This is a genomic window from Phenylobacterium sp., from assembly GCF_030697925.1.
Taxonomy (GTDB): domain Bacteria; phylum Pseudomonadota; class Alphaproteobacteria; order Caulobacterales; family Caulobacteraceae; genus Phenylobacterium.
On sequence record NZ_JAUYOJ010000130.1, the window covers coordinates 1 to 54,558 of the forward strand.

General features: G+C 69.4%; 57 protein-coding genes (1 of these 57 only partly in view). 44 read left to right on the top strand and 13 right to left on the bottom strand.

Features of this window, described 5'->3' with window-relative positions; all coding sequences use genetic code 11:
* From Q8Q88_RS11895 to Q8Q88_RS11905, 3 genes are all read right to left on the bottom strand, one after another.
* A partial coding sequence (locus Q8Q88_RS11895) for an efflux RND transporter permease subunit (RefSeq protein ID WP_305675401.1) occupies nt 1–2,704 on the bottom strand: 2,704 nt, incomplete at its 3' end.
* Entirely contained in the window at nt 2,701–3,813 is a 1,113-nt protein-coding gene (locus Q8Q88_RS11900) for an efflux RND transporter periplasmic adaptor subunit (protein WP_305675402.1), read from the bottom strand. The genes Q8Q88_RS11895 and Q8Q88_RS11900, both read right to left, overlap by 4 nt.
* 1 nt (nt 3,814) lies before the next feature.
* The gene (locus Q8Q88_RS11905) at nt 3,815–5,248 is read right to left on the bottom strand and encodes an efflux transporter outer membrane subunit (protein WP_305675403.1); all 1,434 of its coding nucleotides are present in this window, start codon (nt 5,246–5,248) and stop codon (nt 3,815–3,817) included.
* Nucleotides 5,249–5,584: 336 nt separating this feature from the next.
* Here Q8Q88_RS11905 and Q8Q88_RS11910 point away from each other — a divergent pair, with 336 nt between their 5' ends.
* Nucleotides 5,585–7,234 (top strand): M28 family metallopeptidase, encoded by a 1,650-nt coding sequence (locus Q8Q88_RS11910; protein ID WP_305675404.1) that lies wholly within the window; start codon nt 5,585–5,587, stop codon nt 7,232–7,234.
* Between the two features lie 8 nt (nt 7,235–7,242).
* A complete protein-coding gene (locus tag Q8Q88_RS11915; protein WP_305675405.1) occupies nt 7,243–8,046 on the top strand; it encodes a DUF72 domain-containing protein in 804 nt (267 codons plus the stop codon).
* Nucleotides 8,047–8,269: 223 nt separating this feature from the next.
* Here the strand turns inward: Q8Q88_RS11915 and Q8Q88_RS11920 are convergent, their stop codons facing one another.
* The gene (locus tag Q8Q88_RS11920) at nt 8,270–8,578 is read right to left on the bottom strand and encodes a hypothetical protein (protein ID WP_305675406.1); all 309 of its coding nucleotides are present in this window, start codon (nt 8,576–8,578) and stop codon (nt 8,270–8,272) included.
* 252 nt (nt 8,579–8,830) lie between these two features.
* On the opposite strand from Q8Q88_RS11920, the gene Q8Q88_RS11925 reads away from it, so the two are divergent.
* The 7 genes from Q8Q88_RS11925 to map all read left to right on the top strand — a co-directional run bounded on the left by Q8Q88_RS11925 (nt 8,831) and on the right by map (nt 15,108).
* Complete coding sequence (locus Q8Q88_RS11925; RefSeq protein WP_305675407.1) at nt 8,831–10,768, top strand: methyl-accepting chemotaxis protein; 1,938 nt, start codon at nt 8,831–8,833, stop codon at nt 10,766–10,768.
* Between the two features lie 127 nt (nt 10,769–10,895).
* Complete coding sequence (locus Q8Q88_RS11930) at nt 10,896–11,306, top strand: hypothetical protein (protein WP_305675408.1); 411 nt, start codon at nt 10,896–10,898, stop codon at nt 11,304–11,306.
* An 86-nt stretch (nt 11,307–11,392) separates the two neighbouring features.
* Entirely contained in the window at nt 11,393–12,022 is a 630-nt protein-coding gene (locus Q8Q88_RS11935; protein ID WP_305675409.1) for a TetR/AcrR family transcriptional regulator, read from the top strand.
* The gene (locus Q8Q88_RS11940) at nt 12,015–13,073 is read left to right on the top strand and encodes an alpha/beta hydrolase (protein ID WP_305675410.1); all 1,059 of its coding nucleotides are present in this window, start codon (nt 12,015–12,017) and stop codon (nt 13,071–13,073) included. Before Q8Q88_RS11935 ends, Q8Q88_RS11940 begins: the two co-directional genes overlap by 8 nt.
* Nucleotides 13,054–14,031 carry an NADPH:quinone oxidoreductase family protein gene (locus Q8Q88_RS11945; protein WP_305675411.1) on the top strand — a complete coding sequence of 326 codons (978 nt, stop codon included), beginning with the start codon at nt 13,054–13,056 and terminating at the stop codon, nt 14,029–14,031. Before Q8Q88_RS11940 ends, Q8Q88_RS11945 begins: the two co-directional genes overlap by 20 nt.
* A gap of 23 nt (nt 14,032–14,054) precedes the next feature.
* Nucleotides 14,055–14,351 carry a 1-deoxy-D-xylulose-5-phosphate synthase gene (locus tag Q8Q88_RS11950; protein WP_305675412.1) on the top strand — a complete coding sequence of 99 codons (297 nt, stop codon included), beginning with the start codon at nt 14,055–14,057 and terminating at the stop codon, nt 14,349–14,351.
* A 10-nt stretch (nt 14,352–14,361) separates the two neighbouring features.
* Entirely contained in the window at nt 14,362–15,108 is a 747-nt protein-coding gene (gene map / locus Q8Q88_RS11955) for a type I methionyl aminopeptidase (protein WP_305675413.1), read from the top strand.
* Between the two features lie 186 nt (nt 15,109–15,294).
* Here map and Q8Q88_RS11960 read toward each other — a convergent pair whose 3' ends face one another.
* Nucleotides 15,295–16,944: a M28 family metallopeptidase gene (locus Q8Q88_RS11960; RefSeq protein ID WP_305675414.1), complete on the bottom strand. Its 1,650-nt coding sequence runs from the start codon at nt 16,942–16,944 to the stop codon at nt 15,295–15,297.
* Nucleotides 16,945–17,054: 110 nt separating this feature from the next.
* On the opposite strand from Q8Q88_RS11960, the gene Q8Q88_RS11965 reads away from it, so the two are divergent.
* Genes Q8Q88_RS11965 through Q8Q88_RS11980 form a run of 4 tightly spaced genes read left to right on the top strand, consistent with a single transcriptional unit; the run spans nt 17,055 to nt 19,854 of the window.
* A complete protein-coding gene (locus Q8Q88_RS11965; protein ID WP_305675415.1) occupies nt 17,055–17,717 on the top strand; it encodes a TetR/AcrR family transcriptional regulator in 663 nt (220 codons plus the stop codon).
* Nucleotides 17,689–18,258, top strand: coding sequence for a carboxymuconolactone decarboxylase family protein (locus Q8Q88_RS11970; protein WP_305675416.1), 570 nt, complete (start codon nt 17,689–17,691; stop codon nt 18,256–18,258). Before Q8Q88_RS11965 ends, Q8Q88_RS11970 begins: the two co-directional genes overlap by 29 nt.
* Nucleotides 18,255–19,013: an N-acyl homoserine lactonase family protein gene (locus Q8Q88_RS11975; protein ID WP_305675417.1), complete on the top strand. Its 759-nt coding sequence runs from the start codon at nt 18,255–18,257 to the stop codon at nt 19,011–19,013. Before Q8Q88_RS11970 ends, Q8Q88_RS11975 begins: the two co-directional genes overlap by 4 nt.
* A 4-nt stretch (nt 19,014–19,017) precedes the next feature.
* On the top strand, nt 19,018–19,854 hold the full coding sequence (locus Q8Q88_RS11980; protein WP_305675418.1) for an SDR family NAD(P)-dependent oxidoreductase: 837 nt from the start codon (nt 19,018–19,020) through the stop codon (nt 19,852–19,854).
* Nucleotides 19,855–19,857: 3 nt separating this feature from the next.
* Here the strand turns inward: Q8Q88_RS11980 and Q8Q88_RS11985 are convergent, their stop codons facing one another.
* Both Q8Q88_RS11985 and Q8Q88_RS11990 read right to left on the bottom strand, forming a co-directional pair.
* Entirely contained in the window at nt 19,858–21,729 is a 1,872-nt protein-coding gene (locus Q8Q88_RS11985; protein ID WP_305675419.1) for an ABC transporter ATP-binding protein, read from the bottom strand.
* Nucleotides 21,726–23,537 (bottom strand): ABC transporter ATP-binding protein, encoded by a 1,812-nt coding sequence (locus Q8Q88_RS11990; protein ID WP_305675420.1) that lies wholly within the window; start codon nt 23,535–23,537, stop codon nt 21,726–21,728. The genes Q8Q88_RS11985 and Q8Q88_RS11990 overlap by 4 nt, the downstream gene beginning before the upstream one ends.
* A gap of 441 nt (nt 23,538–23,978) precedes the next feature.
* Here Q8Q88_RS11990 and Q8Q88_RS11995 point away from each other — a divergent pair, with 441 nt between their 5' ends.
* The 4 genes from Q8Q88_RS11995 (at nt 23,979) to Q8Q88_RS12010 (ending at nt 29,338) form a co-directional block, all read left to right on the top strand.
* Entirely contained in the window at nt 23,979–25,565 is a 1,587-nt protein-coding gene (locus tag Q8Q88_RS11995) for an AMP-binding protein (protein ID WP_305675421.1), read from the top strand.
* A 23-nt stretch (nt 25,566–25,588) separates the two neighbouring features.
* Nucleotides 25,589–26,662, top strand: coding sequence for an alpha/beta fold hydrolase (locus Q8Q88_RS12000; protein WP_305675422.1), 1,074 nt, complete (start codon nt 25,589–25,591; stop codon nt 26,660–26,662).
* 173 nt (nt 26,663–26,835) lie between these two features.
* The gene (locus Q8Q88_RS12005; protein ID WP_305675459.1) at nt 26,836–28,053 is read left to right on the top strand and encodes an amidohydrolase family protein; all 1,218 of its coding nucleotides are present in this window, start codon (nt 26,836–26,838) and stop codon (nt 28,051–28,053) included.
* Nucleotides 28,054–28,174: 121 nt separating this feature from the next.
* The gene (locus tag Q8Q88_RS12010) at nt 28,175–29,338 is read left to right on the top strand and encodes a DegT/DnrJ/EryC1/StrS aminotransferase family protein (protein ID WP_305675423.1); all 1,164 of its coding nucleotides are present in this window, start codon (nt 28,175–28,177) and stop codon (nt 29,336–29,338) included.
* A 144-nt stretch (nt 29,339–29,482) separates the two neighbouring features.
* Here the strand turns inward: Q8Q88_RS12010 and Q8Q88_RS12015 are convergent, their stop codons facing one another.
* Nucleotides 29,483–31,168 carry a hypothetical protein gene (locus Q8Q88_RS12015; RefSeq protein ID WP_305675424.1) on the bottom strand — a complete coding sequence of 562 codons (1,686 nt, stop codon included), beginning with the start codon at nt 31,166–31,168 and terminating at the stop codon, nt 29,483–29,485.
* Between the two features lie 198 nt (nt 31,169–31,366).
* Here Q8Q88_RS12015 and Q8Q88_RS12020 point away from each other — a divergent pair, with 198 nt between their 5' ends.
* The 5 genes from Q8Q88_RS12020 to Q8Q88_RS12040 all read left to right on the top strand — a co-directional run bounded on the left by Q8Q88_RS12020 (nt 31,367) and on the right by Q8Q88_RS12040 (nt 35,147).
* Nucleotides 31,367–32,332 (top strand): zinc-binding alcohol dehydrogenase family protein, encoded by a 966-nt coding sequence (locus Q8Q88_RS12020; protein ID WP_305675425.1) that lies wholly within the window; start codon nt 31,367–31,369, stop codon nt 32,330–32,332.
* Between the two features lie 144 nt (nt 32,333–32,476).
* Nucleotides 32,477–33,313: an alpha/beta fold hydrolase gene (locus Q8Q88_RS12025; RefSeq protein WP_305675426.1), complete on the top strand. Its 837-nt coding sequence runs from the start codon at nt 32,477–32,479 to the stop codon at nt 33,311–33,313.
* Nucleotides 33,310–33,744 (top strand): DUF3995 domain-containing protein, encoded by a 435-nt coding sequence (locus Q8Q88_RS12030; RefSeq protein ID WP_305675427.1) that lies wholly within the window; start codon nt 33,310–33,312, stop codon nt 33,742–33,744. The genes Q8Q88_RS12025 and Q8Q88_RS12030 overlap by 4 nt, the downstream gene beginning before the upstream one ends.
* A 30-nt stretch (nt 33,745–33,774) precedes the next feature.
* Nucleotides 33,775–34,560 carry an SDR family NAD(P)-dependent oxidoreductase gene (locus tag Q8Q88_RS12035; RefSeq protein WP_305675428.1) on the top strand — a complete coding sequence of 262 codons (786 nt, stop codon included), beginning with the start codon at nt 33,775–33,777 and terminating at the stop codon, nt 34,558–34,560.
* Complete coding sequence (locus tag Q8Q88_RS12040) at nt 34,557–35,147, top strand: histidine phosphatase family protein (protein ID WP_305675429.1); 591 nt, start codon at nt 34,557–34,559, stop codon at nt 35,145–35,147. Before Q8Q88_RS12035 ends, Q8Q88_RS12040 begins: the two co-directional genes overlap by 4 nt.
* On the opposite strand, the gene Q8Q88_RS12045 is transcribed toward Q8Q88_RS12040, so the two are convergent.
* Complete coding sequence (locus Q8Q88_RS12045; RefSeq protein ID WP_305675430.1) at nt 35,098–35,328, bottom strand: hypothetical protein; 231 nt, start codon at nt 35,326–35,328, stop codon at nt 35,098–35,100. The genes Q8Q88_RS12040 and Q8Q88_RS12045 overlap by 50 nt on opposite strands.
* Nucleotides 35,329–35,458: 130 nt before the next feature.
* Here Q8Q88_RS12045 and Q8Q88_RS12050 point away from each other — a divergent pair, with 130 nt between their 5' ends.
* On the top strand, nt 35,459–36,205 hold the full coding sequence (locus Q8Q88_RS12050) for a YebC/PmpR family DNA-binding transcriptional regulator (protein ID WP_305675431.1): 747 nt from the start codon (nt 35,459–35,461) through the stop codon (nt 36,203–36,205).
* A 139-nt stretch (nt 36,206–36,344) separates the two neighbouring features.
* Here the strand turns inward: Q8Q88_RS12050 and Q8Q88_RS12055 are convergent, their stop codons facing one another.
* Nucleotides 36,345–37,247 (bottom strand): LysR substrate-binding domain-containing protein, encoded by a 903-nt coding sequence (locus Q8Q88_RS12055; RefSeq protein ID WP_305675432.1) that lies wholly within the window; start codon nt 37,245–37,247, stop codon nt 36,345–36,347.
* A 102-nt stretch (nt 37,248–37,349) separates the two neighbouring features.
* On the opposite strand from Q8Q88_RS12055, the gene Q8Q88_RS12060 reads away from it, so the two are divergent.
* The 5 genes from Q8Q88_RS12060 to Q8Q88_RS12080 all read left to right on the top strand — a co-directional run bounded on the left by Q8Q88_RS12060 (nt 37,350) and on the right by Q8Q88_RS12080 (nt 41,228).
* The gene (locus Q8Q88_RS12060; RefSeq protein WP_305675433.1) at nt 37,350–38,774 is read left to right on the top strand and encodes a cytochrome P450; all 1,425 of its coding nucleotides are present in this window, start codon (nt 37,350–37,352) and stop codon (nt 38,772–38,774) included.
* Nucleotides 38,775–38,877: 103 nt separating this feature from the next.
* A complete protein-coding gene (locus Q8Q88_RS12065; protein WP_371129852.1) occupies nt 38,878–39,582 on the top strand; it encodes an MgtC/SapB family protein in 705 nt (234 codons plus the stop codon).
* A gap of 117 nt (nt 39,583–39,699) precedes the next feature.
* Nucleotides 39,700–40,314, top strand: a complete 615-nt coding sequence (locus Q8Q88_RS12070) for a PEPxxWA-CTERM sorting domain-containing protein (protein ID WP_305675434.1) — start codon at nt 39,700–39,702, stop codon at nt 40,312–40,314.
* Between the two features lie 66 nt (nt 40,315–40,380).
* On the top strand, nt 40,381–40,713 hold the full coding sequence (locus tag Q8Q88_RS12075; protein ID WP_305675435.1) for a YqjD family protein: 333 nt from the start codon (nt 40,381–40,383) through the stop codon (nt 40,711–40,713).
* Between the two features lie 47 nt (nt 40,714–40,760).
* Nucleotides 40,761–41,228, top strand: coding sequence for a hypothetical protein (locus tag Q8Q88_RS12080; RefSeq protein ID WP_305675436.1), 468 nt, complete (start codon nt 40,761–40,763; stop codon nt 41,226–41,228).
* 23 nt (nt 41,229–41,251) lie between these two features.
* Here the strand turns inward: Q8Q88_RS12080 and Q8Q88_RS12085 are convergent, their stop codons facing one another.
* A complete protein-coding gene (locus tag Q8Q88_RS12085) occupies nt 41,252–43,237 on the bottom strand; it encodes a translation factor GTPase family protein (protein ID WP_305675437.1) in 1,986 nt (661 codons plus the stop codon).
* A 169-nt stretch (nt 43,238–43,406) separates the two neighbouring features.
* On the opposite strand from Q8Q88_RS12085, the gene Q8Q88_RS12090 reads away from it, so the two are divergent.
* Both Q8Q88_RS12090 and Q8Q88_RS12095 read left to right on the top strand, forming a co-directional pair.
* Complete coding sequence (locus Q8Q88_RS12090) at nt 43,407–44,135, top strand: hypothetical protein (protein ID WP_305675438.1); 729 nt, start codon at nt 43,407–43,409, stop codon at nt 44,133–44,135.
* 413 nt (nt 44,136–44,548) lie between these two features.
* Nucleotides 44,549–45,331, top strand: a complete 783-nt coding sequence (locus Q8Q88_RS12095; protein ID WP_305675439.1) for a site-2 protease family protein — start codon at nt 44,549–44,551, stop codon at nt 45,329–45,331.
* 4 nt (nt 45,332–45,335) lie between these two features.
* Here Q8Q88_RS12095 and Q8Q88_RS12100 read toward each other — a convergent pair whose 3' ends face one another.
* Together Q8Q88_RS12100 and Q8Q88_RS12105 are read right to left on the bottom strand one after the other, a co-directional pair.
* Complete coding sequence (locus tag Q8Q88_RS12100; RefSeq protein WP_305675440.1) at nt 45,336–45,545, bottom strand: hypothetical protein; 210 nt, start codon at nt 45,543–45,545, stop codon at nt 45,336–45,338.
* 97 nt (nt 45,546–45,642) lie between these two features.
* Entirely contained in the window at nt 45,643–46,281 is a 639-nt protein-coding gene (locus Q8Q88_RS12105; RefSeq protein WP_305675441.1) for a protocatechuate 3,4-dioxygenase, read from the bottom strand.
* Nucleotides 46,282–46,472: 191 nt separating this feature from the next.
* On the opposite strand from Q8Q88_RS12105, the gene Q8Q88_RS12110 reads away from it, so the two are divergent.
* The 14 genes from Q8Q88_RS12110 to Q8Q88_RS12175 form a co-directional block, all read left to right on the top strand.
* Nucleotides 46,473–46,685, top strand: coding sequence for a hypothetical protein (locus Q8Q88_RS12110; protein ID WP_305675442.1), 213 nt, complete (start codon nt 46,473–46,475; stop codon nt 46,683–46,685).
* A 2-nt stretch (nt 46,686–46,687) separates the two neighbouring features.
* On the top strand, nt 46,688–46,990 hold the full coding sequence (locus Q8Q88_RS12115) for a hypothetical protein (RefSeq protein ID WP_305675443.1): 303 nt from the start codon (nt 46,688–46,690) through the stop codon (nt 46,988–46,990).
* A 115-nt stretch (nt 46,991–47,105) separates the two neighbouring features.
* A complete protein-coding gene (locus Q8Q88_RS12120; RefSeq protein ID WP_305675444.1) occupies nt 47,106–47,621 on the top strand; it encodes a hypothetical protein in 516 nt (171 codons plus the stop codon).
* A gap of 45 nt (nt 47,622–47,666) precedes the next feature.
* Entirely contained in the window at nt 47,667–48,344 is a 678-nt protein-coding gene (locus Q8Q88_RS12125; protein ID WP_305675445.1) for a superoxide dismutase, read from the top strand.
* 273 nt (nt 48,345–48,617) lie between these two features.
* A complete protein-coding gene (locus Q8Q88_RS12130) occupies nt 48,618–49,007 on the top strand; it encodes a hypothetical protein (protein ID WP_305675446.1) in 390 nt (129 codons plus the stop codon).
* Nucleotides 49,008–49,045: 38 nt separating this feature from the next.
* The gene (locus Q8Q88_RS12135) at nt 49,046–49,525 is read left to right on the top strand and encodes a hypothetical protein (protein ID WP_305675447.1); all 480 of its coding nucleotides are present in this window, start codon (nt 49,046–49,048) and stop codon (nt 49,523–49,525) included.
* A gap of 147 nt (nt 49,526–49,672) precedes the next feature.
* The gene (gene ruvC, locus Q8Q88_RS12140) at nt 49,673–50,176 is read left to right on the top strand and encodes a crossover junction endodeoxyribonuclease RuvC (RefSeq protein ID WP_305675448.1); all 504 of its coding nucleotides are present in this window, start codon (nt 49,673–49,675) and stop codon (nt 50,174–50,176) included.
* Nucleotides 50,173–50,790, top strand: coding sequence for a Holliday junction branch migration protein RuvA (ruvA, locus tag Q8Q88_RS12145; RefSeq protein ID WP_305675449.1), 618 nt, complete (start codon nt 50,173–50,175; stop codon nt 50,788–50,790). The genes ruvC and ruvA overlap by 4 nt, the downstream gene beginning before the upstream one ends.
* Nucleotides 50,791–50,947: 157 nt before the next feature.
* Nucleotides 50,948–51,991 carry a Holliday junction branch migration DNA helicase RuvB gene (gene ruvB / locus Q8Q88_RS12150; RefSeq protein ID WP_305675450.1) on the top strand — a complete coding sequence of 348 codons (1,044 nt, stop codon included), beginning with the start codon at nt 50,948–50,950 and terminating at the stop codon, nt 51,989–51,991.
* A 106-nt stretch (nt 51,992–52,097) separates the two neighbouring features.
* Nucleotides 52,098–52,478 carry a hypothetical protein gene (locus Q8Q88_RS12155; RefSeq protein WP_305675451.1) on the top strand — a complete coding sequence of 127 codons (381 nt, stop codon included), beginning with the start codon at nt 52,098–52,100 and terminating at the stop codon, nt 52,476–52,478.
* Nucleotides 52,475–52,909: a YbgC/FadM family acyl-CoA thioesterase gene (locus Q8Q88_RS12160; protein ID WP_305675452.1), complete on the top strand. Its 435-nt coding sequence runs from the start codon at nt 52,475–52,477 to the stop codon at nt 52,907–52,909. Before Q8Q88_RS12155 ends, Q8Q88_RS12160 begins: the two co-directional genes overlap by 4 nt.
* Before the next feature lie 101 nt (nt 52,910–53,010).
* Complete coding sequence (gene tolQ / locus Q8Q88_RS12165) at nt 53,011–53,712, top strand: protein TolQ (protein ID WP_305675453.1); 702 nt, start codon at nt 53,011–53,013, stop codon at nt 53,710–53,712.
* 3 nt (nt 53,713–53,715) lie between these two features.
* Entirely contained in the window at nt 53,716–54,198 is a 483-nt protein-coding gene (locus Q8Q88_RS12170; RefSeq protein ID WP_305675454.1) for an ExbD/TolR family protein, read from the top strand.
* A gap of 7 nt (nt 54,199–54,205) precedes the next feature.
* Nucleotides 54,206–54,558: the beginning of an energy transducer TonB gene (locus tag Q8Q88_RS12175; RefSeq protein WP_305675455.1), read on the top strand. 445 nt of this gene lie beyond the right edge of the window; the window shows 353 of its 798 coding nt (coding positions 1–353); it begins with the start codon at nt 54,206–54,208; its stop codon lies beyond the right edge, outside the window.

Below are 54,558 nucleotides of genomic sequence, written 5' to 3' on the forward strand. Positions count from 1 at the left end.
GGCCGAAGAACGCCCCGCCCACCGCCAGCGGCAGGGCCGAGAGGATGACGATCGGCTTGAAGAACGACCGGAACAGCAGGACCAGCACGCCGTAGATCATCGCCACGCCGGAGAACACCGCCAGGCCGAAGGAGGCGAACAGCTCCTGCATGGCCTCCAGGTCGCCGGTCTCGGCCGGGGTCACGCCCCTGGGCAGGTTCTTCATGATCGGCAGTTGGTCCACGGCCTTGTTGGCCACGCCCATCTCCACGCCGTTGAGCTCGGCCTGGACGGTCTGCTGGCGCTTGCGGTTGAGCCGCTCGATCCGGGCGGGACCCGCCTGGAATTCCACGTCGGCCACCGCGTCCAGGGTGGTCATGCCGCCCGAGGCGGTGGGCAGGCGCAGGGCCTTGATCCGCTCGATGTCGGCGCGGGCCTCGGCGGGCAGGCGGATGCGGATCGGCAGCCGGCGTTCGCCATCGGTCAGCTTGGCCACATTGGCGTCGATGTCGCCGACCGTGGCGACACGGGCGGCCTGGGCGATGGCGTCCACCGAGACGCCCAGGCGGGCGGCCTCGTCGGCGCGGGGCCGGATGACCACCTCGGGTCCGACAGGCGGGGTGGCCGGGCGAGGATCGGCGATCACGTCCAGGGTCCGCATCTGGCGCTCCAGCTCGGTGGAGGCGGCCAGCAGGGCGTCGGGGTCGTCGCTGGTGAGGATCTTCTGCAGGCCGGCCGCCCCCTGGAAGTCCAGGAAGCTGACGCGGGCGTCGGGGATGGCCAGCAGCTCGGCGCGCATCTCCTTGCGCAGCGCCTCACCGGTGATGTCGCGCTTCTCGTTGAGCAGCACGGTGACGGTCCCCGAACGCAGGTCGCCGCCGCCGCCGCCCATGCTGCCGGGACCGGCCGAAGCCACGGTCGAGCCCATCTGGGCGAAGACCCCGATGACCTCGGGGCGCTGCTGGAACACCTGGTGGATCCGCGCGGCCACCTCTTCCATGTCCGCCGCCGTGGCGCCCGGCGGGCCCTGGACATTGACATAGACGTAGTCGGGATCGCCGGCCGGCTGGAAGCCTTGGGGTAGCAGGGTGGCCAGGAACAGGGAGCCCACGAACATCAGGCCGCCGGCGATGGAAGCGATGATCCGATGGTCCAGCGCCCATTCCAGGGCGTTGCGGTAGAAGCCCTCGAAGGGTTTGCGCGGGTGGGGGTGGGTCGCCGGCTTCATCAGGTAGGCGGCCATCAGCGGAGTCAGCAGCCGGGCGACCACCAGCGAGAACAGCACCGCCACCGAGACGGTGATCCCGAACTCGCGGAAGAACTGGCCGGCCATGCCCTTCATGAACGAGACCGGGGTGAACACCACGATGATGGCCATGGTGGTGGCCACCACCGCCAGGCCGATGGCGTCGGCGCCTTCCATGGCCGCCTGGAACGGGCGCATGCCCTGGGAGACCCGCTTCTCGATGTTCTCGATCTCGACGATGGCGTCGTCGACCAGGATGCCGACCACCAGGGTGAGCGCCAGCAGGGTCACCACGTTCAGCGAGAAGCCGAACAGCTGCATGAAGAAGAAGGTGGGGATCAGCGAGACCGGCATGGCGAAGGCGGTGATCGCCGTCGAGCGCCAGTCGCGCAGGAAGAACAGCACCACCAGGGCGGCCAGGAACATGCCTTCCAGCAGCACATGCTGGGTGGCGCGGAAGCTGGCGCGGGTCTCATCCACCGCCGAGAAGATCTTCGTGAAGGTGACCCCCTTGTGGGTGGTCTCCAGCTCTTTCAGCTTGGCCAGGACCTTGTCCTCGACCGCCACGTCGCTGGCGTCCTTGGTCTTCATGACCATGACGCCGACCACGGGCCGGCCGTTGAGGCGGGCGAAACCGCGCACCTCCGACGAGCCGTCGCCGACCTCGGCGATATCGGTCAGCTTCACAAAGCCGCCAGCGCCGGTGGGCACGGTGAACTCGCGCAGCAGGGCCAGGGTGTTGACCGATCCCAGCACCCTCAGGGTCTGCTCGCGCCCGCCCACCTGCACCCGGCCGCCGGGGGAATCCAGATCGGCGGCGCGCAGGGCGTTGTTGACCTGGCTGGCGGTCAGACCGCGGGCGTTCAGCTTGTCGGGGTCGAGAATGACGTTGATCTCGCGGGTCACCCCGCCGACCCGCGCCACCTGGGCCACGCCCTTCTCGCCCTGCAGGGCGCGGGCCAGGGTGTCGTCGACGAACCAGGACAGCTCCACGTCCGACATGGCCGGGGCGGCCACGGCGTAGGTCATGATCGGCAGGTTGTCGAACTCGACCCGGGCCACGGTGGGCTCGTCGATCTCGCGCGGCAGGACCGACCTGGCCTGGTCGATCCGCGACTGGACCTCGTCGGTCTTCTTCTGCAGGTCCTCGCCCAGCTCGAATTCGATATTGGTGCTGGAGACGCCTTGGGTGACGGTGGAATAGACGTTCTTGACGTTGGCCAGGCTGGCCACCGCGTCCTCAACGGGACGGGTGATCTGGGTCTCCATCTCGCCCGGCGCCGCGCCGTTCTGCGTCACGGTCACCGAGACCATGGGCAGGGAGACGTCGGGATACATCTTCACCGTCAGCCCGGCATAGGCGAACACCCCGGCCAGGACGAGGGCGGCGAACAGCACCGCCACCGGCACCGGATTCATGATCGCCCAGGCGGAGATGCGCATCCCGCCCGAGCCGTCGTGGGGATTGGGGGCGGTCATCGGGCCTTGCTCGCGGGCTTGGCGGCGGCGGCCTCAACGGGCTTGACCAGGTCGCCGTCCAGTAGGAAGGCCGCGGCGTTCTGCACGATCCGAGTGCCGGCTGGCGGCCCCTTGACCAGGGCGACCATGCCGCCGCCGCGCGCGCCGGTGGTGATGGCCACGCGCCTGACCTTGTTGGCGGCGTCCACCGTCATGACGCTAGCCCCGTCGGCGTCGTAGCGGATGGCGGTCTCGGGCGCCGAGAGGCCAGCGCCGACCGCATCGTCGAACTGGGCGCGGCCATAGCCGCCGGCGCGGATGTCGGAGCGGACCGGCAGCAGGATGCGCACGATCCCCAGCTTCGACTGGGTGTTCACCTGGGGCGAGACCAGCCGCACATGGCCGACGGCGCTCGCCCCCGACGGCAGAGTGACGGTGGCGCGCTGGCCGGGACGCACCCGGGCCAGGTCGTCCTCGGTCAGTTCGGCGGCGAGCTCGATCTGGCCGTCGCGGGCGATGCGGAACCAGGGGGTCCCGCCCCCGGCCGAGAGATCGCCCGGCCGCACCGTGCGTTCCAGCACCAGGCCGGAGACCGGGGCGGAGACGGCGAGCTTGCCGGCCCGGGTGGTGGCGTCGCGATAGGCGGCGGCCTGGGCGTTGGCGGTGGCGCGCGCGGCGCGGGCCTGGAAGCGGCGCTGGTCCAGCGCCTCGTCGGAGAGCACGCCCTGGCCGTCAAGGTCCTTGACGCGGGCGGCCTCGCGCTCGGCTTGCTCGGCCTGGACCGCGGCCTGGGCGGCCAGGGCCTTCTGCTGCTCGACCTGGGCGCTGATCAGGGCGCCGTCGAGCTGGGCCAGGGTCTGGCCGGCGCGCACATAGGCGCCCTCCTCGACCAGCACGCGGGCGACGCGATAGCCGGTGACCTCGGGGGCGACGGCGGCCTCCTCGCGGGGGATCAGGCTGCCCGAAGCTGTGAGCGCCCCGGTGATCGGACGGGCTTCGACGCGGACCACGCGCACGGCGCGGGCCTGGGCGGCCGGGTCCTTCTTCGGCGGCTCCTTCTTGCCGCAGGCGGCGAGGGCCAGGAGCGAGGCGGCGACCGTGACGGTCAGCAGGGCTTTGGATCTCGTCACGTTAGCGAGCCTTCTTGTTGTTGGGGGCGGACGCCAGGGGCCAGCCGCCGCCGAGCGCCTTGTAGGTCTGGACGGCGCGGCGCAGGGCCTGGACCTGGGCGCCGGTCTCTTGGGTCCGCACCGCGCGCCAGGACTGCTCGGCGCCGAGCGCGGTCTGAAGGTCGGTGAGGCCGGCGGCGTAGCCGCGGCGCGAGGCCTCGTAGGCTCGCTCGGCGCGGTCCTCGCCGGCGTCCAGCAGCTCGACCCGGCGGCGGTCGGAGGCCAACTGGACCATGGCGTTCTCGGCCTCGCCATAGGCGACCTGCACGGCCTTCTCGTAGGCGATGGCGGCCTGTTCGACCTTGGCGTTCTGCACCTTCAGCTCCGAGAGCAGGCGCGGGATGTCGAGCACCGGGACGGTGACATTGCCGCCGAGCGTCCAGCTCTGGATGGTGGCCGAATAGCCGGGCTGCTCGGTCTTCTGGACGCCGATCCCCGGCGCCAGCTTGAAGGTCGGCAGGAAGGCCAGCCGCGCATAGTCGCGCCGGCCGAGCGACGAGACCAGCATGGCCTCGGCCTGGCGCACGTCTGGCCGTCGGGTCAGTAGCTCTCCCGGCAGGCTGGCGGGAACCTCGGGGATCGCGCCCACCTGGGCGTCGACGGCCAGGTTCGTGGTGGGTTCGATCCCGCGTCCGACCAGGATCAGCAGGGTGCGGCGCTGAGCCTGCAGCTCGGCCTCCAGGCCGGCCGCCTGGGCCCGGGCCTGGGCGAGGTCGCCCGCCACCCGATCCTCGTCCGAGCGCGAGGCGATGCCCCGCTCGACGCGGGTCTGGGCGATCTGAGCCAGGCTCTCCTGGATGCGGACGGTCTCGCGGGCGTCGGCAAGCTGGATGGCCAGGCCGCGGGCCTGGAAATAGCTGTCGGCCACGCTGGCCGCGAGGCTGGCGCGGGTCCCCTCATAGTCGAGGCGGGCGGCGGCCATCTCGGCGTTGGCGGCCCGCCGCGCGGCGAACACCCGGCCGAACAGGTCGATCTCCCAGGTGACGTCGAAATTGGCCGATCGGCTCTCGCTCTCGCCGCTGGAGGAGAAGCCTGGGATGTTGACGACCGTGCCGGCGACCACCTCGTTCTCGGTCCTCGACGCCGCGCCGCGGATGTTGCCCTGGGGCAGGAAGGCGGTGAGCGCCCCGGAGCGCTGGGCGCGGGCCTCCTTCAGCCGCGCCGCGGCTGAGCGGGCGTCGGGGCTGGCGGCCAGGGCCTGATCGATCAGGCCCGTGAGCTGCGGATCCTCGAAGGCGGTCCACCAGGCGTCCAGCGCGACGACCCCGGCCGGTGGTCCGGCGGGCAGCTCGTAGGCGGCGGGCAGACGGGTGTCGACCTCGCGCGTCGAGGCGCAAGCCGCCAGCGCGAGGCAGGCCACGGCCACGGGGCCGGCTGCGAGAGAAGCTGGGCGCATCGTTCTTTTCGTCTACTGAGCCCGGGAATCGCCGGCCGGGAATTCCCGGCCTTGGGGAGGCGCGACCCAGGTCTGAGTATCGGCAGTTCTGTACATGGTACGACGTCGTGTCGATGGCAGGCCAGTCACATTAAAAAAGCTTAACAATATCCGGCCGGCTCTCGTAGCGTCAGCGACCTAGCGCATCGCGCGCCTTGGCGCACGCGCCTTTGGGGCCGCGAGCGCGGCGCGGCGGCCACACTTGCGACCCGAATGGAGGTGCAAAAGCGGCCTTCCGCCCTCGCATCGCCCGATCTAGGGTCCTGCGGCATTTCCAATCCCCCTTCTGAGTGATCCATGAAACAGTTTCTCCTCGCTGGCGCGTCGGCATGGGCGGTTTTCGCCGGACAGGCCCTGGCCGCCGATCTCGATCCCGCCAAGATCTCGGGCCATATCCAGGTCCTGGCCTCCGACGCCTTTGAGGGCCGCGGCCCCGCCACCGAGGGTGAGAAGAAGACCGTCGCCTACATCGCCGAACAGTTCAAAGCGGTGGGCCTGAAGCCGGGCGGCGACCTCAAGGACGGCCAGCGCGCCTGGACCCAGGACGTGCCCCTGGCCCGCTTCGAGACCAAGGGCCCGGTGACCGTGAGCGTCACCTCGGGCGGGGCGACCCAGAGCTGGACCCAGGGCGAGGAGATCGCCATCCGCGCCGCTCAGACCGGGGTCGACCATGTCAGCGTCAAGGACGCCCCGATCGTCTTCGTCGGCTACGGCGTCACCGCGCCGGAGCGCAAGTGGGACGACTTCAAGGGCGTCGACCTGAAGGGCAAGATCGCGCTGGTCCTGGTCAACGACCCCGACTTCGAGGGCGGCGAAGGCGACTTCGGCGGCAAGGCCATGACCTACTATGGCCGCTGGACCTACAAGTACGAGGAGGCCGCCCGCCAGGGCGCGATCGGCTTCCTGGTGATCCACGAGACCGCCGCCGCCTCCTACGGCTGGGCGACGGTGAAGAATTCCAACACCAACGTCATCTTCGACATCATCCGCGCCAAGCCCGCCGAGGCGCACGCCCCCGTCGAGGGTTGGGTCCAGCTCGACAAGACCAAGGCGTTGTTCCAAGCGGCCGGCCTCGACTTCGAGACCCTGAAGGCCCAGGCCAAGACCCGCGCCTTCAAGCCGGTGGTCCTGTCCGGGGCGACCATCTCCATCGACTACGCCGTCGACGCCCAGAAGATCGTCTCCAAGAACGTGGTCGGGATCATCCCTGGCGCGAAGCGGCCGGACGAGACCCTGATCTACTCCTCGCACTGGGATCACCTGGGGGTCGGCCTGCCCGACGCCAAGGGCGACAAGATCTACAACGGCGCCGTCGACAACGCCGACGGCATCGCCACCATGATCGAGATCGGCCGCGCCTTCGCCAAGGGTCCCAAGCCGGACCGCTCGGTGGTCTTCCTGGCGGTCACCGCCGAGGAGAAGGGCCTGCTCGGCTCGGAATACTACGCCGACGCGCCGCTCTATCCGCTGAGCACGACGGTGGCGAACATCAACATGGACGCCCTCTCGCCGGCTGGCCCCGCGAGGGACTTCGGCTCGTCGGGCAACGCGGCGTCGACCCTGCAGGACGACCTGATCGCCACGGGCAAGGCCAAGGGCCGCTACTACACCCCCGACCCGCGTCCGGAGGCCGGCAGCTTCTTCCGTTCCGACCACTTCTCCTTCGCCAAGCGCGGCGTTCCGGCCATCTCGTTCGGCTCGGGCCGGAACCTGGTCAATGGCGGCAAGGCGGCCGGGGACGCCTTCTCGAAGGCCTACACCGCCGACAAGTACCATCAGCCGGCGGACGAGATCGGCCCGGACTGGAACTTCGAGGGTCTGGTCCTGGACGGTGAACTGATGCTGGACCTGGGCCGCAAGCTCGCCAATTCGACCGAGTGGCCAGCCTGGAAAGAGGGCTCGGAATTCAAGCAAACCCGCGACGCCACGGCGTCCCAACGCAAGTGAGGCGCTAGATGGCTGGCAAGGGCCTGATCCGGGCCGGGATTGGAGGCTGGACCTTCGAACCCTGGCGGGGCGTGTTCTATCCCAAGGGGCTGAAACAGGCCGACGAGCTGAACTACGCCAGCCGTCACCTGACCACCCTGGAGATCAACTCCACCTACTATTCCAGCCAGAAACCCGAGACCTTCGCCAAGTGGGCGGCCTCCACTCCGGACGGCTTCGTCTTTTCGGTGAAGGCCTCGCGGTTCGCCACCAACCGCCGGGTCCTCGCCGAGGGCGCGGACTCCATGCAGAAGTTCCTGACCCAGGGGATCGTCGAGCTGGGCGACCGGCTGGGGCCGATCCTCTGGCAGTTCATGCCGACCAAGAAGTTCGACCCCGACGATTTCGCCGGCTTCCTCGATCTGCTGCCCAAGACCCAGGACGGCCTGAAGCTCCGCCACGTGGTCGAGGTGCGGCACGCCAGCTTCGCCGACCCGGCCTTCATCAAGCTGTGCCGCGACCGCGGCGTGGCGATCTGCGTCTCGGAGAACGAGAACTATCCGCTGATCCCCGACATCACGGCCGACTTCGTCTACGCCCGCCTGCTGAAGGGTTCCGACGACCTGCCGAACGGCTATCCCGAGGACGGCCTCGACGCCTGGGCCGAGCGGTTCACGGCCTATTCGAGCGGCCAGGTCCCCGGCGACCTGCCGCCCATCGACCGCACCGGCCCGCCGGAAGGTCCGCGCGAAGTGTTCGCCTACTTCATCCACGAGGGAAAGGTCCGCGCCCCGGCCGCGGCCCAGGCCCTGTTGTCGCGGGTCAACAAGTAGATTTTCCTCCCCCGTTTGACGGGGGAGGGGGACCGCCGATAGGCGGTGGAGGGGGCGGCCTCAGGCTCAGAGCCCGGTCTCGCCCCCTCCACCATCCTGGCAGATGGTCCCCCTCCCCCATTCGCTACGCGATGTGGGAGGAAGAGAACCTCCAAAACGCAAAACGCCTCCGGCTGAAGCCGGAGGCGTACTGGCAAGAATACAGAATTCTTGGTGGTGCGGTTTAGGCGCCGCCCGGGAAGCGCATCGGAACCTTCACGGTCCCGGTCTTGGTTCCCATCGGCAGGGCCTCGGCCACGCAGAGCGCCGCCTTATCGAAACCCTTACCCGCCTTGTTGTCTTCCAGCACCTTGCAGCCCGAAAGCTTGCCGGCGTCGGCCGTGCATTCGAGCATGACCATCGCCGCGTCACGCGTGTTCGCGTGCTTGGTCAGGCATTTGCTCATGCTGGCTTGGAAGTCAGCTGCGGATGACGCGCCGGCAAAAGCCAGGCAGAGAGCGACACCCCCCACGATCTTGATGAAATTTTTCATCGCCCCACTCCTTTCTAGATAACGGACGCATCCCCTCTATGCAGGATTCAGGTTAAAGGAATCTGAGTCGGCGAAGTGATTTGTAGTTAACACGAAGTAAAGACGCTGCGACGTTTTGGCGCTGATCTCGCTGGTCTTTATAGACCCGAGCGCGCGCAAGAGGCGCGAGAAACGGGGTTTCAGTGACGATTGGTTAGCAACCTCACGCCATGGTGTTCGAAATGCTAATCGTCCTTCTGGGGGATATCGGAAGTGAAGCGCCTTCGGCTTGTGGACTCGCCGCTGATCGTAAAGATCGGTTTCGCACCCGCCTTCGCCCTGGTGATGCTGGCCCTGATGGCTGGCGGCGCCGTGGTCATTCAACGCGGCCAGGCGGCCGACCTTGAGCAGGTGGTTCGCACCGACCTGCCCAACACTCTGAGGCTGCAGAAGGTCTCCGAGCGCATCACCGCCGTCCATGGCGAACTCTACTTCCTCCTGACCCATCAGGCCGCGGCGATCGACGTCGACAAGATCGAGGGCAAGAGCCAGGCTCTGCTCGCCGAGGTCGACGCGATCACCAAGGAAGTCCAGGCGATCCAGGCCAACGCGCCGGCCTCCCAGAAGAAGAACTTCGCCGATCTGGTGAAGGCCTTGAAACAGACCCGCGACGCGCTCGACGTCATCGCGGCCATGATCACCACCGACTTCGGCACGGCCGCCGGCTTCGCCGCGCCGTTCGAGGAAGAATACGGCAACATGACCGGCACCCTGAACAAGATCGTTCAGGCCGGCCAGGCCCAGACCGACGCCAACGCCAAGGCCAGCGAGGCCCGCGCCAAGACCGCCCAGACCATGACCCTGATCGCCGCCCTCGCCACCCTGCTGATCGCCGGGACCCTGGCCTGGGCGCTGACCACCATGCTGCGCAAGGACGTCAAGAAGATCGCCAGCGCCACCGAGGCGCTGGCTCGCGGCGACAACAGCATCGACCTGGCCGCCCTGGAGCGTAAGGACGAGCTGGGCGCCATCGTCTCGTCCCTGACCATCTTCCGCGACAACCAGCTGCACCTGGAGAAGCTGCGCCAGGAACACGAACAGACCGAGGCCGCGGCCGAGACCACGCGCCGCGAGAACGCCGAAGCCGCCGCGGCCATCGCCGAGGAACAGGCCATGGTGGTCAACTCCCTCGCCCAGGCCCTGGACAGCCTCGCCACCGGCGACCTGACCTATCGCCTGGACCGGGAGTTTCCCGGCGACTATCGCAAGCTGCGCGACGACTTCAACGCCGCCTCCGCCAAGCTGGAAGAGGCCATGCGCGCCATCGCCGGCGCCACCGCCTCCATCCAGTCCGGCGCGGGCGAAATCAGCCACTCGGCCGACGACCTGTCGCGCCGCACCGAACACCAGGCCGCCACGCTGGAACAGACCGCCGCGGCCCTGGATGAGATCACCGCCACGGTCAACAAGACCTCGGACGGCGCCAGCCACGGTCGCGAGGCCGTCGCCTCGGCCAAGACGGATGCGGAGGAAGGCGGCGTCGTCGTCAGCCGCGCCATCGAGGCCATGGGCCAGATCGAGGGTTCGGCCAAGCAGATCAGCCAGATCATCGGCGTCATCGATGAGATCGCCTTCCAGACCAACCTGCTCGCCCTGAACGCCGGGGTCGAAGCGGCCCGGGCCGGCGACGCCGGCAAGGGCTTCGCGGTCGTCGCCTCCGAAGTGCGGGCGCTCGCCCAGCGCTCGGCCGAAGCGGCCAAGGAGATCAAGGCGCTCATCTCGGCCTCGAGCCAGCAGGTCGCCGAAGGGGTGAACCTGGTCGGCGAGACCGGCAAGGCGCTGGAACGCATCGTCCGCCAGGTGGCCGAGATCTCCAACGTGGTCGGCGAGATCGCCGCCTCGGCCAAGGAAGAGGCCCTCGGCCTCGGCCAGGTGAACACCGCCGTCAACCAGATGGACCAGGTGACCCAGCAGAACGCCGCCATGGTGGAGGAATCCACCGCCGCCAGCCGCGTGCTCGCCGACGAAGCCCAGGAGCTGGCCCGCCTCGTGGCCCGCTTCAAGGTCAACGGCGGCGCGGCCGCTCCGGTCGCCCGCCACGCTCCGCCGCCCCAACGCTCCCACGCCCCGCCGCCGCGTCCGCAAAGCCGCGGGAACACGGCGCTGGCCTCCGCGCCGCACGCCGAGGACGACAGCTGGGAAGAGTTTTAGTACCCGAGGAAGAGTAGCGTTTTACGAGGGGTCGCCGAGAGGCGGCCCCTTTTTCTTTGACCGGGCCCAGCGCTCGGTCCGATCATGGTTAACCGGGTCTTAAGGCCGACCAGAAGAGGATGACGCCATGCGCCGCCTCCCCCTGCTCTTGAGCCTCGCCGTCCTGGCCGCCGGCCCGGCGAGCGCCCAGCAGGCCAAGCCCGCCGCCGAGCCGCAGTTCCAGGGCGGGCGGATCGTGGTTCCCTCCACGCCCGGATCGTTGGACGGCCTGGCCAAGGCGACCGCCGAGGCCCGCGGCGGGCTGGCGAAGACCGAGGCGCCCCAACCGTGGGCCTCCACCCCGGCTCCGCTGCCCCCCATGCTCGCCCCCCTGGCTCGGCCGGCCTCGGTCGATGGCGGAGCCTGCCGGCTATCCTGCGCGCGCAGCTACTATTTCTGCCTGTCAGGCGAGAGCGTCGACGAATGCCCGGCCGCCTGGGGCCAGTGCCGCGCCCGCTGCGACGCGCCCAGCCCGCTACCAGGCGTTCCGGCCGCCTAATCTCGCCTGGTGAGCGCAGGACGTTGGCGCCCGCGCCCGCGCATGACTAGAATGACGCGCGTCAGTTTTCTCCGAGTCAGTCTTACATGTCCGAAGTCGCCTATCTTCCCTCCGGCAAGCGCGAGCTCACCAAGGTCGCCAACCGCCAGGCCATCCTGGACGCCGCCCGTGAGGTGTTCGGCGAGCTGGGCTACGACACCGTCACGGTGCGCGACATCATCCGCCGCACCGGCTTGGCCGCGGGGACCTTCTACAACTACTTCAAGTCCAAGGAGGAGGTGTACGTCGCCCTCTCCGACGAGGGCGCGCGCCAGTTCGCGCCCATCCTGAAGGCCCATCGCGCCCAGTCGGCCAATTGGGAAGAGTTCGTCCACGCCGCCATCCAGGCCTATTTCCTGTTCCTGGCCGACGTGCACAAGAACTGGGAGGCCCAGCGCCCGCCCGGCGAGACTCACCCCCATGTCCACGGCGAGACCCCGGAAATGAAGGCGGTCTTCAACGAGGTGCGCGACGCCATCATCGAGGAGATCGCCCGCGGCGGCGCGCCGGCGGCCGATCCTGACTACCTGGCCGCCTCGTGCATCGCCGTCGCGCGCGAGGTCGGCGACAAGATGCTGTCGCGCCGTCCCGTGGACGTCAAAAGCGCCACCGAATTCGCCGTCGCCATGATCCAGGGGGGCCTGCGGGGCCTGCCCAAGGCCAAGCGCGATGGCTGACCAACGCGTTCAGCGTTTCCTGGTCCGCACCCTTCTGTCGCTGCCCTCGCCAATCCTACGGCTGATGGCCGGCGGCGGCGTTGTCTATGTCGGGGGTCGCACCCTCGATCCCCGGCTGCAGTTCCTGGCGGCCCAGGCTTCGCGCGGCCCGGCCATGACCAGCCTGTCGCCGGAAGAGGCGCGGCGCGCCAATACCCAGGGCCTGGTCGCGCTCAGCGGCGAACGCGAGCCCGGCGTCCGCGTCGAGCCCCTGTCGATTCCCGGACCGGCGGGGGTGCTGCCGGCCCGCGCCTATCGACCGGCAAGTCAGGACCCCAGCGTCCCGGTCATGGTCTTCGCCCATTTCGGCGGCGGGGTGATCGGCGACCTCGACACCTGCGACGCCTTCTGTTCGATCCTGGCCAAGGTGAGCCACGCCGCCGTTGTCTCTGTGGACTACCGCCTGGCGCCCGAACACCGCTTTCCTGCCGGCCTGGACGACGTGCTCGCCGCCTACCGTCACGTCCGCGACCATGCGCAGGACTTCGGCGCGCCGGCCGGCCACGCGGCCATCGGCGGCGATTCCATGGGCGGCAATTTCGCCGCCATCGTCTGCCAGGAGATGAAGCGCTCCGGGGAGCCGCAGCCGGCCCTGCAGCTGCTCATCTATCCCTGTGTGGACGTGGCCAGCGAGACCCAGTCCATGACCACCTACGGCGAGGCCTTCCCGCTCTCGTCGGCGATGATGGACTGGTTCATGGGCCACTATATGGGTCCCGACGCCGACCCGGCGGACCCGACCCTGTCGCCGCTGCGCGAGCCCGACGTCTCGGGCCTGGCGCCGGCCGTCATCGTCACCGCCGGCTTCGATCCCCTGGTCGACCAGGGCGAGGCCTACGCCAAGCGCTTGGCTGACGCGGGGTCGCCCGTGATCTACCGCTGCTACGACAGCCTGGCCCACGCCTTCACCGCCTTCACCGGCGCGGTCCCGGCCGCCGACACCGCCTGCCGCGAGATCGCCGGCCTGGTGCGGGAAGGCCTGGAGGGACGAATTGCGCGCGCTGGTCGTTGAGGAATTGAAGCCCGACTACGCCGGCTGCGTGGTCAGGGAGATCCCCACCCCCGATCCCGGCCCTGGCGAGGTGCGGATCAAGGTGCGCGCCGCCGCGGTCAACTTCCCCGACCTGATGCAGACGCGGGGCGAACACCAGCACAAGCCGCAGGTCCCCTTCATCCCCGGCATGGAGCTGGCGGGCGAGATCGACGCCCTGGGCGAGGGCGTCACCGGCTGGACGCTGGGCGACGCCGTGGTCGGCGGGGCGCGGATCGGCGGTTTCTCCGAATACGCCGTGGCCCCCGCCGGCGCCCTGCGCGCCAAGCCCCCGTCGCTCAGCTTCGGCCAGGCGGCGGGCTACGCGGTGGCCTATCTCACCGCCTATGTGGCCTTCGTCCGCCGCGCCCAGGTCGAGCCCGGCGAGTGGGTGCTGGTCCACGGCGCGGCCGGCGGAGTGGGCCTGGCCGCCGTCGACCTGGCCCGGCATCTCGGCTGCAAGGTCATCGCCGCCTCGGCCTCCGACGACAAGCTGGCGATCATCCAGCGGGAATACGCCCCCGACGCCGTCGTCAATGTCACCGGGGGCTTCCGCGAGCGGGTCAAGGAGATCACCGGCGGCCGCGGCGCCGACGTGATCTACGACCCCGTGGGCGGCGACGTCTTCGACGAGAGCATCCGCTGCATCGCCTTCAACGGCCGCATCCTCTCCATCGGCTTCACCTCGGGCCGCCTGCCGGTCATGCCGGTCAATATCGCCCTGATCAAAGGCATCTCGTTGATGGGCGTCCGCGCCGGCGAATACGGCCGGCAGCTCCCCGAGAAGGGGGCTGAGAACAACGCCGCCATCTGGGACCTCGCCCCGCACATGAAGCCCCGTGTCCACGACGAATACGCCCTCGACGACTGGCGCGCGGCCTTCGACACGCTCGCCAACCGCACCGTGGTTGGGAAGACGATCATCCGGCCGGATCTCTGATGTCCGTCCCAACGACCCGGATTATGTACATCGAGGACAAGTCGGACTCACTGAACGGCGCGGCGCGGATCGGACGTGTGGTCTTCTCGAAGAGCGGCCGGTCTCTAACCTATGATGGTCGCACGTTCCAAAGCCTCGATGGCCGTGGATTCAAGGCGAACTATTTCGACATCGAGACCCACGATCGGTTTTGGATTTCCGGCCCACGCCGCGACGGCCAGGACCGCCTATATGTGAGCGCACAGCCGGTGTTGATCGATGACGACGTCGCTGAAGAATACTGGACGATCATTCGCGGGCTGAACTGGCCGCGAGACTAGGGCGGTTGGAATGACCATCGAGAACGACGACGACCTGCAGGGGCTGAAGGCCGCTGGGCGACTGGTGGCGCGGACCCTGGAAGCCATGGGCAAGGCGCTGGAGCCGGGCATCACCACCCGCGAACTGGACCAGCTCGGCCGCGCCATGCTGGAGCGCGAGGGCGCCCGCTCGGCGCCGGAGATCACCTACGACTTCCCGGGCGCGACCTGCATCTCGGTCGCTCCCGACTGCGCCCACGGCATCCCCGACGATCGCAAGGTGGCGGCCGGCGATCTGATCAATATCGACGTCTCGGCCGCGCTCGGCGGCTATTTCGGCGACACGGGCGCCAGCTTCGCGGTGCCGCCGGTCACGCCCAAGATCGAGCGCCTGTGCCGTGACGGTCGCCGCGCCATGTGGAGCGGCATCCGCGCCGTGAAGTCCGGCGGGCGGATCAACGAGATCGGCAAGGCCATCGAGACCTTCGCCGACCGCAACGGCTACACCCTGGTCAGGAACCTCGCCAGCCACGGGGTCGGCCGCTCGCTGCACGACGATCCGGGCGAGATCCCCACCTGGTGGGAGCCGCGCGACACCCGCCGCATCCACGAGGGCCTGGTCTTCACCATCGAGCCCTTCCTGTCCCTGGGCGCCGACTGGGTGGAGGAAGGCGACGACGGCTGGACCCTGACCCCGCCCGGCCACCAGCCCACCGTCCAGTACGAACACACCCTGGTCGCCACGCGCAGCGGGCCGGTGATCCTGACGCTGGCCTGAAGGGCCAAGACGCCGTTCGATCTCCTCCTCTCCCCGCTCGAGGGGAGAGGGTAGGGTGAGGGGCTCGCAGCGCGGAGCGTCGCATTCCGGCCTATCAACAAGCTCGACGCGGCGGAGACGCCCCCCTCACCCTGCCCTCTCCCCCCGGAAGACGGGTGGAGAGGAGGAAGACTGCGCCGGTCGCGCCTATTTCCGCTTCGCCGCGCTGGCGTCGCGGATCGGCTTGAACTCCGAGCCGGACTTCCAGTTGGGCCAGGCCGTCGAGTTGGCGGTTTCCTTGCCCATCTCGTAGAGCAGGGCCACGTCCTGGGCCGCGCCGCGCAGGTCCCAGTCGGCGCGCCAGACGTCGCAGGCCTTGTGGTAGCAGTTGGCCGTGTAGTCGCTGACCCAGGCTTCGCCCGCCGCGCGGCCGCCCTTGATCAGGTCCTGGCCGCCGCCCAATCCCATCAGAAGCAGCACCGGCACGCCGCGCTTGGCCAGGCTGAAGTGGTCGGCGCGGAAGAACAGCGCCCGCTCCGGATGGGCGTCGGGCGTCACCGTGCGATCCTGGCGCTTGGCGGCGGCGGCCAGCTGGTCTTCGAGCTCGCTCTGGCCGGCCCCGATCAGCACCACGTCCTTGGCCGGCCCCACGGGCTGCAGCACGTCGATAGTCAGGTTGGCAGCCATGGTCTCCAGCGGAACCGTCGGATGGACGCCGTAATATTCCGAGCCCAGCAGGCCGCGCTCCTCGGCGGTCCAGGCGGCGAAGACCAGGGTGCGGCCGGTCCGCGGCCCGGCCTTGAAGGCCCGCGCGATCTCCATCACCCCGGCCACCCCGATGGCGTCGTCCAGTGCGCCGGGACGGTCGGTCTTGCCCGCCGCGTCCGGCGCGCCCAGGCCGTAGGCGTCCCAGTGGGCCGAGAACATCACGCTCTCGTCCGGCCGCTTGGCGCCGGTCAGCTTGCCGATGACATTGCGGCTGACCACCTGGGTGTGGGCCACCGCATAGTTCGCCGAGAAGGCCGCGCCCTTCAGGGTCACCGGGTGGAAGGCCTTGGTCCGCGCCGCGACCTTCTGGGCCTCCAGGTCCAGGCCCGCGCCCTTGAAGAGATCGACCGCCGCCTCCCGCGTCAGCCAGCCCTGCAGCAGCAGCTTGTCCTTGGCCGGGTCGGGCCGGACGATGTCGAAGGCCTCGCCGTTGGAGGCGATCACCGTCGACCAGCCATAGCCCGCGCCGGGCGCCTCGTGGACGATCAGGGCGCCGAGCGCGCCGCGCCGCGCGGCCTCCTCGTACTTGTAGGTCCAGCGGGCGTAATAGGTCGCCGCCTGGCCGCCGAAGGTCCCGGCCACCGGCTCCCCGGGCTTGGCCTCGAAATCGGGGTCGCTGATCAGGAAAACCGCGATCTTGCCCTTCAGATCGACGCCCTTGAAATCGTCCCAGCCACGCTCCGGCGCGGTGACGCCGTAGCCGACAAAGACCAGCGGCGCATCCTTGATCGCCACCCGGTCGACCGGTCGCAGGGTGGAGACCGATATATCGGCGCCCCGGACCAGGGGCCGCGAAGCGCCGTCCTGGCTGAGCGAGATGGTCGAGACGCCGGGCAGCTCGAACTTCACCAAGGCCACGTCCTGGGTCCAGCCCCCCTTCTCGCCCGCCGGCTCCAGGCCCAGCGCCGCGAATTCCCTGGTCAGGTAGGCGATGGTCTTGGCCTCCCCTGGCGAGCCCGGCCCGCGGCCCTCGAACTCGGGCGCCGCCATGGTCTTGACGATCGCCGACAGCCGCGCCGGATCGATTGGGCCGGACTCCTGGGCCTGGGCGGCGGTGGCGAGAAGGAGGGCGGCGGCGAGAATCCGCATGGAGGACGCTCCGGAAACGACGAGGCGACGACCCTTACACCGGCTTCGGTGTTCGGACACCCGGGTCACGGCGATTGCCAGACGAACGATCGTTCGTTAGGATTGGCCGCGTGAAAACCGGACCCGCCCTCGTCAAGGACACCCGCGCCCGCATTCTCGAGGCGGCGCTCGAGCTGTTCGCCGAGCACGGCTTCGCCGGCACCTCGGTGCGGCGGCTGGCCCGGGAGGTCGGCCTGCGGGAGAGCAGTCTCTACAACCACTTCGCGGGCAAGGAGGCGATCTACCACGCCCTGATCGACGCCTATGGCCCGGCCAGTTCCGCCGACCGCCTGCGCGGGCCGCGCTACGCCGAGGTGAAGGACGATCCGGCCGGCTTCTGCCGGCTCTATGTCGAGGACCTTCTCGACCAGTGGTCGGACCCTCGCGAGCAGCGGTTCCAGGAGCTGATCCTGGCCGAGCGCAACCGGTTCGAGGGCGAGCGCGCCCACTATGTGGAGGCCCTGTTCTCCGACGAACTGGGGGTGGTCACCCGCTACTTCAGCGGCTTCGCCCAAGGCGGCCAGATCACCGCCGCCAATCCCGGCGAGACGGCTCGCCTGTTCATGGCCGGCCTGACCTTCATCCGGCTCGAGCACTACATCATGCCCGCCAAGGCCTCGCTGCGCGCCCGCGTCCGCGCCGCCCTCGACCGGTTCCTCGATACCTTCCTGGCGCTTGTCGCCAGGTCCCAACCTGGAGACGCCCATGAGCCGGCTACCGCTCGTCGATCCTGACACCGCCACCGGGGAAACCGGCGAAGCCCTGCGCGCCGCCGTGGTCAAGCTGAACATCTTCAGGATGATGGCCCACGCGGAGACCTGCGCCGTGCCGCAGATGCGTCTGGGCGGGGCGATCCTGGCCAAGCAGGAGCTGAGCCACCACCTGCGCGAACTGCTCATCCTGCTGGTCGCCAACCTGGAAGGCGGCGCCTATGAATGGGTGCAGCACGTCCCCATCGCCGAGGGCGTGGGCGTGCCGTCCGCCCAGATCGTGGCCATCGGCGAGGGCGAGCTGGCGGCCCCGGTCTTCGACGCCGCCGAGCAGGCCCTGCTGGCCTTCGGCCGCCAGGTCATCGAGACCGTCCGCGTGGAGGACGCGGTTTTCGCCGAAGCCAAGCGCTGGTTCTCCGACCGCGAGATCGTCGAAGCGATCCTGACCATCGGCTTCTACATGACCATGGCGAGGCTCACCGAGGCGACCTGCACGCCGATCGACCCGCCCGCCGGCATGAAGGTGTTCAACTCCGCCCAGCGCGCCGCGGGGGCGCCGGCGTGAGCGTCGAGCTCTTCGCCTTCACCTGCGGCCACCTGACCATTCCGCACGGCTTCTTGCTAGAGGGCCGCGACGGTTGGATCACCGTGCCGATCCCCGCCTATCTGATCGTCCACCCCAAGGGCCGGGCGGTGTTCGACAGCGGCCTGCACATCCAGACCCAGACCGACCCGGTCGGCTATATGGGCGCGGCGGGCTTGAAATACGCGACCTTCCATTTCCATCCCGGTGAGGAGCTGGCCGCCCGGCTGGCGGCCATCCAGGTCGATGCGACCTCGGTGGAGTATGTGGTCAATTCGCACTGGCACTACGACCACGCTGGCGGCAACGCCCAGGTCCCCAACGCCGATGTGGTGGTCCAGGGGCGCGAGGTGAGCCACGCCTTCGCCGCCGGCGCCGCCGCGGGCTACCTCAAGCAGGACTTCGACACAGGCCAGCGGCTCAAGCAGGTGGACGGCGAACACGACCTGTTCGGCGACGGCTCGGTGGTCTGCTTGCCGACCTACGGCCACACGCCGGGCCACCAGTCGCTGCGGGTCAGGACGGCGGGCGGCGAGTTCATTCTCTGCGGCGACGCCTGCTACCTCAAGGAATCCCTGGAGAACCTGCACGCCCCCGGGGTGATCGCCGACAAGCCCGCCGCCCTTTCCGTCTTCCACCGGTTCCGGGCGATGCAGGCCCGCGGCGCGCGGATCATGTACGGCCACGACCCCGACTTCTGGAAGACCATCCCCCAAGCGCCCGTCAGGCTGGGCTAGGATCATGACGCAGACCGAACTGAAACCCCGTCCGCCCAGCGCCGAGTCCCTCGGTGAGGCCCCCGGCCGCGGCCGGCTGGCCGGGCGGCGCATCCTGGTGGTCGGCGGCGGACAGCGGGTGTTCGACGCGGCCACAGACCCGATCGGCAACGGCCGCGCCATGTGCCTGCTCTACGCCCGCGAAGGCGCCAAGGTCGCCGTCGCCGATGTCAACCTGGCCAGCGCCGAGGAGACCGCCCGGCTGATCCGCGAGGCGGGCGGCGATGCCGAGGCGGTGGAGGCCGACGTCACCGTCGAGGCCGACATGGTGCGGATGTTCGAGGAGGCCTCGGCCGCGCTCGGGGGCCTGGACGGCCTTGTCTACAATGTCGGGACCTTCGGCGGGACGGGGCTGCGCGGCTTCGACATCGAGGAGTGGGACCGCATCTTCGCCATCAACCTGCGTGGGGCCATGCTCTGTTGCCGCGAGGGGCTGGAGCGGCTGGAGGCCGGCTCGCCCATCGTGCTGATCTCGTCCATCGCCGCCCTGCGGGCCGGCTCGCAACTGGTGGCCTACGACACCTCCAAGGCGGCGCTGGCGGCCCTCATGCGCCATAGCGCGCTCGCGGGCGGCAAGCGCGGCATCCGGGTCAACACCGTCTATCCGGGCTTGGTCGATACCCCCAACGGCCGCGCGGCCGGGGCCGGCCGGCCCTCCCGCGGCAAGGGCGAGCACCTGCCCTTTGGCCGCCAGGCCACCGCCTGGGAGATCGCCTACGCGACCCTGTTCTTCATGTCCGACGAGAGCGTCTATGTGACGTCCCAGCAGCTCGCGGTGGATTCCGGCGCCAGCGGCCTCTGAGACTCAGGTCCGCGTGGCGAACTCGGCGTCGCCGGTGGCCGCCACCACCTGGTCGTCGAAGGAGGCGTGGGCCGAGGTGTAGAGGTGGGCGTAGAGCCCGCCATGGGCCATCAGTTCGTCGTGCGGCCCCTGTTCCAGGATACGGCCCTGCTGCAGCACCACGATGCGGTCGGCGTCGCGGATGGTCGCCAGCCGGTGGGCGATGACCATGCAGGTGCGGCCGGCGAACAGCACCTTCAGCGCCTTCTGGATCGCCTGCTCGGTGAAGGAGTCGATATTGGCTGTGGCCTCGTCGAGGATCAGGATCTGCGGGTCGGCCACCAGGGCTCTCGCGAACGAGATCAGCTGTCGCTGGCCCATGGAGATGTTGCGGCCCCGCTGGCCGAGCATGGTCTGGTAGCCCTCGGGCAGGCGCATGATGAAGTCGTGGGCCGAGACCGCCTTGGCCGCGGCGATCACGTCGTCGGTGGTGGCGCCCTCGGTGTTGTAGCGGATGTTCTGCTCGATCGTGCCGGTGAACAGGAACGGCTCCTGCAGCACCATGCCGATGGTGGCGCCCAGCGAATCTAGGGTCACGTCGCGCACGTCGTGGCCGCCCACCAGCACCTGGCCCTGATCCACCTCATAGAACCGGTGGGTCAGCGCGATGATCGAGGTCTTGCCCGACCCGGTCGGCCCCACCAGGGCCACCACCTCCTTGGGCCGCACGGTCAGGCTGATGTCGTGCAGCACCGGGCGCTTGGGATCGTAGCCGAAGGTGACGTTCTTGAACTCGACCGTGGCCGGGATGTCCTTCAGCGGGATGGCGTCGGGCTTGTCCTGGATGGCGATGGAAACGTCCAGCACCTCGAAGATCCGGTGCCCGGCGGCCATGGCCCGCTGCATGATCGTGTACTGCATCGACAGCATGCGGACCGGATCGAAGAACCGCTGCACATAGAAGATGAAGGCGACCATGACGCCTACGTCGAGGCGTCCGCCCAGCACCGCCCCGCCGCCCACCACGATGACGATGGCCATGGCGAAGCCGGTGAGCACGTCCACCGTCGGCACCATGATCTGGGTCATCCAGGCCGCCCCGTTCTGGGCGTCCATGTTCTCGCGGGCCTTGTCCTTGTAGAGCTCGAAGTTCACCGCCTCGCGGCGGGTCTCCTGCACCGTGCGGATGCCGTTGATGTTCTCGGCCAGGGCCGAGTTGGCGGTGGACGAGGCGTCGCGCGCCTCGCGGAAGCTGGACTTCGAGAACGGCAGCCAGATCGCGCGGATCGCGATCAGCGCCGGCAGCACGGTCAGGGTCAGCAGGCCGAGCTTCAGGTCCATGCTCAGCAAGACGGCCGTGATGCCGACCAGCATGACCACGTCGCCGATGGCGCCGGTGGAGCTCTCCAGGAACTCCTGCAGGGCGTTCACGTCCCCCTGCAGTCGGGCCATGATCCGGCCCACATGGGTTTTGTCCATGAAGGACAGCGACACGTCCTGGAAGTGGTCGAACATCTTGCGGCGGATGTCGAAAATCACCCGCTGGGCGAGGCGCGCCGACAGCCATTGCTCCACGAAGAAGGCGACGGAATAGACCGCCACCAGGCCCGCGAAGGCGACCAGCGTGCGGTCCAGTTTCTCCGCGTCCCCGGTCACCGCCGAATTGACCGCCTGGCCGATCACGGCCGGAATCGCCACCACCGAGACCGCGGCGAACAGCACCGCGACCACAGCCATGGCGAAGGCCTTCTTGTGCGGCCTGAGGAATACGAGGAACCGGCGCGCGACCTTGGTGTCGAAGGTCCCGAAGATGTCGTCGCCCTCGGAAGACCCCAGCGAAGCGCGCGGCTGGCGCGGCGCCTCGTTCGAGGGGATGTCGGCGGTGACGTCGCTCATCCGCGGACCTCCTCGATCTCGGGCGCCGGCGCGTCGTCCAGCACGGCCTCGGCGTCCGAGCGGGTCTGCAGCTCATAGAGGTCGGCATAGACTCCGCCCTGCCGGACCAGCTCGGCATGGGTCCCGCGCTCGACCACCTGGCCATCGTCCAGGACGATGATGTGGTCGGCGTGCATCAGGGACGACAGGCGGTGGGCGATGACGATTGTGGCCTTGGTCTGGGTGGCGTGGGCCAGCGCGTCGCGCACGCGGCGTTCGGTCACCGCGTCGATGGCGGCGGTGGAGTCGTCGAAGATCATCACGCCGGGTCCGGGCACCACCCCGCGGGCGATGCTCATCCGCTGGCGCTGGCCTCCGGACAGGGCTACGCCGCGCTCACCGACCCGAGTCTCATAGGCCTCCGGCAGGCCGGCGATATGGTCGTGAATCTGAGCGGTCTTGGCGGCGTCGACGATACGGTCCTCGGCCGCCCAGGGATCGGCATAGGCGACGTTGTGGCCGATGGACGAGTCGAACAGGAAGGCCTCCTGCTGCACCAGGCCGACATATTCCCGAAGGCTCGCCAGGGTCATGTTGCGGATGTCCTGGCCGTCGATGGTGACCGCCCCGCCGGTGACGTCGTAGAAGCGCGGGATCAGGTTGGCGAGGGTCGACTTGCCGCTGCCCGGCGGCCCGACGACGCCCAGGGTCTGGCCCGCGCGCACCTCGAAGCTGACATCCTTCAGGACCTGCTTGCCGCCCGGGTCGTAGGCGAAATCCACATGGTCGAACCGCAGCGTGCCCTGCGTGGGCGCCAGCGGTTTCGCGCCGGGCGCATCGGCGATCTCCGGCTCCAGGTCCAGCACTTCGAACAGCCGCGCCCCGGACGAAGTGGCCCGCGCCGCGGCGTTGAAGATCATGGCGATCTGGCGGATCGGGGTCTGCAGCAGGGTCATATAGGTGAGGAACTCGGTGAGCTTGCCCACCGTCATGGTCCCGTCGATCACCTTGTGGCCGCCGTACCAGAGCAGCACCCCCATGGAGCCGTAGAACGAGACCTGCATCACCGACACCGCCCGGAACCGCAGGGTGATGCGCTTGTAGGAATAGTGGAGCGCATCCAGCGAGGCGGCGTCGAACTTGGCCATCTCGAAGCGCTTGCCGGCGAAGGCGCGCACCACGCGGATGCCCTGCAGGTTCTCTTCCATGGTGAGCGTCAGGATCGCCATCAGCTCCTGAACCCGCAGCCAGGTGACCCGCAGCAGGAAGCCCATCCGCCCCAGCGCCGCGCCCGCGACCGGCACGAAGGCCAGGCCGATCAGGCCCATGACCACGTCAGTCGACAGCATCATGTAGCTGGCGAAGCCCAGCAGCAGGGCCAGCGTCAGGGCCTGCATCATGCCGCCCTGGATGAAGACCCGCGCCCCCTCCAGGTCGAGCATGCCCCGGGTGATCAGGTCGCCGGAGTGGATGCGGTCGTGGAAGCCGAAGCTGAGCCGCTGGAGCTGCTGGAAGAAGCGCAGTCTCAGGTCGTAGCCCACCTGCTGGCTGACATATTCCCCGTGATAGCCGGCGGCCATGGTCATCAGGCCCCGCACGATGGTCGCGGCGATCACCAGCAGGGCCGTGCCCCACAGCGCCGCCTGGGCCTCCGCCGCATGGCCGGCGCCGGCCGTGAGCAGCACCTGGGCCTGGTCCACCGCATTGCCGAACAGGCGCGGCAAGGCGAGGCTCGCCACGGCGGACCCAAGGGAGCAGATGATGGCCAGCGACACGCGACCCGGATACTTCAGGGCCAGCGCGGTGATCCGCTGCAAGACCCTGGGCATCTGACTGACATCCACCTTCGGTGCGGAGTCAGAAGGTCCCGCCCTCCGCTGGGAGGGGGGAGAATCACTCATCACAATTTCCATGTCCGAGTATGGAAACTATTTTGCGGCGCCGGTTCCCCGCGCGCCAGACACGATTTGACGACATGGATGAAATATAGATTTGTCCGTATGCGCCGTTCTACAGGGCGCCCTTGACGGCGCCGGGCCGGCCTCATGGCCTACCGCTGGGCCGAAACGCCCGGGCCCGATCCGGTCGCCGTACGGATTTCACACGGCGTTGTCGCCGCCGCGATCCCCTGTCATGGTGGGTTTACGAGACGGAAAGGCCCAAGCCCGCGCGCATATTTCGCGTTGTCGGCCGGCCGCAAAACTCCGTCGCGCACCATAGAAAAAGCGCCGCGCCGCCGTTCCTCCGGCCCGTGGCGACGGGAGGATTTGATGGAAGATTTGAAAGAGCGCGTGAGCCTGGACCAGGCCCTGGAAGCGGCCGCCACGGTCGGCATGACCACCGCCGTCTGGGCTCGGGTGCATCCCGACAAGGCCGCGGCCATCGACCCCGGCGGCCGGACCAAGACCTTCGCCCAGCTCAACGCCGCGGCCAACCGGCTCGCCCGTCTCTTCCGTCAGCACGGCCTCAAGGCCGGCGATTCCCTGGCCCTGGTCTGCTCCAATCGCGCCGAGTTCGTGGAGGTCCTGGCCGCCACCCTGCGGGCCGGCATCCGCTTCACCCCGGTGAACTGGCACCTGACCGTCGACGAGATCGCCTACATCATCAAGGACTGCGAGGCCAAGATCCTGGTCGGCGAGGCCCGGGTGGCCAGCGTCGGACCCGCCGCCGAGCAATGCCCCGACCTGGTCCTGAAGCTCGCGGTCGGTGGGGCCATTCCGGGCTTCGTCGACTACGACACCGCGCTCGCCCCGCTCGACGGCTCCGACATCCCCGACCCCGTGCTCGGCAATTCGATGATGTACACCTCGGGAACCACCGGCCGGCCGAAGGGCGTCTTCCGCCCGGCCCCGGTGATCACCCCCCAGGCCATGTACGCCCTGCGCGGCTACGATCACGAGACCTCGATCCAGCTCTGCGCCGGCCCAGCCTATCACGCCGCGCCGCTGGCCTTCGACGTCCGCGCCGCCATGGGCGCCGGCGTGCCGCTGCACTTCATCGACAAGTGGGATTCCGAACTGGTCCTGAAGACCATCTCCGAGAAAAAGGTCACCCACCTGCACCTGGTGCCGATCATGTTCCAGCGGTTGCTGGCCCTGCCGCCGGAGGTGAAGGCCAGGTACGACGTCAGCCACGTGAAGTACATCGTCCACGGCGCGGCGCCCTGCCCGCCCGAGGTCAAGCACGCCATGATCGAGTGGTTTGGCCCGATCCTATCGGAATACTATGCGGGCTCGGAGGGCGGCGCCGGCTTCACCATCTCCTCCGAGGAATGGCTGAAGAAGCCCGGCAGCGTCGGCAAACGCCCCATGCTGCTGCAGTGCCGGATCCTCGACGAAGCCGGTAACGACCTGCCCAACGGCGTGGCCGGCGGTATCTATCACCAACTCCCGCCCGGCGGCGGCTTCACCTATTACAAGGACGAGGCCAAGACCAACGCCAGCCGGGTGGACGGCTTCTTCACCATGGGCGACGTCGGCTATTTCGACGAGGACGACTACCTGTTCCTCACCGGCCGCAACGCCGAGACCATCATCTCCGGCGGGGTGAACATCTATCCGCAGGAAGTCGACAACGAGCTGATCAAGCACGAGGCGGTGGCCGACTCCTCCACCGTCGGCGTGCCGCACGACGAGTGGGGCGAACAGGTCAAGGCGGTGATCCTGCTGAAGCCGGGCTACCAGCCATCGGACCAGCTGGCCCAGGAGATCCTCGACTTCGGCCGCAAGACCCTGTCGGCCTTCAAGGTGCCCCGCAGCCTGGACTTCGTGACCGAACTGCCGCGATCCGAGGCCGGCAAGATCCAGCGCAACAAGGTCCGCGCCCCCTACTGGGAAGGCCGCACCCGGCAGATCTAGGCGCAGCGCGACGAGGGGGGAGAATGCCGGCGATCACCCGGTGGGTTCGGGTCGGGCTCACGCTGTTCATCCTCGTCGCGGCGGTCGCGACCGCGCGGCTGTTCGCGCCGATCTCGACGCCGCCCTTCGAAGGCCCGGCCGGAAGGCCGCTAGCGGGCAGCATTGCGGTCGCCGAACGCTGGGCGATCAACGGCGTCGAGCAGTCCGTCATCATTCGGGGCCGCGACGCTTCCAAGCCGATCCTCGTCTGGCTTCATGGGGGGCCTGGATCCAGCGAGACGCCGATCCTGCGCGTGCTGAACGGCCGGCTCGAAGACTCCTTCACAGTCGTCTACTGGGACCAGCGCCTGGCCGGCCAGACGCTCGATCCCCGCGCGCCGCCCCCCGAGAGCTTGACCGTCGATCAGATGGTCGCCGATCTCGACGTGCTGGTGAACCGGCTCCGCGCCCGGCTTGGCCAGGACAAGGTCATCCTTGTCGGCCACTCCTGGGGCACGATGCTCGGGGTCCTCTACGCAACGCAGCATCCGAACAAGGTCTCGGCTTATGTCGGCATCGGGCAGATGGCCGATAAGCCGCGCGCCGAGGCGCTGTCCTACGCTTACGCCGTCGATCAGGCGCGACGCCGGCAGGACGGCGAAGCGCTGCGCCAGCTCCGGGAGATCGGGCCGCCGCCCTATTCCGGCGAGGAAATCTTCGTGCAGCGCGCCTGGCTCGACGCGTTCGGCGGCGCCTCCTACGCGGACATGAGCCTTCCGCGCCTGATCCTGATGAGCCTCGGATCCTCAGAGGCGAACTGGCGCGACCTCTACGCCACCACGAACGGGGGCGTGCTGGGCGCCCGGCTTCTGGAGCCGCAACTCCTGAGCCGGAACCTCGACCGGACCTATCTAAGCTTCGAGGTCCCCGTGCTGATCGCCGCGGGTCGGCACGACCACCTGACCAGCTCCACCCTGGTCCGGGACTATTTCGAGCGCATCCAGGCGCCCGCCAAGACGTTGGTCTGGTTCGAACGCTCCGGACACAATCCGCATCTGGAGGAGCCGGCGAAGTTCAACGCCTGGCTGGTCGACGCCCTGCGATCCTCGCCGCCATAGCCATCCATCGGCGATACATCGCTTGGCCATCCCGCGCGGCCCCGCATAGGATCGCGCCAGCTCGGGGCGCGGCCTCGAAATCCAGTGGGGCTGAACCTGTGAAGATCCTGATTTCGGGCGTCGCGCTCGCCGCGACGTTCGCCCTGGCCGCCTCCGCCCAGGCGGCGGGTCCCATGACCTTCGTCCAGGCCGGCAAGGTGCTGATCGACCCCGCCTCGGGCAAGGTCGAGACCGCCAAGACCCTGGTGGTCCAGGACGGCAAGGTGGTGCGCATCGCCGACGGCTATGTCTCCGATCCCGGCGCGAGCGTGGTCGACCTGAAGGACAGCTTCGTCCTGCCCGGCCTGATCGACAGCCACGTCCACCTCACCGGCCAGCAGAACCCCAACAGCCGCCTGGAGGAGGTCACCCAGTCCTCGGCCGAACAGGCCATGGTCGGCGCCCGCTACGCCAAGCGCACCCTGATGGCCGGCTTCACCACCGTGGCCGACCTGGGCGCCGAGAACGCCGCGATCTTCGCCCTGCGCAACGCCACCGCCAATGGCGATGTCCCCGGCCCGCGGATCATCGCCTCGGGTTCGGCGATCTCCGTCCACGGCGGCCACGGCGACGTCAACGGCTTCAGCGAGGAGGTCATGCACGTCCTGCGGCCGGGCTCGGTCTGCTCGGGACCCGACGACTGCCGCCGCGCGGTGCGCGAGCAGGTCTGGAAGGGCGCCGACATCATCAAGATCACCGCCACCGGCGGGGTGCTGTCCAACACCGCCGCGGGCCTGGGCCAGCAGTTCTCCGACGAGGAGCTGGCGGCCATCGTCGACGCCGCCCACCGCATGGGCCGCAAGGTCACGGCCCACGCCCACGGCCTGGACGGGGTCAACGCCTTCCTCAAGGCCGGCGGCGACTCCATCGAGCACGGCACCTATCTCGACGCCTCGTCCATCGCCCTGTTCAAGAAGTCCGGCGGCTATCTGGTCCCGACCTTGATGGCCGGCGACTATGTGGCCCGGATCGCCGCCGGCCCCGGCAACTTCCTCACCCCGGCCCAGACCGCCAAGGCGCTGGAGGCCGGCCCCAAGATGCTGGACATGGCGCGCCGCGCCCATGAGGGCGGGGTCAAGATCGCCTTCGGCACCGACACCGGCGTCTCGGCCCACGGCGACAACGCCCAGGAGTTCGCCCTGCTGGTGAAGGCCGGGCTCACGCCGCTGGAGGCGGTTCAGTCCGCCACGGTGGTCGCCGCCGAGCATCTGGGCCTCTCCAGGGAGATCGGCGCCCTGACGCCGGGCCACGCCGCCGACCTGATCGCGGTGAAGGGCGACCCGCTCAGCGACATCACGGTCCTGCAGCAGGTCGGCTTCGTGATGAAGGGCGGCACGGTCCACAAGGACTGACGCCTCGCCCCGGCGCGCGCGGCCATGGCCTGAGCGGTCGCAAAAATCCGTCACCAAGCGTGTTTGGCTTCGCTAGACTCCCCATGCCATGAAGCGCGCCGCTTCAGACTCGGATCGCCAGATGCCCATTCCGTTCATCGATCTCCAGGCCCAGCGGGCCCGCCTCGGCCAGCCGCTGGAGGACGCCATCCTCAAGGTGGTGCGCTCTGGCGCCTACATCATGGGGCCGGAGATCGCCGAGTTCGAACGCCAGATGTCCGACTATGGCCAGGCGCCGTTCGTGCTCTCCTGCGGCTCGGGGACCGAGGCCCTCGTCCTGCCGTTGATGGCCTGGGAGATCGGGCCGGGCGACGCGGTGTTCTGCCCGTCCTTCACCTTCGCCGCCACCGCCGAGGCCATGCCCCTGGTCGGCGCCTCGCCGGTCTTCGTCGACATCCTGCCCGACACCTACAATCTCGACCCCGCCAAGCTGGACGCCGCCATCGTCGCGGTGAAGGCGGAAGGCAAGCTCACCCCGAGGGCGGTGATCGCCGTCGATCTGTTCGGCCAGCCGGCGGACTATCCGGCCATCGCCGCGGTCGCGGCCAAGCACGGCCTGAAGCTGATCGCCGATTCCGCCCAGGGCTTCGGCTGCACCTTGAACGGCCAACACCCGATCCATTGGGCCGACGTCACCACCACCAGCTTCTTCCCGGCCAAGCCGCTCGGCTGCTACGGCGACGGCGGGGCGGTGCTGTGCAAGGACGAACGCCTGCACGACCTGCTGGTCAGCCTGCGCGTCCACGGCCAGGCGGTGAAGTCCGACCTTGTGGGCCGAACCTTCGACCACGATCCCAAGTACCTGAATCTGCGCATCGGCATGAACAGCCGGATGGACACCATCCAGGCCGCGGTGCTGCTGCAGAAGCTGACCATCTTCGACGACGAGATCGCGGCGCGGAACGTGGTCGCCGACCGCTACGCCCAGGGCCTCTCCGACGTGGTCGCGGTTCCCAAGGTGATCGACGGCGGAGTCTCGGTCTGGGCCCAGTACACCATCGAGACGCAAGATCGCGACGGCCTGGCCGCCCACCTGAAGAGCCAGGACATCCCCAGCGCCGTCTACTACCCGATCCCGATCCACAAGCAGGACGTCTATTCGGTCTATCCGGCCCCGGGGGGCCTACCGGTCACCGAGGCCAAGTCGAAGGTGGTCATGAGCCTGCCCATGCACCCCTATCTGACCCCCGACCACCAGGACCAGGTGATCGCCGCCATCCGCGCCTATGTGAAGCGCAACGGCTGAGCCGCCCCCAAACAACAACGGACGCGACCCGTGGGGGGCCGCGTCCGTCTCTGATCTGTGACCGCTCGAAACTCCCCCAAGCTCGACCGTTCCAGTCGGGTCAACGGAAACACAGCTGCGACGGCCGCGCATGACGCAAATGGACTATGCCGCGGCGTCGCGCAGGATTTCCTCCCAGTGCTTCAGGGCCAGCAGGTGGCCGATCCCGGGCTTGATGCGCAGCTCACGGGGCGTGTCGCCCAGGAAGGCCAGCAGGTCGGGAAGCGGCGCCATCACATCCTCCGCCCCGTGCCAGACCACCAGCGGCGCCCGCAATGAAGTGACGGTCAGGTTCTGGCCGCGCCGGAAGGCGCGCACCTCGTCGGCTGGCCCGCGGCTTGTGCGGGCCAGGGCCTCACCCACATAGGCGGCGATGAAGGGCAGCACCTCGGGGTGGCCTTCGACAAAGGCCTGGTCGCTGGGGGAGTGGGCGATGGAGCGGCGCAGCACCTTCTCCACCTGGGTCAGCGAGACTCGCAGCCGCAGGACCGCGAACAGGGTCTCGACCACCCATGGATTGTTCTCGATGCGGGCGCGGAATTGGGCGAGCGGATTGCGGGGGGCGTCTTCCAGCCGCCGCGGCGGCCGGCCGGAATAGAGATGCACCGCCGTAACCCGCGCCCCCAGCCGGATGGCCGTCTGCAGCGCCGAGGGCGCCCCCGACAGCAGGGCGCCGATCCGCAGCGTCTTGAGCTCCAGGCGGTCGCACAGCTCGACCATGTCCTGCGCCACGCCGTCGAAGCTGTAGTCCGACCTGGGGTCGGACTGGCCGAAGCCCGGCCGTTCGGCGCTGATGATCCGCAGGCCGAGTTCGCGGGCAAGGCCCTGGGTCCCGGGCGGCATCAGCGACGAGCCCAGACCCTCGTGGAAGGACAGGATCGCCCGGCCGGCCGGATCGCCATAGTCGCGATAGGCCAGGCGCCTGCCGTCGGCCAGTACGATGCTGCGCACCGTGGGCGCGTCGAGGACGGCGTGCTCCACCCGCCGCTCGGGCCCCTCGGCGTCCATGGCGTTGGCCACCGCCGACAGCTCCGTCAGGGCGCGGATCAGGTCACTCTGCCGGTTCAGCCCCATCTTGTCGAAGATGGCGCGGAGCTGGTTACGCACGGTGTTGACGCTGACCTCCAGATCGTCGGCGGCCTCCTTCAGCGCCCGGCCGTCGCGCAGTTTCATGGCCAAACGAACCTCGGCGGCCGTGAGGCCGAAGCTCTCGCGCATGGCCGCCCACAGCCGGCCGGTCTCCTCGATAGCCGGGAACACCACGGCGAAGGCGTCCTGCGTCATCTCCGCGGGTCCGATGGCGCCCGGCAGGTCGCGAGCCGGGATCACATAGGAGAAACGCGGACCCTCCTCGGCGTCGCGCAGCAGCTTCAGGATGATGCGACCGCCGGCCAGGGCCCGGGCCTGGCCCAGGGCCCGGCTGAGAGCCTCGCCATTGGCGGGATCGGAGAAGGTCGGGGCCGAGCCGATCCGCAGCTCGCCCAGGCCATCCTCCATCACCGTCTGGGCCGCGGAATTGGCAGCGATCGTCCGCCCCTGCGCCGACAGCACGATCCAGCCAATGTCGTTCCGGAGCTGTCGGGCGCCGCCCGGCCCCTCGTCCGAACGGCTCAGCAGCCGGGCGATATCCTCGCTGTGGGCCAGGTCGCGGATCGACTGGACGGAGAGGTCTTCGCCCTCGGGCTCCGCGCCGAGCGCGTCGATGAGCTGTTCCCAGTTCTCCAGATCGGCGGCGATCCGATACATGGTCTCGATGACCAGGGCGGCCTTGGCGTCTCTATCGGCGTCCATGCGGGCGGGTCGCCAGTTCTTGCGGGAGAATCAGGCGTCAAGCGTAGCGAACAGGTTCTCCGAACACGACAATTCTAAAACAGCCCGTGCGCCGCCTCGCCAAATCCTCCAGCGACGCCGGGCTTTCCCTTGCGCGGCGCCCTTCCGCCCGGTTAGCTTCCGGTCAAACATTTGTTTAAGTCATTTGGGGGAAAACGCATGAAAGCGGCGGTCTATTACGAGAACGGCGGTCCCGAGGTCCTGAAGTACGAGGAGGTCCCCGACCCCGCCTGCCACCCCAAGGGCGTCGTAATCCGCGTCGAGGCGGTCGCCATCGAGGGTGGCGACACGCTGAACCGCTGGCGCGGCCCGCTGATGACCGTGCCCCATGTGGTCGGCTACCAGGCCGCCGGGGAGATCGTCGCGGTCGGCGCCGAGGTCACCCACCTGAAGGTCGGCCAGAAGGTCGCCACCGTGAACAATTGGGGCAGCCACGCCGAGCTGCGTTCCGTCCCGGCCCGCAACTGCTGGCCGATCCCCGATGGCTTCGACGTCAAGAAGGCCGCCGCCATCCCGGTCACCTTCGGCACCGCCCACGACTGCCTGTTCGAGTTCGGACGCCTGAAGAAGGGCGAGACCGTCCTGGTCCAGGCCGGCGCCTCGGGCGTCGGCGTCGCCGCCATCCAGCTCGCCAAGCGCGGCGGGGCGAGCCTGATCCTGGCCACCGCCTCCTCAGATGAGCGGCTGGAGCGGCTGAAGCCGCTCGGCCTCGACCACGGCATCAACTACACCCGCGACGATGTGGTCCGCGAAGCCAAGCGCCTGACCGACAACAAGGGCGTCGACGTGATCGTCGACTCGGTCGGCGGCCCTACCCTGCAGGGCTCGATCAATGCGCTGGCCTATCGCGGCCGGGTCTCCATGGTCGGCGCCGCCGGGCGCGAGGCCATGGTGGTCGACGTCGGCTCGATGATGGGCGGCAACCGCTCGCTGTCGGGCGTCTTCCTGGGCGCGGAGATCGGCACCGACCGGGTGCACGACAACATCCAGCAGCTGATCGACGACGCCGCCAAGGGCGAGCTTGAGGTGGTGGTCGACAAGGTCTTCAAGCTGTCGGAAGCCGCCGAGGCCCACGCCTATATCGAAAGCCGCGCCGCCGTCGGCCGCGTGGTCTTGGTGCCTTAGATTCAAGTCCAAACACGTGTCATCCCGGAAAGCGCGCGGCGCTTGTCCGGGACCCATACGCACAGGTTCCGCCGGATCGATCGGTGCGTATGGGTCCCGGCCTTCCGCTGCGCTACAGCCGGGATGACAGCCTAGGAGAGCCCCATGCCCCGCGCGAAGAACAGCGCCGTCGAGATCGAGTACGAGAGCTTCGGCCCCGCCGAGGCGCCCGCCGTCCTGCTGATCAACGGCCTGGGCTCGCAGATGACCCGCTGGCCGGCGGCCTTCTGCGAAAAGCTCGTCGCCAGGGGCTATCGCGCCCTCCGCTTCGACAACCGCGACGCTGGGCTTTCCACCTGGTTCAAGCCGGGCGAGTCCTATGCGCTCTCCGACATGGCCGCTGACGCCGTGGCGGTGCTGGACGCCGCGGGCGTGAAGAAGGCCCACGTGGCCGGGGTCTCCATGGGCGGCATGATCGGCCAGGCCGTGGCCATCGCGCATCCCGACCGGGTGCTGTCGCTGACCTCGATCATGTCGGCCAGCGGCGCGCCGGGGACCCTGGACCCGACGCCGGAGGCCGGCGCGGTCCTGACCACCGCCCCGCCCGATCCCCAGGCCGACCGCGAGGCCTTCATCGCCCATGGGGTGAAGAACGCGCTGACCATCGGCAGTCCCGGCTATCCCTGGCCCGACGGCGCTCTGCGCGAGCGGGTCATCGCCGAGCATGGGCGGGCCTTCAACCCCACCGGCTCGGCCCGCCAGATGGCCGCCATCCGCGCCGACGGCGACCGCACCGAGCGGCTTTCGAGGCTCGCCGTCCCCGCCGTGGTCCTGCACGGCGCCGACGATCCGCTGGTGCGGCTGGTCGGCGGCGAGGCCACCGCCAGCGCCATTCCCGGCGCCGAGCTGCGGGTGATCCCGGGCATGGGCCACGACCTGCCGCCGGCCCTCTACGACACCTTCATCGACGCCATCCTGGCCGCGGCGGAGCGCGCCCGGTGATCAACCCGCTGGCCATAGGCCTCGCGGCCCTGCTGCTGGCCATCGCCGGACTGCATTTTTCCTGGGCTTTCGGCTTTCGCTGGCCGGGAACCGATGAGCTGAGCCTGGCCGACAAGGTGCTGGGAGCGCGGCCCGGCTCGCGGATGCCCTCCGCCGGCCTGACGATCTTCGTGTCGCTGGCGATCGCCGCCGGCGCCGCCGTGATCGTCGCCTTCAGCGCCGAAGTCCTGGACGGGCCTTGGCGGCCGCTGGTCGCCACGGCCTATCTCGTGCTGGCCGGAGTCTTCCTGGTGCGCGGCCTGGCGGGCTTCGTCCCCGCCGTCTGGCGGCGCGCGGAGGGGACCGCCTTCCACCGCCTCAACCAACTCTACTATTCGCCGCTCTGCCTGCTGATCGCCGCGGGCCTGGCGGTCAATTTCGCGCTCGGCTGAACCCCGGGCGCCAACCTCGAAGGAACCACCATGGGACGACTTTCCGGCAAGACCGCCGTCATTACGGGCGCCGCCAGCGGCATCGGCCGGGCCAGCGCCATCCTGTTCGCGAAAGAGGGTGCGAACCTGGTCATCGCTGACAAGGCCGAGGCCGTGAACGACACCGCCAAGATGGTGACGGAGGCCGGCGGCCAGGCCGTGGCCCTGGTCGGCGACGCCGGCGAGGAGGCCTTCGTCGAGAGCCTGGTGGCCCGCGCGGTGAAGGACTTCGGCGGCCTCGACGTCTGCTGGGCCAATGCCGGCGTCTCCGGCGGCTGGACCCCCTTCGACGAGCAGGACAGCGCCTTCTGGGCCGAGATCCTGCGCATCAACCTGATCGGCGCCTTCCTGGCCGTGAAGCACGCTTCGCGGGTGATGATCCCAGCCGGCAAGGGCTCGATCATCTGCACGGCCTCGGTGGCCGGCATCCGCTCGGGTGCGGGCGGCTCGCCCTATTCGGCGTCGAAGGCGGGCGTCATCAGCCTGACCCAGACCGCGGCCAACGAGTTCTACGGCACGGGCGTGCGGGTCAACGCCATCTGCCCCGGCCTGATCGAGACCGGCATGACCCAGCCGATCTTCGACGGCGCCCGGGCCCGCGGCAACGAGGACAAGATCGGCCAGCTCAATCCGCTGACCCGCGGCGGCGTGCCCATCGAGATCGCCAACGCCGCCCTGTTCCTCGCCTCCGACGAAGCCTCCTATGTCAACGGCCACGCCATCGTGGTCGACGGCGGGCTGTCCTCCTCCCACCCCGTGGTCCGCCGCAAGCGATGATCTACCTGGCGCGGCACGGCGAGACGCACTTCAACGCCGAGGGGCGGATGCAGGGTCATCTGGACTCGCCCCTCACCGAGCGCGGTCGCGCCCAGGCGCAGGCCATGGGCGAGCGGCTGGCCGAGCTGATCGGCGACCCGGCCGGCTGGCGGCTGATCTCCAGTCCGCTCGGCCGCGCCCAGGCTACCGCCAAGGCGATCGCCGCCCGCGTGGGGCTCACGCCGGAGATCGACCACCGGCTGATCGAGGTGTCGTTCGGCGACTGGGATGGACGGCTGCGCGGCGAGCTGGCGCGGGAGCACCCCGACACCTTCGGCGCCGGCCAATGGCAGTTCGCGGCGCCCAATGGCGAGGGCTACGAGTCCGTCGAGACCCGTGTCGCCGACTGGCTGTCGGAGCTGCCGCCGGAGTCGGAGCGCAAGGTCATCATCGTCTGCCACGGCGGTTCGGGCCGCGTGGTGCGCGGGGCCTATCTGGGCCTCTCGCGCGCCGAGACCTGGGCCCAGGACGTCCCGCAGGACGCCGTCTATCGCCTACTCAATGGATCGAGCGAGAGAATAGACTGTTCCAGCGTGGCCGCGGACTGATCCGGCTCGAGAGCACGACCAGCCCCAGGGCCGCCACCGCGCCCAGCAGGAAGGCGCCGGCCACCGCGCCCGAAAGCCCCGCCGCCCCGATGGTCAGCGGGCGGCGATCCATCCAGTGGACGACCTCGGTCTCCGGGGCCTCGGCGAGGTTGTCGTCGGTATAGTCGCTGTAGTCGGTCATCTCTGGGCTCCACCGCGTCCAAGGGCTCAACCCCCAGGCGGGGCCGTGGTTCCTCCGTCCCCGGCTGGCCTTCGCCGCCGTCGGACGCTAGAAGCGCCCACCTGCTGCAAGAAAAGCCAGAACGAGACCCATGGCCGGACACTCCAAATTCAAGAACATCATGCACCGCAAGGGCCGCGCCGACGCGGTGCGGTCCAAGCTGTTCTCCAAGCTCAGCCGCGAGATCACGGTGGCCGCCAAGGCGGGCCTCCCCGATCCGGCGATGAACGCCCGCCTGCGCCTGGCGGTGGCCAACGCCAAGGCCGAGTCCATGCCCAAGGACAATATCGACCGGGCGATCAAGAAGGGCGCCGGCGGCGACGCCGAGAGCTATGACGAGGTCCGCTACGAGGGCTTCGGCCCCGGCGGTGTCGCCATCATCGTCGAGGGCCTGACCGACAACCGCAACCGCGCCGCGGCCAATATCCGCACCATCTTCTCCAAGAACGGCGGCAATCTCGGCGCCTCCGGCTCGGTGGCCTTCCAGTTCGACCGCCTGGGCGAGATCACCTATCCGGCCAAGGTGGGCACCGAGGACGCGGTCATGGAGGCCGCCATCGAGGCTGGCGCCCAGGACGTGGAGTCCGACGAGGACGGCCACACCATCTACACCGCCTACGAAGACTTCGCCGAGGTCGCCGCGGCCCTCGAGGCCACGCTCGGCGAGGCCAAGACCACCAAGATCATCTGGCGCGCCCAGAACCTCACCCCGATCTCCGGCGAGCCGGTCGGCACGCTGATGAAGCTGCTCGACGCCCTGGACGACGACGACGACGTCCAGAACGTCTACGGCGACTACGACATCTCCGACGAGGACCTGGAGAAGTACGGCGGGTGAGTAGCGCCGGCTTCGCCGTCCTCCTCGCCGTTCATCCCCGCGAAAGCGGGGACCCAGGTTGTTTTCGTTCTTCCGGCGCTGACAACAAAAACGCCTGGGTCCCCGCTTTCGCGGGGAAGAACGGAATTGGAGGTGGGGCCTAGCCTCGCCCCGGCGGCGCGGGGGCCTTGGCTGCTTCCTCCGTCAGCCAGTCGCGGAACGCCGCCACCGCCGGCTTGACCTCCTTCGACGGCGTCAGGAACCAGAACCGCGAGGGTGTGGGCGCGAAGCCCAGCGGCGCGGCCAGCCGCCCGGCGGCGATGTCGCCGGCCACATAGATCCAGGGGCTCAGGCCCACCCCCATGCCGGCGGCGGCGGCCTCCAGCACATAGAAGACGTGCTCGAACTCCTGGACTTCCGGCGCCTGCGGCAGGGTGATCCCCGAATTGTTCTCCCACTCGCTCCAAGCGGTCTGGCGGGTGCCGGTGGTCAGCCGGGTCAGCCCCTCCAGCCCGGTGGGCCCGCCGCCCACCAGTTGCGGCGCCGTCACCGGCCCGGTGAAGTTCTCCAGGAAGGCCATGGCGTGGGCGCCGGCGATCGGCGCGGTCTCGTTCACCCGGATCGCCGCGTCGAACCGCTCGCGGGCGAAGTCCACCGAGGCGTAGGACTCGGTCACCCTCACCCGCACGGCCGGATGGCGCGCGTGGAAGGCCGGCAGGCGCGGGATCAGCCAGCGAATGGCCAGGGTGCCGACGCAGGACAGGTGCAGCTCCTCGTGGGCGGCGGCCTTGAGGTCGGTCAGGGTCCGCTCCACCTGGTCGAAGGCGCCCGACAGGGACGCCGCCAGCCGCTGGCCCGCCTCGGTCAGCTTCAGCCGGTGGCGTGGTCCCTGCGTGAGTTCGAGCCCGACCGCCTCCTCCAGGCTGCGGATCTGGCGGCTCACCGCCCCGTGGGTGACGCACAGCTCGTCGGCGGCCAGCGTCATGCGCCCGCGCCGCGCGAAGGCCTCGAAGGCGCGCAGGGCGGTCAGCGGCGGCAGCGAACGCTTTTCCAGCAGCCTCATCCTTGTGATCTCACCTCACAAGCATACCGCGGTTATATCGTTTGGTGCAACGCAGCACGTCGCCCATCCTGACGGCGTCGAAAGGCTCGCAAGACCAACGCCATGACGGATATCAACCTCGCCCTCGATCGCCCCTTCGCCCAGGAACCGTCGTCGCCACGCGCGCCTCCCACGCGTTTCCGGCCCGCCGCGCCGGATCAGCCAGAGACCTGGCCGAGCCTCTACGACGTGTTCCTGGGCGAAACCTCGCGCAATCCCCTGGTCGGCTGGCCGCGCGAGACCTTCGACGTCCTGAACCGCAAGACCAAGATCCTGCACCTGACCTATCACGGGATCAGCGACCCGGAGGGGATCAAGCGGGTCTTCCTCGACAACGCCGCCAACTACCCCAAGCCCGGCCTGGTCCGGAAGATGGTGGCCCCGGCGCTCGGCGATGGCCTGTTCTCGGCCGAGGGCGAGCTGTGGCGCGACCAGCGCCGGCTGATGGCTCCGGTCTTCACCCCCGCCGCCCTGGCGGGCTTCAACCCCACCTTCATGGCCGTGGCGCGCCGCACCGCCGACCGCTGGGCCATGGGCTCGATCGAGCGGGTCGACATCGCCGCCGAGGCCACCCGCACCACCTTCGAGATCATCGACGAAGCCCTGTTCTCCGGCCAGGCGGGCCTCAATTTCAAGGACACGGCGCCACATCTCGAGGCGCTGATTGCGGCCACCGGCGAGTACCGCCTGGGCGTGCTGTTCGGCATGCCCTGGCTCGACCAGAGCGCCGGCCAGCGCCGCGGCGCCCGGGGCCGCAAGGTGCTGCTGGGCCAGCTCGCCGACTTCATCGCCAGGCGCCAGGCCGCCCCCTCGCCCAGCGAGGACTTCATGACCCGGCTGCTCGACGCCTTCGCCGAGCGCTACGAGCCCAAGGTCGCCGCCAAGCTCGCCCTGGACAACGCCGCCACCTTCTTCGTCGCCGGCCACGAGACCACCGCCAACGGCCTGGCCTGGGCCATCTACCTGCTCAGCCGCGACCCCCAAGCCCAGGACTGGGCGCGCGAGGAGGCCCAGGCCGCCCTGGAGGCCGGCGGCTCGCCGGCCGAGATCCTCGCCCGCCTGCCCTATCTACGGATGGTCTGGGACGAGACCCTGCGCCTCTACCCCCCGGTGCCGCGCATGGACCGCCAGGCCTTGGAGGACGACGAGATCTGCGGCCAGCCGGTGCGCAAGGGCGAGATGGTCAGCGTCTGGCCCTGGGTGGTGCATCGCCACCGCAAGCTCTGGAACGAGCCCGAGCTGTTCAACCCGGAGAACTTCGACCCCGAGGCCAAGGCCCAGCACCACCGCTTCCAGTACATCCCCTTCGGCGCCGGCCCGCGCATCTGCATCGGCATGGCCTTCGCCCAGGCCGAGGCCATGCTGATCCTCTCCCATTGGCTGGCCCGGTTCCGCTTCCGGCCGGTCGACGGCCACATCGTCACCCCCGTCGCCCACACCACCCTCAGGCCTCAGGGCGGCCTGCCGATGATGGTCGAGCGGGTCTAGGGATTACTTGCGGTGGTGGTCTAGCATCGTGTTCCTTCTCCCCTTGCGGGAGAAGGAACACACGCTAGCCCTCATCCCCTGCCGTGAAGCTTAACCGCGGCTCGTGCGTTCCAACCCCATGGACTGGTGGAACCCCGACCTCGTATGGCCCCTGGTGGGCGCGACCATCGCCGGCGGCCTGATCGGCTTCGAGCGCGAATACCGCAGCCGGCCCGCCGGCTTCCGCACCCACATCCTGGTCTGCCTGGCCTCGACCCTGCTGATGCTGGCGGCGGTCCATCAGGTGCGCTGGCTCAGCGACACGCCGCACGAGCTGATCCGTATCGACCCCGTGCGCATGGCCCACGGCGTCCTCACCGGGATTGGCTTCCTGTGCGGCGGGGTGATCTTCCGCGAAGGTCCCACCGTGCACGGCCTGACCACCGCGGCCTCGCTGTGGATCACCTCGGCGCTGGGCGTCCTCTACGGCGTCGGCTTCTACGGCCTGGCGATCGGCGGCACGGTCCTGACCCTGGCGGTGCTGGCCGGCCTGCGCTGGCTGGATTTCCACCTGCCGCATGTCAGCCACGTAGATGTCGCCATCCGCTATCGCCGCGACCAGGCGCCGGGCGAAGCGGCGTTCCGCGCCCTGATCGGCGAGTTCGGGCTGAAGGGCGAGGTGGTCCGCCAGAACCTGACCTCCGACGGGGTGATGGAGCTGGCCGCCACCGTCAAGGGACCACGGCCGGCGGCCACCGACCGGCTCGCCCAGCGCCTGAAGGCAGAACCCGGCGTCCTGGCCTTCGACATTGCTCCGCGCCACGAATGAGCCGTTTCCCCCCACACGGGACGGGGCAAGGTTAATTCGCCCGCCGCCGCCTGAAACAGCTTGGCCGCACCACTAGGCGTGAGCGAGATCGCCGCCAGTCTAGGTTGGGTGACGATCATGAAGACGGTTCTCGGGGCGCTGGCCCTCGCGCTTGCGGTCCTGGCGGGACCCGCCCAGGCCAAGCTCATCACCTTCGACGACCGCACACCGGTCGCCCAGGCGCTCACCTTCTACGAGGGCCTCGACTGGGAGAACATGAGCACCCTGGGCGCCGTCTGGTACGCCGGCTTCGAGGATACCGGCTTCGGCCATGGGACCGTCTCGCCGGAGAACGTCGCCTTCAACGCCGGCGGCGACGTGGTGGGCGCGGTGTCGCTGGCCACCGGGACCTTCGACTTCGAGAGCGCCTATTTCACCGCCGCCTGGATCGACGGCCTGCAGCTGCGCATCCAGGGTTTCAACGACGGGCTTGAACTCTTTTCCCAGGTGCTGAACCTCGACACCGCCGGGCCGACCTTCTTCGCCGCCGGCTGGGGCGGCCTCGACAAGCTGACCTTCACCACTTGGTACGACGGCTGCTCCTGCAAGGGCCGGCAGTTCGTGATGGACAATCTCAAGCTCACCTCCGAGGTCCCCGAGCCCTCCACCTGGGCGATGCTGGTCTTAGGCTTCGGCGGAGTCGGCGTCCTGATCCGCGGCGCGCGCCGCCGGGAGCAGACCGCGATCGCCTAGACGCGCCGGAACTGCCGGGACCGCGAGGTCGTTGTCTCTCCCGAAGCTTCAGGAGAACCCCAGGCCATGGTCGACCAGACGAACAACCAACCCACGCCCAAGCCCCGCCGCGCCGCGGCGCTGAAGCAGGCCGCCGCCCCCTTGGTCGGCGCAGCCTCCGACCTCGCCCATGAAGCCAAGGTGGCTCTGACCGAAAAGGCCAGCGTCCTGCAGGCCAAGGCCCAGGAGGGCTACGGCGTCGCGCGCCAGGAGGCCCGTAAGCGCCTGGGCGAGGCCGAGACCTTCGTTCAGGAGCGGCCCTACGCCTCGCTCGCCATCGCCGCCTTCGCCGGGTTCTTGATCGGCCACATCATCTCCAACGCCAAGACCAACGTCGTCTATCTCCGCGACGAGCGCTGACGCCGGCCCTCTAAGAATCTCCGCGGCGGGGTGCTAAAGCCCCGCCTATGAGCGCCATCCGCCTGTGGGCCCTGTCCAGCCACCACTCCGCCTTCCGCGTCGGCGGCTGGGCCCATCTGCGCCAGAGCGCCGATGGCCTGGCGGGGGCCGCGGGCGGCGCGCGCCACATCACCTCGGAGCGCACGGCCTTGGCCGGCCTGGCCGCGGCGCTCAAGGATTTGCCCGCCGGCGACCTGGTCGTCCATACGGACAGCGCGATCGTGCTCGGCCCGATCCGCGCCGTGATCCTGGGCGAGGCCACCGACCCGCCGGAGGCCGATCTCGACCTCTGGGTCCAGGTCCAGACCGCGTTCAAGGGCCGAACCGTGAGCTTCGTCCGCGCGCCCGTGACGCCGAACACCCCGCAGGCCTTCGCCGCCGCCTGGGCCGAGCTCGCCCGCGACAAGGCCAAGACCCACGGCCCCTTCGCCCACCCGATCCCCAGGCCCAACCTCGCCAAGGTCCAGGGGCTGTAGCGAGGGCCAACCCAACCTGATCGTCACGCCCGTCGCTTGAGGTTCAGCAGGTAGACCTTGCGGTCGAGCGGGTCCTGATCGGTTCGCGGTCGCGACGGGACAGGCCCGCGGACCGGCTGGTGCTGGTGGAAGGCGGTTTCCAGCACCCCCTCGCCGCGGGTCAGGGTCGGCAGCTTCTGCTGCAGCTCGTGCACCCTCGCCGCCGGGATCTCGCCCTCCAGCCGACAGGCGGGTCCCCGCATGAGCTGGGTGCGTGGGATGGCGTCCACCTGGGCCAGGACCGAGAGGATCGCCCCCAGGGTGTCGGCGGGGACCTCCAGCTCGAAACGCTGCATGGGCTCGCAAACCACGACCCCGGCCTGCTTCAGCGCGGCCATCAGCACCAAGGGCGTCAGATTGCGGAAGTCCCCGGCGGTGCTCGACATGCTCTTGTCGAAGATCGCATGCGAATGGCTCTGCCGCGGCTGGTAGCCGGAGTGGGTCATGGTCACCACGCAATCGGTGACCGCCCAGCCGTGCAGGCCCTGGGCCAGAGTCTTGAACACCGTCTCATCCACGGCCCGGTGGAAGGCGTGCGGGATCGAGCCGAACTCCACCTCCAGCCGGAAGGTGACGCCGGAATCGATCGGCGCCGGATCGATCCGCAGGCCCACCGTGGCCAGGAATGGATTGGAGCCTTCGCGCAGCACCTCCACGGCGCAGCCGGTCCCGACCGGCCGCTCGACGCAGATGGTCGTGGTCTCGCGGAATTCGACCTCGACGCCGTACTCGCTGGCCAGGGTCTCCTGGATGACCTCCTTCTGCACCTCGCCATAGAGCGAGACGTAGATCTCCTGGCGGATGTCGTCCTGCCGCAGGTTGATCAGCGGGTCCTGCTCGGCGAGCTGGACCAGGGCGCCCAGCAGGGCGCCGCGCTCCGCCGCCTGGCGCGGAACGATCACCGTCTCCAGGGTCGGCGGCGCGAAATGGCGCTGGGCCGAGCCCGCTCGCGGCAGGCCGATCGCGTCGCCGATCTCGATGTCGCCCAGGCCCCATAGCTTGCCGATCTGGCCGGCGGCGAGAATTTCGCGCTTCACCGCGCCGCCCCGGTCGAAGACCCCGATGGCGGTGACCTTGGCCGCCTTGCCCCGGCCGAAGGTCAGGCGGTCCCGCGTCCGCAGGGTTCCGGAGAACATGCGGACAAAGGCGATCTTCTCGCCCGCCGGCCCGCGCTCGACCTTGAACACAGCGCCGGAGACCGGGCCGTCCACGTCGGCGCGCGCCCGTGGCAGCAGCCGGGCCGCCCCCGCCATCAGCGGCTCGACCCCGGCGCCGGTGATCGCCGAGCCGAAATAGACCGGGTGGACCAGGGCCCGCCGGACCTGGGTGGCCAGCCCTCTGCGGAGCCGGCCAGGCGAGATGAAGCTTCCACCTTCCAGATAGGCGGCCAGCATGAGGTCGTCCTGGTCGGCCAGTCGCTCGACGAGGCGCGCCCTGAACCTGGGGTCCTCGATGTCGAACGGGGTGAAACCGGCGTCCCGCCCGCCGAGATCGCGGGCCGATCCCATGGCGACGATCGCCGGGGTCAGCCGCTCGGAAATCGCCCGCAGGACCGCCTGGTCCTGAGCCCCGCGGCGGTCGATCTTGTTGACGAAGATCAGCGTCGGAATCGTCAGCCGCTGCAGGGTCCGCATCAGGACGCGAGTCTGGGCCTGCACCCCTTCCACGGCCGAGATCACCAGCACCGCGCCGTCCAGCACGGCCAGCACCCGCTCCACCTCGGCGATGAAGTCCGGGTGGCCGGGCGTGTCGATCAGGTTGACCGCGACGTCGCCCACCACGAAGGAGGCGACGGCGGTCTTGATGGTGATCCCGCGTCGCCGCTCCTGATCCAGGGAGTCGGTCTGGGTGTCGCCGTCGTCAACGCTGCCGATCGCCGCTATGGCGCCGGCCTCGTAGAGCAGTCGTTCGGTGAGGCTAGTCTTGCCGGCGTCTACGTGCGCCAGAATCCCCAAGTTGAGCGTGGGCATAGAGCTTCAAATCCTGTCGATAAGAGGAATCTCCTTTCGCGATGGACATGAAGCTTCGGCGCACAGGGCTCTCCGGGATCGGTTGTTCGGACACTCAGGACAACAGATGCCTGGCCCCCTGGCAACCGGGCCCTGGCGCAAACCTCGGCCTTGGGTAGGAATAGGCGCCGTGAGTGACCCTGCCGCCATAGTCGCCCTGCTGGCGCCCTTCCGCCCGGCGGCCGGACCCTTCGTGGTCGGGGTCACCGGCTCGGTGGCGGTGGGCAAGAGCACCTTCGCCCAGGCGCTGAAGGTGGCCTTCGAGGCGAGCGCGCAGCGCGTGGAGCTCGTCTGCACCGACGGCTTCCTGCGGTCCAACGCCCGGCTGGAGGAGCTGGGCCTCACCGTCCAGAAGGGCTTCCCCGCCAGCTACGACCACGCCGCCCTGCGCGCCGCCCTGGAGGGCGTCCGCCACGCGCCCACCCGTTTCCCCGGCTACAGCCACGTGACCTACGACGTCGACGAGGCGCTGGCCCGCGAGGTCGCCCCGCCCGACGTGCTGGTCATCGAGGGCCTGGCCCTGCGCCATCCCCTGACCGGCCCGCCCGGCCTGCTGGACGCCTTGGTCTATCTGGAGGCCGACGAGGCCGACCTGGAGCGCTGGTTCGTCGCCCGCTTCATGGGCCTCTGGGACCTGGCCGAGCATGACCCGACATCCTTCTACGCCCGCTTCCGGTCCATGAGCCGCCCGGAGGCGCAGGCCTTCGGCAAGATGGTGTGGGAGCGCATCAACCTGCCCAACCTGCGCGACCACATCGCCCCGGCCCGCGCCCTCGCCGACCTGGTGGTCCGCAAGGCGGGCGATCATGCTATCGCAGGCGTCGAGACGCCCTACGTGACGGGACAACTGGATGTATAGGGGCATTGCCTTGGGGGCCATCGCCGTCATGGCGGTCGGAGCTTGTCAGTCGACACACGGGCCTCGTACGGCGGACGCCTGCGTAGCACTCGATCCGAGGCCCTGGCGCGCCCTGACTCAGCTCCCCACCGGCGCCGAAGCGATGCGCCAGATCGCGGCGCGGCGCTCTTCAATTCCGAATCCGCCCAGCTATGACCGCGAGCGCTGGTACGATCTGCCGAATGGCGAGGTCATGCTCTGTCGCTCCGACCGAGCAGATTGCGTCGGTGAGTCGTGGCGGTTCGCCCCAACCGAAGGCGGCGAGCCGACTATCACCAATACTGACGCCTGGGTTTGTGTCGCGGACGAGCTGAGATAGCCCGCCACCGCATATATACCAGCTATCCTGCCGCCCTACCCTGATCGGAGCCCCCTTGGCCGACGCCGTCCTGCCCACGACCGACCGCCCGCCGATCAGCCCCAATGCGTTCATCCTGCTGGCGGCCTGGATCGCATCGGGCTTTGCGCTCGCCCTGGTCCCGGAGGCCACGGGCCCGCTGACCTTCGCCTTCGTGGTGCTGGGCTGGATCGCCGCGGTGGTGGTCCATGAGTTCGGCCACGCCTTCACCGCCCACAAGGCCGGCGACCCGACCATCGCCGAGAAGGGCTACCTCACCCTCGACCCGCTGAAATACGCGGACCTGGGCACCTCCATCGTCATCCCGGTCATCGCGCTCGTCCTGGGCGGCATCGGCTTTCCGGGGGGCGCGGTCTATCTGCGCGAGGACATGATGCGCACGCGAGCTTGGCGCTCCCTGGCCAGCCTGGCCGGACCCGCCGGCACCTTCGTGGTCCTGCTGGCGCTGGGCGGCGTCATCCACCTCGCGGCCCCGGCCCTGCCCGGCGGCGCGGGCAATCCCCTGGTCGCGGCGCTGGCCTTCCTGGCCTTCCTGCAGGCCACGGCCCTGGTGCTGAACCTGCTGCCGGTCCCGGGCCTCGACGGTTTCGGCATCCTGCGCCCCTGGCTGGCCCAGGCCGTGCGCCGGCGGCTGGCGCCCATCGAGGGGATCGCCATGCTGGCCCTGCTGGCCCTGCTGTTCTTCGTGCCCTTCGCCGCGCGGCTGTTCTTCGGCGTGGCCCTGCTGCTCACCGACATCCTGGCCCTGCCCCGCGAGCTGATCCAGGCCGGTTGGGACGCATTCAAGTTCTGGAGCTAGCGCTTCAGGCGTGGGCCTCGCCCGGCTCGGCGGCGCGGGCGCTTAGCCGACCGGCGAAGGTGCTCACATGCCGCGCGCCCTGCCACAGCTCGGCGCCGAAGGCGTTGACCAGGCGCGAGGCCCGCTCAAGGGCCTGCGCCTCCGAGGCGCACGACCATTCCTCCGCCCGCGCCACCTGGCCCGCGGAATCGAACACATAGAGCCGATAATCCATCTCGCCGTCCTCCGTCCTTGACGGCAGACGAACCGGCGCCCGCGCCGCCCGGTTCCTTCACGTTCTGCGTGTGTGCGCGAGCAGCAGGCGTGCCGCCCTACCCGTCCATCAGCACGATGTCCCAGCGGTACCTGCCCGCCCCGGCCGCGACCGCCACGGAGGTCCCAGCCTGGTCGGCGAGGCCCTTATAGAGCTGGTCCCTGGCGTTCAGCGCCGCCTCCTCGGGGAAGTACATCTGGGCGTTCAGCCGGTGGGCGCTCCCGCGCACGTCGAAATGGATGTGCGGCGTCCTCAGGCCGATCGGCGAGTCATAGGCGGCCGGCTTGATGGTGGTGATCCGCCAGCCGCCGTCCTTGTCGGTGCGCAGGTTGGCGAAGCCCTGGAAGTTGGGGTCCAGCGGCGCCTTGCTGATGTCGTTGGGGTGGGCGTAGCGGCCCGCGGCGTTGGCCTGCCAGATCTCCAGGGTCGCGTCGCGCATCGGCGCCCCGTGCCGGTCCAGCACCCGGCCCGAGACCTCGATGACCTCGCCCAGCGCGCGCGCCTTGTGGCCCTTCAGCCAGACCAGGTCGGCGTCGGCCTCGGCCAGGTGGCCCACCGGATAGAAGGGGCCCATGGGCGACTCCGCCGTGCCCGCCAGCGGCGGCAGGGCCTGACCCTCCGCGCCGCGCCCGCCGGTGACCAGCGCCGCCCCGGCCATGACCGCGAAACCCCGACGCGAAACCAGAAGACTGTTCACTGACGCCTCCCATATCTGCGTTCATCCCGGGGGCGATTGGATACCCACGGGCGGCCAAGTCCATTGGAACTTGTTCAACTTTCCGCCCGCACCCTGAGGCTGCGCCGCCCAGCGAAATGCAGCCGGAACGGAGTCGCCGGGCCGGAGATGTTCTGCTTTTGTTCGATGTCAACATGTCAGCAGGAGCCCCCATGACCAAGGTCCGCTACACCGGCGTCACCGACCCCAAGGCCGCCTTCGAGGCCCTGCGCGACTATCACCACGCCCTGATCAAGCTGCAGACCCGCTGCCGGCCGTTCGGCGCCGACTACCTGGTGATCCTGGCCGCCAAGGAGGCCCTGGAGACCGCCGCCTTCCACTTCACCCGCGACAGCGGCTTCTATGCGGGGGCGCCGCACGGCTGACCATGCGCCCGCTGGCCAACCTCGCCGACGCCAGGCTGGAGGACGCCCGCCGCTATCCGGGCTGCGTCCTCATGCTGGGCTGCGAGATCTGCGGCTGGGCCCGGGGCTATGACGTGGGCAAGATCATCAACCGCCTCTACGAGCTGCGCGACGGCGGCTTCACCACCCTGGTCTCGGACGTGGCCAGGTCGGTGAAGCGGCCGTGTCCGCGGTGCAAGGGCAAGCACTGGACGACCCAGTTCGCCTACCCGGCCCACATCGACGCGCGGGAGTCGAAGCGACTGGCGGGGCGGTATCGGAACTGATGGGGCGGCTTCTTGCTAAATCCACGACGCAGGACTAGCCGTATGCGTCCGGGATGAAGCGGTGTCCCGGTAAGGCTTCGGCCCAAGCACCGCGCAACTCCGCTTGGAGACGCGCATGGCTTCCAGTCGCACCTCACCCCGCCGATATCCAGCCCGTAGAGCCGTCGTCATCGGCCTGGGTCTTTCGCTGGCGTCCGGCCTGGCGAAAGCCGCCTGCCCACCCGTTCGGGTGCTCTTCGTCTGCCCGGCAGGCTCAGTCAAAAGCGCCATCGCCCGCGAAGCCCTTAAGCGCCGCGCCGCCGATGAGGGCGTTTCCCTATCCGTCTCCTCGCGTGGCGTGCATCCCGAGGACCATGTCTCCCCCGGCCTGGCGGCCAGACTCAAGGCCGACGGCCTCAATCCCGCCTCGGAGCCACTTCGCCTGCTGACGCAAGCCGACGTCGCTCAGGCCGACATGGCCATCGCCTTCGACGCGGCGGCGGACGAGCCGATGTTGCGTTCGGCGCAGGCGTGGAAGACCCCTTCCTGGAATGGAGACTACGCCGCCGCCAAGGCCGATCTGGATGGCCGGCTTGCCCTGCTGCTGGTGGAACTCAAGGCGCGCGCCACGCGCCCTTGTGGAGCACCATGACCGCGCCGCGCGCTCTAGGATGACCTCGCACGACAGGAGAACGAGATGACGGAAGCCGCCTTCGACCGACGCGCCCTGCTCGCCGCGACAGGATTGCTGGCCGCCGCCCTCCCGGTCGCGGCTCAACCCGCCGCCTTCGCGCCGAAGCCCCTACCCCTCAATCCCAAGGCAGTTCCGGGCCTGTCCGAGAAGCTGCTCATCAGCCATCACGACAACAACTATGTCGGCGCCGTGAAGCGCCTGGGCGCGATCCGCGCCGAGTTCGGCAAGCTCGATTTCGCCACGGCTTCCATGTTCCAGATGAACGGCCTCAAGCGGGAGGAGCTGATCGCCTGGAACTCCATGATCCTGCACGAACTCTATTTCGCGGGACTGGCGGCGCGGGCCGCCCCCAGCACAGGCCTCGCTCAGGCCCTCGAGCGTGATTTCGGCAGCCATGATCGTTGGGCCGGAGAGTTCACGGCGATGGGCAAGGCGCTGGGCGGCGGGTCAGGCTGGGTGCTGCTGACCTATAGCCGACATGACGGAAGGCTCGTGAACACCTGGGCCTCCGATCACACCCAGACGCTCGCGGATGGCGCGCCCCTCCTGGCGCTCGACATGTACGAGCACGCCTATGCCTTGGACTACGGCGCAAAGGCCGCCGACTACGTGGACGCCTTCATGAATGCGATGACCTGGTCGGAAGCCAATCGTCGGTTCGTTTCCGCCTCGCGGGCCTGATGTTTCGCGATCTCATCGCCTGGCCCGACCGTTCCGGCCCTCGGCTCAGGCCTTGACGGCGAGGCCGTCGCCATCGAAGAGATCAGCCACGGCTGGCGCGTCTGGTTCTACCGCCAGCCCATCGGCCTCATCGATCCCCAAGGCCGCAGACTGTTACCCGTCCAACCGGGCTGAACTGTTACCTATCCATCCGCTGGACAACGTGTGCTGCCGGGTTGGAGAGGTGACAGACCAGCCCGGATAGATGGGTAACAGTCCCGGCTTTGGGGGGCTGTGCTTTCCGTGTTTTCGGTGGTCGATCTTGGCTTCGCCAGCCTCGCCGACGCCCAGCTGGAGGATGCCCGCCGCTATCCGGGCTGCGTCCTCATGCTGGGCTGCGCGGTCTGCAGCTGGGCCAGGGGCTACGAGGTAGGGGAAGCCCGCCTCTACGAGCTGCGCGACGGCGGCTTCACCACCCTGGTCTCGGATGTGGCGGGCTCGGTGAAGCGGCCGTGTCCGAAGTGCAAGGGCAAGGACTGGGTGACCCAGCTGGCCTACCCGGGCCACATCGACGCGCGCGAGACCAAGCGGCTGGCGGGGGCGGTATCGGAATTGGAGCGGCGACGTCTGAACGATCAGCCACTTCTCGCTTTACGAGAGGTCCATTGCACCCACAACCGGTGAGACCTACGGTCCCGTCAACTTTTTGAGCGGGGGCTCCAATGAAAGCACTGAAACTGGCGATGACGGCGATTCTTGCCGTCTCGACCGCCGGCTGCGCGACGCGAGCGAGTTCCGTAGCGCCTGTCTCGATCTCGGCGAACGAATACTCGACGCTGAACTGCGCCGACTCCCGCGCGGAGGCCAACGCGGCTCGGGAACGGGCGTTTGCGCTGAGCCGGCGGCAGAACAACGCCGCCACCGCAGACGCCGCGGCGGTGTTCCTCTTCCTGCTTCCCTTGGGCTCGGTGTTTGGCGCCGACGTCTCGGGCGAGCTCGCCCAAGCCAAGGGCGAAGTCCTAGCCCTGGATCGCCGGGTCCGCATGGCCTGCGACGCACAGGTGTCCGGCGCGCCGGTCCAGGAGGCCGCCGCAATGCCTGGCCCCACGGGGGTTCCGGCGACGCAAGGCCTCGTCAAGCCAGCCAAGGCCTGCGGAATGGTCAAGCAAGCCAACGGCGGGTCGCGCCTCGTTCCCTGCTGAGGGGGCCGCGCAATTCGCCAACCTATTGGCTAGCACCCGTTCGATAGTTCGCGATCCCGGCGCGTGCAGCGCGCCCCTCAACGTTTGCTTAACCCTGCCGACGTCCTGTATCTCTCCGTGGAACAGATGACGAACGCGCCGATTCCCATGACCGCTTCCCTCCGCATCCTCGGCCTCGATCCCGGCCTGCGCCGCACGGGCTGGGGCGTGATCGCGGTGGAGGGATCGCGGCTGACCCATGTGGCCCACGGGGTCATCGCGCCCAAGGACAGCCTGCCCTTCGCCGAGCGGCTGCTCTGCCTGTTCGACGCCATCTCCGAGGTCGTCGCCCTCCACGCGCCGCACGAGGCCGCGGTGGAGGAGACCTTCATGAACAACAACGCCGCCTCGGCGCTGAAGCTGGGCCACGCCCGGGCCATGGCCATGATCGTGCCCGCCCGTGCCGGCTTGCTGGTGGCCGAATACGCCGCCACCGTGGTCAAGAAGTCGGTGGTCGGGACCGGGGCGGCCGACAAGGACCAGGTGGGCTTCATGATCGCGCGCCTGCTGCCCACCGCGGGCAAGACCACCGCCGACGCCGCCGACGCCCTGGCCGTCGCCATCGCCCACGCCCACCACCGCCGGGTCCGCAACCTCGGGGCCGCGGCGTGATCGGCCGGCTGCGCGGCCTGGTCGCCGAGGTCGGCGAGGAAGACGCCCTGATCGACGTGGCCGGGGTCGGCTATGTGGTCCGCTGCGGTTCGCGCACGCTGGGCCACCTGCCGGCCATGGGCGAGGAGGCGGTGCTGCACGTGGAGACCCAGTGGTCCGAGGCAAACGGCATGAAGCTCTACGGCTTCCTGGGCCGCGACGAGCGCCGGGCCTTCGTCATGCTGCAGGCCATCCAGGGGGTGGGGCCCAAGGCCGCGCTCTCCGTGCTCGACGTCCTGCCGCCCGCGGAGCTCGCCCAGGCCTGCGCCCGCGACGACAAGGCCGCGGTCGGCCGCGCCAACGGGGTGGGCCCCAAGCTCGCCCAGCGCATCGTCACCGAGCTGAAGGACAAGCCGCTGACCGACGGCCCGGTGGCGGCCTTCCACGCCGGGGCGCTCACGCCCGCCACGCCGCCGCCGCCCTCCGCCGCCGGCGAGGCGGTGGCCGCCCTGCTGGGTCTCGGCGTCGCCGAGGTCAATGCGCGCCGCGTGGTCGAACAGGCCCACCTGCGGCTGGGCGAAGACGCCACCATCCAGGCCCTGATCAAGGCCGGCCTGCAGGAGCTGGGGCGGTGATTGAGTCCGACCACGGAAAACACGAAAAGCGCGGACAAGGCGCCCGTCAGGGCGCGATCTCCAGCGCGCAAACCACGACGGCTCGTTCGCAAGGATGGCGCTTCGCGCGTCCGCGCTTTTCGTGTTTTCCGTGGCCGGCCTTCATAGGGCCGCCCCTATGACCCGCATCATCTCCAGCGAACCCCAGGCGCAGGACGCCCCGACCCACGACAAGGCCCTGCGCCCGCAGACGCTGGCCGAGTTCGTCGGCCAGGAGCAGACCAAGGGCAATCTCAAGGTCTTCATCGAGGCGGCCAAGAGCCGCTCCGAGGCGCTCGACCACGTGCTGCTGTTCGGCCCGCCGGGCCTGGGCAAGACCACCCTGGCCCAGATCGTCGCCCGCGAGCTGGGGGTGAATTTCCGCGCCACCTCCGGCCCGGTCCTGGCCAAGGCCGGGGACCTGGCGGCGATCCTGACCAATCTCGAACCGCGCGACGTGCTGTTCATCGACGAGATCCACCGCCTGGCCGCCAATGTGGAGGAGATCCTCTATCCGGCCATGGAGGACCACGTCCTGGACCTGATGATCGGCGAGGGACCGTCCGCGCGTTCGATCCGCATCGACCTGGCGCCCTTCACCCTGGTGGCGGCGACCACCCGGGCGGGCCTGCTGGCCACGCCGCTGCGCGACCGGTTCGGCATCCCCCTGCGCCTGGAGTTCTACACCCACGGCGAGCTGCAGAAGGTGCTGGCCCAGGCGGCTCTGAAGATGGGCCTCAGCCTCGCGCCCGACGGCGCCGCCGAGATCGCCGCCCGCGCGCGGGGCACCCCGCGCGTCGCCGGCCGGCTGCTGCGCCGGGTGCGCGACTTCGCCACCGCCGACGGGGTGGTGGTGATCGACGGCAAGGCCGCCGCCCGGGCGCTCGCGCGCCTCGACGTCGACCCCGCCGGCCTCGACGCCCTGGACCGCCGCTACCTCACCGCCCTGATCGACAACTATGGCGGCGGCCCGGCCGGGGTGGAGACCTTGGCCTATGCGATCGCCGAGGCCCGCGACGCGGTGGAGGACGTGATCGAGCCCTTCCTGTTGCAGCAGGGCTTCATCCAGCGCACGCCGCGCGGCCGCATGGCCTGCGGCAAGGCCTACAGCCACCTGGGCCTCACCCCGCCCCCGCAGATCCAGGCGGGCGGGCAACCGACCCTGTTCGAGGACGACCAATAAAAGCCGTTCATCCCCGCGCAAGCGGGGATGAACGGAATAGGTGTGGATGCGCAGCTTCCGCGACTCCCCGACTTGCGCCATCCTCCCGACGAGGGGGAGCTCCGCGATGGCCCGCAACATCCTGCTCGTCGCCGTGGGCGTCGTCCTCTGGTTCGCCGCCGCCATGGTGGTCCGCTACGCCGCGCCGTTCGGGTGGTTCAGCCGCGACGCCGCCCCCATCGTCTTCGCGGTCAGCGCCGCCCTCGCGCCCCTGGTGGTGCTCGCCGTCCATCGCCTGACCGGCGGCGCGCCGGGCGGACACCTGCGGACCGCGGCGCTCGCCTCCACGCCGGCCCTGCTGCTGGACGGCATGGCCTTCGCGTGGCAGCCGCAGCTTTATGGCGTCCCGGACCTGACCCTGCCCGGCGCCTGGCTGCTCTACGGCGTCGGCGCGATCCTCGCCTCGGGGCTGACCTTGGACGTGGGGTCGTCTAGATCAGCGCCATGACTGAACAACCCTCCGCCGGCTGGCTCGACGGCCGCGAACACGTCCTGCCGGTGCGCATCTATTACGAGGACACCGACTTCACCGGCGTCGTCTATCACGCCAACTATGTCCGCTATTTCGAGCGCGGACGGAGCGACTTCCTGCGCCTCGCCGGCATCCGCCACGCCGAGCTGCAGGACCAGGACGCGGCCTTCGCCATCGTGCGCATGGCGTTGGAGTTCAAGCGCGTCGCGCGTATCGACGACGCGCTCGCCGTGCGCACCACCTATGACAGCGCCCGGGGGCCGCGGCTGTTCATCGGCCAGCAGATCTTCCGGGGCGAGGACCTGATCTGCCAGGCCCAGGTGGAGGCGGCCTGCATCGACCTCGCCGGCCGCCCGCGCAAGCCGCCGGCCGGCATGTTGGAACAGTTGCGTCCCTACTTCGCTTGAACAGGTCCGTGTTAAGCCGCGCTTAACCAAAAATGGCGGCCTTAAGATCGCCACCCCGGCGGGTTTTGAAGTCTAGCCCCGCCGCTATTCCTGGAGCCCGCATGGACGCCGCGCCGATCACCGCCGACAGCTTTTCGTTCATCAACCTGTTCCTGCGCGCCGACTGGGTTGTGAAGGGCGTGATGGTCGGGCTGATCCTGGCCAGCCTGTGGTCGTGGACCGTGATCCTCGACAAGGTCTTCCGCCTGACCGCGCTGAACCGCGAGGTCGACATCTTCGAGGACGAGGTGGCCTCCGGCCGCCCCCTGGAGGAGATCGCCGCCGACGCCGGGGAACGGCCGTCCCACGCCCTGCCCCGCATGCTGCAAGCCGCCCTGCGCGAGTGGCGCGAGGCCCGCCAGCGCGGGGTCAGCAACGAGAGCCAGGCCGCCTTCCTGATCCAGCGCATCGACCGCCAGCTCGACACCACCATCGCCCGCGAGAGCGCCCGCGTCGAAACCGGCCTCTCCTCGCTCGCCATCGTCGCCACCGCCTCGCCCTTCGTCGGCCTGTTCGGCACGGTCTGGGGGATCATGAAGGCCTTCCAGGCCATCGCCATCGAGAAGTCGACCAACCTCGCCGTCGTCGCCCCCTCCATCGCCGAAGCCCTGTTCGCCACGGCCGTCGGCCTGATCGCGGCTATCCCAGCTTACATCGCTTACAACCGCTTTTCGTCCGACGCCGGACGATATTCGGCCCGCCTCGAAGGCTTCGCCGACGACCTGTCGACCGCAATCCAGCGGCGCCTAGCCGAGCGGGGCTGAGCCATGGCGCTCTCCGCCCACGACGCCTTTTCCGCCACCGGCGGGTCGCGCCGCCGCCGCGGTCGCCGCAACCGCGGCGCCCTGGCCGAGATCAACGTCACCCCGCTGGTCGACGTGATGCTGGTGCTGTTGATCATCTTCATGGTCTCCGCTCCATTGCTGACCGTGGGCGTGGAGGTCGAGCTGCCCAAGACCGAGGCCGGGGCCATGGAGGACGATTCCGAGCCCCTGACGGTCTCGATCCGCGCCGACGGCTCGCTGTTCATCCAGGAAGATCCCGTGCCCTTCGCCGGAATGGCCCCGCGCCTCCGCGCCATGATCGGGGAGAGCGCCTCCAAGCCGATCTATGTCCGCGCCGACGGCAAGTCCTCCTATGAGGTGGTGGCCCAGGTGATGGCGGCGCTGGCCGCCTCCGGCTTCACCTCGATCAACCTGATCACCGATACGGGCGGGCCTTCCTCGGGCGGCGACGCCCGCAAGCGCTGAGGCCGGCATGGCGTCGCGCAGCCGCGAATTCTCTCCGGCGATGATCGCCTCGCTGGCCCTGCACCTGGGCGTGTTCGGGCTGGCCTTCGTCTCGTGGCCGTGGACGCGGGAGCTCTCGGTCGGCGCCTCGGTGCCGATCAACATCGTCTCCAACGCCCCCGACACCAACCTGCGCCAGGCCGTCCAGGCGCCGGAGGAGCAAACGGCCCAGACAGAGCAGCCCGTCCCCGACGCTCCGGCCGAGGCCGCCGCTCCGGACCCGGCCCCGATCCCGACCCCGCCCGCGCCGAAGCCCGCCTCCGCGGCGCCGCCCAAGCCCACCCTGAAGGCCCCGACCAAGCCCGCGCCCAAGCCGCAGAA

What these genes read in the sequence shown, in the direction of transcription:
- Q8Q88_RS11905 (WP_305675403.1), bottom strand. Translation starts at nt 5,248, where the DNA reads ATGCGCCCAGCTTCTCTCGCAGCCGGCCCCGTGGCCGTGGCCTGCCTC.
- Q8Q88_RS12040 (WP_305675429.1), top strand. Translation starts at nt 34,557, where the DNA reads ATGATCTACCTGGCGCGGCACGGCGAGACGCACTTCAACGCCGAGGGG.
- Q8Q88_RS11980 (WP_305675418.1), top strand. Translation starts at nt 19,018, where the DNA reads ATGACGCAGACCGAACTGAAACCCCGTCCGCCCAGCGCCGAGTCCCTC.
- Q8Q88_RS12160 (WP_305675452.1), top strand. Translation starts at nt 52,475, where the DNA reads ATGACTGAACAACCCTCCGCCGGCTGGCTCGACGGCCGCGAACACGTC.
- Q8Q88_RS12045 (WP_305675430.1), bottom strand. Translation starts at nt 35,328, where the DNA reads ATGACCGACTACAGCGACTATACCGACGACAACCTCGCCGAGGCCCCG.
- Q8Q88_RS12115 (WP_305675443.1), top strand. Translation starts at nt 46,688, where the DNA reads ATGCGCCCGCTGGCCAACCTCGCCGACGCCAGGCTGGAGGACGCCCGC.
- Q8Q88_RS12035 (WP_305675428.1), top strand. Translation starts at nt 33,775, where the DNA reads ATGGGACGACTTTCCGGCAAGACCGCCGTCATTACGGGCGCCGCCAGC.
- Q8Q88_RS11935 (WP_305675409.1), top strand. Translation starts at nt 11,393, where the DNA reads ATGTCCGAAGTCGCCTATCTTCCCTCCGGCAAGCGCGAGCTCACCAAG.
- Q8Q88_RS11950 (WP_305675412.1), top strand. Translation starts at nt 14,055, where the DNA reads ATGTACATCGAGGACAAGTCGGACTCACTGAACGGCGCGGCGCGGATC.
- Q8Q88_RS12075 (WP_305675435.1), top strand. Translation starts at nt 40,381, where the DNA reads ATGGTCGACCAGACGAACAACCAACCCACGCCCAAGCCCCGCCGCGCC.
- Q8Q88_RS11960 (WP_305675414.1), bottom strand. Translation starts at nt 16,944, where the DNA reads ATGCGGATTCTCGCCGCCGCCCTCCTTCTCGCCACCGCCGCCCAGGCC.
- Q8Q88_RS11990 (WP_305675420.1), bottom strand. Translation starts at nt 23,537, where the DNA reads ATGCCCAGGGTCTTGCAGCGGATCACCGCGCTGGCCCTGAAGTATCCG.
- ruvB (WP_305675450.1), top strand. Translation starts at nt 50,948, where the DNA reads ATGACCCGCATCATCTCCAGCGAACCCCAGGCGCAGGACGCCCCGACC.
- Q8Q88_RS11985 (WP_305675419.1), bottom strand. Translation starts at nt 21,729, where the DNA reads ATGAGCGACGTCACCGCCGACATCCCCTCGAACGAGGCGCCGCGCCAG.
- Q8Q88_RS12055 (WP_305675432.1), bottom strand. Translation starts at nt 37,247, where the DNA reads ATGAGGCTGCTGGAAAAGCGTTCGCTGCCGCCGCTGACCGCCCTGCGC.
- tolQ (WP_305675453.1), top strand. Translation starts at nt 53,011, where the DNA reads ATGGACGCCGCGCCGATCACCGCCGACAGCTTTTCGTTCATCAACCTG.
- Q8Q88_RS12015 (WP_305675424.1), bottom strand. Translation starts at nt 31,168, where the DNA reads ATGGACGCCGATAGAGACGCCAAGGCCGCCCTGGTCATCGAGACCATG.
- Q8Q88_RS12060 (WP_305675433.1), top strand. Translation starts at nt 37,350, where the DNA reads ATGACGGATATCAACCTCGCCCTCGATCGCCCCTTCGCCCAGGAACCG.
- Q8Q88_RS12020 (WP_305675425.1), top strand. Translation starts at nt 31,367, where the DNA reads ATGAAAGCGGCGGTCTATTACGAGAACGGCGGTCCCGAGGTCCTGAAG.
- Q8Q88_RS12170 (WP_305675454.1), top strand. Translation starts at nt 53,716, where the DNA reads ATGGCGCTCTCCGCCCACGACGCCTTTTCCGCCACCGGCGGGTCGCGC.
- Q8Q88_RS11920 (WP_305675406.1), bottom strand. Translation starts at nt 8,578, where the DNA reads ATGAAAAATTTCATCAAGATCGTGGGGGGTGTCGCTCTCTGCCTGGCT.
- Q8Q88_RS12085 (WP_305675437.1), bottom strand. Translation starts at nt 43,237, where the DNA reads ATGCCCACGCTCAACTTGGGGATTCTGGCGCACGTAGACGCCGGCAAG.
- map (WP_305675413.1), top strand. Translation starts at nt 14,362, where the DNA reads ATGACCATCGAGAACGACGACGACCTGCAGGGGCTGAAGGCCGCTGGG.
- Q8Q88_RS11910 (WP_305675404.1), top strand. Translation starts at nt 5,585, where the DNA reads ATGAAACAGTTTCTCCTCGCTGGCGCGTCGGCATGGGCGGTTTTCGCC.
- Q8Q88_RS12155 (WP_305675451.1), top strand. Translation starts at nt 52,098, where the DNA reads ATGGCCCGCAACATCCTGCTCGTCGCCGTGGGCGTCGTCCTCTGGTTC.
- Q8Q88_RS12070 (WP_305675434.1), top strand. Translation starts at nt 39,700, where the DNA reads ATGAAGACGGTTCTCGGGGCGCTGGCCCTCGCGCTTGCGGTCCTGGCG.
- Q8Q88_RS12025 (WP_305675426.1), top strand. Translation starts at nt 32,477, where the DNA reads ATGCCCCGCGCGAAGAACAGCGCCGTCGAGATCGAGTACGAGAGCTTC.
- Q8Q88_RS12100 (WP_305675440.1), bottom strand. Translation starts at nt 45,545, where the DNA reads ATGGATTATCGGCTCTATGTGTTCGATTCCGCGGGCCAGGTGGCGCGG.
- Q8Q88_RS12050 (WP_305675431.1), top strand. Translation starts at nt 35,459, where the DNA reads ATGGCCGGACACTCCAAATTCAAGAACATCATGCACCGCAAGGGCCGC.
- Q8Q88_RS11930 (WP_305675408.1), top strand. Translation starts at nt 10,896, where the DNA reads ATGCGCCGCCTCCCCCTGCTCTTGAGCCTCGCCGTCCTGGCCGCCGGC.
- Q8Q88_RS11915 (WP_305675405.1), top strand. Translation starts at nt 7,243, where the DNA reads ATGGCTGGCAAGGGCCTGATCCGGGCCGGGATTGGAGGCTGGACCTTC.
- ruvC (WP_305675448.1), top strand. Translation starts at nt 49,673, where the DNA reads ATGACCGCTTCCCTCCGCATCCTCGGCCTCGATCCCGGCCTGCGCCGC.
- Q8Q88_RS11995 (WP_305675421.1), top strand. Translation starts at nt 23,979, where the DNA reads ATGGAAGATTTGAAAGAGCGCGTGAGCCTGGACCAGGCCCTGGAAGCG.
- Q8Q88_RS11970 (WP_305675416.1), top strand. Translation starts at nt 17,689, where the DNA reads ATGAGCCGGCTACCGCTCGTCGATCCTGACACCGCCACCGGGGAAACC.
- Q8Q88_RS12110 (WP_305675442.1), top strand. Translation starts at nt 46,473, where the DNA reads ATGACCAAGGTCCGCTACACCGGCGTCACCGACCCCAAGGCCGCCTTC.
- Q8Q88_RS12010 (WP_305675423.1), top strand. Translation starts at nt 28,175, where the DNA reads ATGCCCATTCCGTTCATCGATCTCCAGGCCCAGCGGGCCCGCCTCGGC.
- Q8Q88_RS12000 (WP_305675422.1), top strand. Translation starts at nt 25,589, where the DNA reads ATGCCGGCGATCACCCGGTGGGTTCGGGTCGGGCTCACGCTGTTCATC.
- Q8Q88_RS11940 (WP_305675410.1), top strand. Translation starts at nt 12,015, where the DNA reads ATGGCTGACCAACGCGTTCAGCGTTTCCTGGTCCGCACCCTTCTGTCG.
- Q8Q88_RS12120 (WP_305675444.1), top strand. Translation starts at nt 47,106, where the DNA reads ATGGCTTCCAGTCGCACCTCACCCCGCCGATATCCAGCCCGTAGAGCC.
- Q8Q88_RS12125 (WP_305675445.1), top strand. Translation starts at nt 47,667, where the DNA reads ATGACGGAAGCCGCCTTCGACCGACGCGCCCTGCTCGCCGCGACAGGA.
- Q8Q88_RS12005 (WP_305675459.1), top strand. Translation starts at nt 26,836, where the DNA reads ATGACCTTCGTCCAGGCCGGCAAGGTGCTGATCGACCCCGCCTCGGGC.
- Q8Q88_RS12080 (WP_305675436.1), top strand. Translation starts at nt 40,761, where the DNA reads ATGAGCGCCATCCGCCTGTGGGCCCTGTCCAGCCACCACTCCGCCTTC.
- Q8Q88_RS12135 (WP_305675447.1), top strand. Translation starts at nt 49,046, where the DNA reads ATGAAAGCACTGAAACTGGCGATGACGGCGATTCTTGCCGTCTCGACC.